At 43.9% G+C, this 57,671-nt stretch carries 45 protein-coding genes (1 of these 45 running past the window's edge); 31 read left to right on the forward strand and 14 right to left on the reverse strand.

The features are described 5' to 3' along the window. Positions 1–165: 165 nt before the first annotated feature. Complete coding sequence (locus JMX50_RS11830) at positions 166–774, reverse strand: rhomboid family intramembrane serine protease (protein WP_201629670.1); 609 nt, start codon at positions 772–774, stop codon at positions 166–168. A 578-nt stretch (positions 775–1,352) separates the two neighbouring features. Between JMX50_RS11830 and JMX50_RS11835 the strand changes: the two genes are divergently transcribed. Next, complete coding sequence (locus tag JMX50_RS11835; protein WP_201629671.1) at positions 1,353–2,969, forward strand: hypothetical protein; 1,617 nt, start codon at positions 1,353–1,355, stop codon at positions 2,967–2,969. Positions 2,970–3,602: 633 nt separating this feature from the next. Further along, on the forward strand, positions 3,603–5,207 hold the full coding sequence (locus JMX50_RS11840) for an OmpA family protein (RefSeq protein ID WP_201562335.1): 1,605 nt from the start codon (positions 3,603–3,605) through the stop codon (positions 5,205–5,207). Between the two features lie 123 nt (positions 5,208–5,330). On the opposite strand, the gene nagZ is transcribed toward JMX50_RS11840, so the two are convergent. Beyond that, entirely contained in the window at positions 5,331–6,401 is a 1,071-nt protein-coding gene (gene nagZ / locus JMX50_RS11845) for a beta-N-acetylhexosaminidase (RefSeq protein ID WP_201629672.1), read from the reverse strand. A 555-nt stretch (positions 6,402–6,956) separates the two neighbouring features. Between nagZ and JMX50_RS11850 the strand changes: the two genes are divergently transcribed. Continuing rightward, positions 6,957–9,167 (forward strand): carboxy terminal-processing peptidase, encoded by a 2,211-nt coding sequence (locus JMX50_RS11850; RefSeq protein ID WP_201562450.1) that lies wholly within the window; start codon positions 6,957–6,959, stop codon positions 9,165–9,167. A 529-nt stretch (positions 9,168–9,696) separates the two neighbouring features. On the opposite strand, the gene JMX50_RS11855 is transcribed toward JMX50_RS11850, so the two are convergent. Further along, positions 9,697–10,182 carry an FKBP-type peptidyl-prolyl cis-trans isomerase gene (locus tag JMX50_RS11855; protein ID WP_149490575.1) on the reverse strand — a complete coding sequence of 162 codons (486 nt, stop codon included), beginning with the start codon at positions 10,180–10,182 and terminating at the stop codon, positions 9,697–9,699. Positions 10,183–10,574: 392 nt separating this feature from the next. Here JMX50_RS11855 and JMX50_RS11860 point away from each other — a divergent pair, with 392 nt between their 5' ends. Beyond that, complete coding sequence (locus JMX50_RS11860; protein ID WP_413786836.1) at positions 10,575–12,584, forward strand: M61 family metallopeptidase; 2,010 nt, start codon at positions 10,575–10,577, stop codon at positions 12,582–12,584. Between the two features lie 157 nt (positions 12,585–12,741). Here the strand turns inward: JMX50_RS11860 and JMX50_RS11865 are convergent, their stop codons facing one another. Then, positions 12,742–13,569, reverse strand: coding sequence for a DUF305 domain-containing protein (locus JMX50_RS11865; RefSeq protein WP_201629676.1), 828 nt, complete (start codon positions 13,567–13,569; stop codon positions 12,742–12,744). A 259-nt stretch (positions 13,570–13,828) separates the two neighbouring features. Further along, complete coding sequence (locus JMX50_RS11870; RefSeq protein WP_201629678.1) at positions 13,829–14,455, reverse strand: pseudouridine synthase; 627 nt, start codon at positions 14,453–14,455, stop codon at positions 13,829–13,831. 668 nt (positions 14,456–15,123) lie between these two features. Between JMX50_RS11870 and icd the strand changes: the two genes are divergently transcribed. Then, positions 15,124–16,383: an NADP-dependent isocitrate dehydrogenase gene (gene icd, locus JMX50_RS11875; RefSeq protein ID WP_201629680.1), complete on the forward strand. Its 1,260-nt coding sequence runs from the start codon at positions 15,124–15,126 to the stop codon at positions 16,381–16,383. Between the two features lie 214 nt (positions 16,384–16,597). Here the strand turns inward: icd and JMX50_RS11880 are convergent, their stop codons facing one another. Further along, a complete protein-coding gene (locus JMX50_RS11880) occupies positions 16,598–18,817 on the reverse strand; it encodes an NADP-dependent isocitrate dehydrogenase (protein ID WP_201629682.1) in 2,220 nt (739 codons plus the stop codon). A 918-nt stretch (positions 18,818–19,735) separates the two neighbouring features. On the opposite strand from JMX50_RS11880, the gene JMX50_RS11885 reads away from it, so the two are divergent. The 3 genes from JMX50_RS11885 (at position 19,736) to glyA (ending at position 23,357) form a co-directional block, all read left to right on the forward strand. Then, complete coding sequence (locus JMX50_RS11885; protein ID WP_201629745.1) at positions 19,736–21,094, forward strand: GNAT family N-acetyltransferase; 1,359 nt, start codon at positions 19,736–19,738, stop codon at positions 21,092–21,094. An 86-nt stretch (positions 21,095–21,180) separates the two neighbouring features. Next, the gene (locus JMX50_RS11890; RefSeq protein WP_201629684.1) at positions 21,181–21,681 is read left to right on the forward strand and encodes a chorismate--pyruvate lyase family protein; all 501 of its coding nucleotides are present in this window, start codon (positions 21,181–21,183) and stop codon (positions 21,679–21,681) included. A gap of 419 nt (positions 21,682–22,100) precedes the next feature. Further along, a complete protein-coding gene (gene glyA, locus JMX50_RS11895) occupies positions 22,101–23,357 on the forward strand; it encodes a serine hydroxymethyltransferase (protein WP_201629685.1) in 1,257 nt (418 codons plus the stop codon). 109 nt (positions 23,358–23,466) lie between these two features. Here the strand turns inward: glyA and gltS are convergent, their stop codons facing one another. From gltS to JMX50_RS11915, 4 genes are all read right to left on the reverse strand, one after another. Then, positions 23,467–24,741: a sodium/glutamate symporter gene (gltS, locus tag JMX50_RS11900; protein WP_201629688.1), complete on the reverse strand. Its 1,275-nt coding sequence runs from the start codon at positions 24,739–24,741 to the stop codon at positions 23,467–23,469. An 84-nt stretch (positions 24,742–24,825) separates the two neighbouring features. After that, positions 24,826–25,278, reverse strand: coding sequence for a barstar family protein (locus JMX50_RS11905; RefSeq protein WP_201629690.1), 453 nt, complete (start codon positions 25,276–25,278; stop codon positions 24,826–24,828). Position 25,279: 1 nt separating this feature from the next. After that, positions 25,280–26,059 (reverse strand): ribonuclease domain-containing protein, encoded by a 780-nt coding sequence (locus JMX50_RS13290; RefSeq protein ID WP_201629693.1) that lies wholly within the window; start codon positions 26,057–26,059, stop codon positions 25,280–25,282. A 160-nt stretch (positions 26,060–26,219) separates the two neighbouring features. Then, positions 26,220–27,521: a glutamate-5-semialdehyde dehydrogenase gene (locus JMX50_RS11915; protein ID WP_201629700.1), complete on the reverse strand. Its 1,302-nt coding sequence runs from the start codon at positions 27,519–27,521 to the stop codon at positions 26,220–26,222. Between the two features lie 516 nt (positions 27,522–28,037). On the opposite strand from JMX50_RS11915, the gene JMX50_RS11920 reads away from it, so the two are divergent. The 9 genes from JMX50_RS11920 (at position 28,038) to JMX50_RS11960 (ending at position 37,438) form a co-directional block, all read left to right on the forward strand. Then, complete coding sequence (locus JMX50_RS11920; RefSeq protein ID WP_227671045.1) at positions 28,038–28,382, forward strand: hypothetical protein; 345 nt, start codon at positions 28,038–28,040, stop codon at positions 28,380–28,382. A 357-nt stretch (positions 28,383–28,739) separates the two neighbouring features. Continuing rightward, positions 28,740–29,537, forward strand: a complete 798-nt coding sequence (locus JMX50_RS11925) for an ABC transporter ATP-binding protein (RefSeq protein ID WP_201629704.1) — start codon at positions 28,740–28,742, stop codon at positions 29,535–29,537. Positions 29,538–29,898: 361 nt separating this feature from the next. Further along, the gene (locus JMX50_RS11930) at positions 29,899–30,699 is read left to right on the forward strand and encodes a transporter substrate-binding domain-containing protein (RefSeq protein ID WP_201624726.1); all 801 of its coding nucleotides are present in this window, start codon (positions 29,899–29,901) and stop codon (positions 30,697–30,699) included. Positions 30,700–30,823: 124 nt separating this feature from the next. Next, the gene (locus JMX50_RS11935; RefSeq protein ID WP_201629705.1) at positions 30,824–31,762 is read left to right on the forward strand and encodes a transporter substrate-binding domain-containing protein; all 939 of its coding nucleotides are present in this window, start codon (positions 30,824–30,826) and stop codon (positions 31,760–31,762) included. Between the two features lie 175 nt (positions 31,763–31,937). After that, positions 31,938–32,897 carry an ABC transporter substrate-binding protein gene (locus JMX50_RS11940; protein WP_201629706.1) on the forward strand — a complete coding sequence of 320 codons (960 nt, stop codon included), beginning with the start codon at positions 31,938–31,940 and terminating at the stop codon, positions 32,895–32,897. Between the two features lie 451 nt (positions 32,898–33,348). Then, complete coding sequence (locus tag JMX50_RS11945) at positions 33,349–34,098, forward strand: ABC transporter permease (protein ID WP_201562301.1); 750 nt, start codon at positions 33,349–33,351, stop codon at positions 34,096–34,098. Positions 34,099–34,110: 12 nt separating this feature from the next. Further along, complete coding sequence (locus JMX50_RS11950; protein ID WP_149490594.1) at positions 34,111–34,836, forward strand: ABC transporter permease; 726 nt, start codon at positions 34,111–34,113, stop codon at positions 34,834–34,836. 63 nt (positions 34,837–34,899) lie between these two features. Next, positions 34,900–35,613, forward strand: coding sequence for a fumarylacetoacetate hydrolase family protein (locus JMX50_RS11955; RefSeq protein ID WP_201629709.1), 714 nt, complete (start codon positions 34,900–34,902; stop codon positions 35,611–35,613). Positions 35,614–35,971: 358 nt separating this feature from the next. Then, positions 35,972–37,438: an alpha/beta fold hydrolase gene (locus JMX50_RS11960; RefSeq protein ID WP_201629710.1), complete on the forward strand. Its 1,467-nt coding sequence runs from the start codon at positions 35,972–35,974 to the stop codon at positions 37,436–37,438. Between the two features lie 149 nt (positions 37,439–37,587). Here JMX50_RS11960 and JMX50_RS11965 read toward each other — a convergent pair whose 3' ends face one another. After that, positions 37,588–38,568, reverse strand: a complete 981-nt coding sequence (locus JMX50_RS11965) for an Hsp33 family molecular chaperone HslO (protein ID WP_201629713.1) — start codon at positions 38,566–38,568, stop codon at positions 37,588–37,590. Positions 38,569–38,976: 408 nt separating this feature from the next. Here JMX50_RS11965 and JMX50_RS11970 point away from each other — a divergent pair, with 408 nt between their 5' ends. From JMX50_RS11970 to JMX50_RS12025, 12 genes are all read left to right on the forward strand, one after another. Further along, on the forward strand, positions 38,977–39,960 hold the full coding sequence (locus JMX50_RS11970) for a glutamate/aspartate ABC transporter substrate-binding protein (RefSeq protein ID WP_201619833.1): 984 nt from the start codon (positions 38,977–38,979) through the stop codon (positions 39,958–39,960). 95 nt (positions 39,961–40,055) lie between these two features. Continuing rightward, the gene (locus JMX50_RS11975) at positions 40,056–40,802 is read left to right on the forward strand and encodes an amino acid ABC transporter permease (protein ID WP_201629714.1); all 747 of its coding nucleotides are present in this window, start codon (positions 40,056–40,058) and stop codon (positions 40,800–40,802) included. Further along, entirely contained in the window at positions 40,799–41,470 is a 672-nt protein-coding gene (locus tag JMX50_RS11980; RefSeq protein WP_183619868.1) for an ABC transporter permease subunit, read from the forward strand. Before JMX50_RS11975 ends, JMX50_RS11980 begins: the two co-directional genes overlap by 4 nt. A 116-nt stretch (positions 41,471–41,586) precedes the next feature. After that, the gene (locus JMX50_RS11985) at positions 41,587–42,369 is read left to right on the forward strand and encodes an amino acid ABC transporter ATP-binding protein (protein ID WP_201562444.1); all 783 of its coding nucleotides are present in this window, start codon (positions 41,587–41,589) and stop codon (positions 42,367–42,369) included. Positions 42,370–42,603: 234 nt separating this feature from the next. After that, entirely contained in the window at positions 42,604–43,836 is a 1,233-nt protein-coding gene (locus JMX50_RS11990; RefSeq protein WP_201629715.1) for an FAD-dependent oxidoreductase, read from the forward strand. A gap of 330 nt (positions 43,837–44,166) precedes the next feature. Further along, entirely contained in the window at positions 44,167–45,921 is a 1,755-nt protein-coding gene (locus JMX50_RS11995) for an AMP-binding protein (protein ID WP_201629717.1), read from the forward strand. 144 nt (positions 45,922–46,065) lie between these two features. Next, on the forward strand, positions 46,066–47,676 hold the full coding sequence (locus JMX50_RS12000) for a carboxyl transferase domain-containing protein (RefSeq protein WP_201629719.1): 1,611 nt from the start codon (positions 46,066–46,068) through the stop codon (positions 47,674–47,676). Positions 47,677–47,930: 254 nt separating this feature from the next. Next, positions 47,931–48,719 carry an enoyl-CoA hydratase/isomerase family protein gene (locus JMX50_RS12005; RefSeq protein ID WP_201629720.1) on the forward strand — a complete coding sequence of 263 codons (789 nt, stop codon included), beginning with the start codon at positions 47,931–47,933 and terminating at the stop codon, positions 48,717–48,719. A gap of 63 nt (positions 48,720–48,782) precedes the next feature. Next, on the forward strand, positions 48,783–49,211 hold the full coding sequence (locus JMX50_RS12010) for a GFA family protein (protein ID WP_201629721.1): 429 nt from the start codon (positions 48,783–48,785) through the stop codon (positions 49,209–49,211). A gap of 135 nt (positions 49,212–49,346) precedes the next feature. Then, a complete protein-coding gene (locus tag JMX50_RS12015; protein ID WP_201629722.1) occupies positions 49,347–51,470 on the forward strand; it encodes an acetyl/propionyl/methylcrotonyl-CoA carboxylase subunit alpha in 2,124 nt (707 codons plus the stop codon). Positions 51,471–51,506: 36 nt separating this feature from the next. After that, positions 51,507–52,427, forward strand: a complete 921-nt coding sequence (locus tag JMX50_RS12020) for a hydroxymethylglutaryl-CoA lyase (RefSeq protein ID WP_201629723.1) — start codon at positions 51,507–51,509, stop codon at positions 52,425–52,427. Between the two features lie 79 nt (positions 52,428–52,506). Continuing rightward, positions 52,507–53,694 carry an isovaleryl-CoA dehydrogenase gene (locus JMX50_RS12025; RefSeq protein ID WP_201629724.1) on the forward strand — a complete coding sequence of 396 codons (1,188 nt, stop codon included), beginning with the start codon at positions 52,507–52,509 and terminating at the stop codon, positions 53,692–53,694. Between the two features lie 231 nt (positions 53,695–53,925). Here JMX50_RS12025 and JMX50_RS12030 read toward each other — a convergent pair whose 3' ends face one another. Next, positions 53,926–54,654, reverse strand: a complete 729-nt coding sequence (locus JMX50_RS12030; RefSeq protein WP_201629726.1) for a pantothenate kinase — start codon at positions 54,652–54,654, stop codon at positions 53,926–53,928. A gap of 37 nt (positions 54,655–54,691) precedes the next feature. Then, entirely contained in the window at positions 54,692–55,642 is a 951-nt protein-coding gene (locus JMX50_RS12035; protein ID WP_201629727.1) for a biotin--[acetyl-CoA-carboxylase] ligase, read from the reverse strand. Between the two features lie 178 nt (positions 55,643–55,820). Between JMX50_RS12035 and JMX50_RS12040 the strand changes: the two genes are divergently transcribed. Continuing rightward, positions 55,821–56,624, forward strand: coding sequence for a sulfite exporter TauE/SafE family protein (locus tag JMX50_RS12040; RefSeq protein ID WP_201629750.1), 804 nt, complete (start codon positions 55,821–55,823; stop codon positions 56,622–56,624). Between the two features lie 8 nt (positions 56,625–56,632). On the opposite strand, the gene JMX50_RS12045 is transcribed toward JMX50_RS12040, so the two are convergent. Continuing rightward, positions 56,633–56,932 (reverse strand): DUF4298 domain-containing protein, encoded by a 300-nt coding sequence (locus tag JMX50_RS12045; RefSeq protein ID WP_201629728.1) that lies wholly within the window; start codon positions 56,930–56,932, stop codon positions 56,633–56,635. A 139-nt stretch (positions 56,933–57,071) separates the two neighbouring features. Between JMX50_RS12045 and JMX50_RS12050 the strand changes: the two genes are divergently transcribed. Further along, positions 57,072–57,671, forward strand: partial view of an AAA family ATPase gene (locus JMX50_RS12050; RefSeq protein WP_201629729.1) — the 5' portion only. The gene runs 3,363 nt beyond the window's last position; the window shows 600 of its 3,963 coding nt (coding positions 1–600); its start codon is at positions 57,072–57,074; the stop codon falls past the right edge of the window.

Below are 57,671 nucleotides of genomic sequence, written 5' to 3' on the forward strand. Positions count from 1 at the left end.
AAATATAAGATTGCGCAAGATACTAAGCAATACCAAGCGATCTAAATAGCGATATAAATGAAGCATCACTTGGCTATTTAAACTGCCATTATCAAACAAGCTTCGATTGCAGTTTTTTTACTAAAATTGAATACTGAGCTTTATTAATGGGTTTTAATAGCACCTCTAAAACCCAGGAGATAAGAGCGCATTTAAAAAGTGCGGTAGTACTTGAGGTTCTAAAATAATGGTCGCAATTATCCCAAACGCGCCGCCCCACATGTGTGCCATATGATTGATGTTTGAGCCACCACGTTTGTCCGCATAAATACTATAAGCGACGTAAGCGACCGCAAATAATATCGCTGGGATAGGGACAACGGCAAATAGATAAATCTTTTCCCATGGTGCCAGCAGAATAAAAGCAAATAAGACCGCTGATACACCGCCTGACGCCCCTAGGCTTAAGTAGCTGGCACTATCTTTATGTTTAATATAGCTTGGAACCATCGCGACAATGATAGCCAACACATAAAAAACCACGAAACCATAACCGAATAAAAACGACTGATATAAGCCTTCGATAGCACGACCAAAAAAGTATAGGGTAAACATATTAAACAGCAAATGCATCCCATCAGCATGAATAAAACCATGCGTCACAAAGCGATCCCATTGACCATTTTTCACCGCCGGCGGATAGAAAATAAGTCGATTAAACACAGCTTTGTTTTGCCATGCCAATAAACTGACAATAACGGTGATAATAATAATAAGCGTCGTATGGTTAAACAAAGGGGAATCCTTAGGCCGAGCCTGATAGATGGCAATGATATAAATCGTAACGCTTAAAGCCCAAGTGTCTTGGCTCAATAACAACTACTATTAATGATAATAACGCTAAAACGGTAAATAGCTACTAATATAAGTAGCCACTAAATATGAGTAATGATAAAGCATTCAGGCATGATATTAGCAATAATAACAGCGATGCCGAGGCAAAAAACCAATACACGACAAAATTATGCTTTAATAATCGTTTATATTAAATAATATAACAGCGTAGCAGGCAGAATGAGTAATGCTTCGTATACTGACCGTAACGATTCACGACAGCATAAAGACCAAACCTAAAAATTAATAATAAAGGTCTGGCAGTCGTTTAGGTTTATGGCATTAAGCGTTGTCAAATTCATTGTTATTTAATTTATAGTCATTTAAAAAGTAATGAAAGTTATAAATGATAGGCAATTTATATACCAATATTGCTTGTGACGCGTTCAGCTTCCTACAATTTTTAGAATATAAAGTTAAATTAAAAAAATACATCTCCGTTATACAACCTAAATCAACGCCGACAGAGGCAATAATTTATGAATATTATCGACCAATTAGAACAAACGGTGACCTCAGCGGTGTTGGGTGGCTATAGTAATGACGACAATACTAATCAAGCTGATAATGGTAATGTGTCCCATGTCAGCTTATTAGAGCAGTTTTATGCCATTTTGGCGGCGCGTTTGGCGTTGCCACAAGTTTACTCGCAGTTACTGCGTGATGATCAGCCGATTGCTAATGAAAATATGATAGAGACGCCGTTATTTGAGCAGTTATGGCAAGCACCGAACGCGCGCCAAGTTATTATTCAAGAGCTTGCGGCTACTCATCATATTGATGAGCTCACCACCACAAAGCTTATTATGAATGCTGCACCGCTGGTTTATCGTGAGCTCAAAATAATGGCAAATGGGCAGTTCTTGCCGGCATTTTTGCAAAGCCAGCAACCGACATTTCGCCATTATCTGCCGATATGGGCGGCACCAGTGATTACCGCGGCGCAACATGCTGAGGATGAATTGTTCAATGCTCAAAGCACGCTAACTGAGATAGCTGCTACGCCTGTTTTATTAGATAAGTATGATGCCACTGAGGCAAGTAGGATAAATCCTTCTGCGAACTTGATAACAGAACCAAATATGGCAGCAGAACTTGCTAATGAAAGTTTTGATAACAGTCTAAGTACAGCGGCTATCGATACAGGTGCTATCCACGCCAATCCTGCGGCCCATCATCTAGAAGAAAACAGCAGCCTAAAACGAGAAAAAGTACGTACCCGCAACCAACGCAATGATTTATTAATTCGGGTGTTCCTATTGTTGGCGGCAATGGCAGCGATTGGGCTGGTATGGGCATTGTTAATTAGGCCTAATAACGCACCGCCTGTAGAACCAGTGGTGACAGCGCCCACAGTTATACCGCCTGTCGCTGAGCCGCCAGCGCAAGTATTAACGCCCGTTGCGCTTATCGTTGGCGTAGATAATGGCGGCAATTTATATACTTGTAGCGCCTCCGTCGGTGACGCCGCGCTCCAAAGTACGCTACAACAGGCGCTTAATAGTAGCTTCGGTGAGCAGGCGGCGATGTGTCAATTTACGGTGCAAGAAGGCGTGGCCAATAATATTGCCAATATGCCTATCGAGGCGCTACCCAACATTTTAACCTTATTAAGAGCGACTCCATTTGCTCGTTTACAGCTGCAAAATGACCGCATGACTTTGGAGGCGCCAGATAGTATGCAGCTGCAAAAATTGGCCACCGATATCCGTACTTTGGTACCGGCGATGATGGTTGATAGTACCGCGCCGCTACCATTACCTAATAATGATAACGCTATGGGAGCAGCTGATATGGCGGCTATGAATGGTGCCAATAATCAGTATGATGTTAATAACAATATTAACGGTAATGTTAACGGTAATAATGATTACCAAGCCGCGGACGACGATACGGGGGATAGCGTGATGCCAGCGCCTAGCCGTAATAATGACTTTAATAATCCGCCGATGTATGACCAACCTAGCAATAACGCTGCTATGAATAACGACCGCCCAGCATCAAAGCAACCACCGGGACCTTTTTCAGTATCGGAAGTCGATGATATGGCAAACAGTGTTATCGTGGCTGAGCCTGCCCAAGTTAGAAATAGATAGAATATTTATAACAAACACGTAGAAAATAAAAAGCTAAAAGGAGTGCAGTATCAATGATTGACGGCACTCCTTTTTTATTTACCGCTAAATAAAGAGGATAAGAATAAAAAAGTATTATAGTGAATTAACTTTAAAAACAGATCTGGAAAAACAGTTACAGTGCGACTGAGATGAATTTTTCGTAGCCTCTGTGATAGCAGCAAGCAAGGAAAATTTATACCAATCGCCCATAACTATTAACGCATCGTTTTTATTTTGAACTGACTATACCTGAAACAGTGAATGCAAATTTCTATTTAACTTACCAACTACATTGAAAATTAAGCGATTAGCTGTTCATATGTTAGTAATTTGTACTTTCTAAGCATTGCAGTTACGAGTAACAACCGAAACATTACTTATCGTAGCAATTGCACAACAGCCTGTCGATTGTGAACACATACTTAATACTTTTATAATAACAAAAGTTGAATCTAGTTACGGCTGCTATCTAATACTATTAACTTAATATTAATCGCATGAGCTCATATTAAATAGCAGCCATAAAATATCAATATCAACGCTCTACTTTTTGAGAATGCACGCTATATAAAACAAGCCATTTAAAATAACAATTCATTGAGGAATGACATTATGGATATTATCAGTCACTTAACGCGGACGGTCAGTCCAGCAGTGCTAGGAGATGACCGCACTCCTGCTAAGAAAAATTTACTTGAACAGTTTTATGCTATTTTTGCCGCGCGCCTAGCCGATAACGATACCTATAATCGTTTTGCTAATGAAAATATCGCCCGTGATGATCAAGGGTTTTATGATCGGGTATGGACAGATGGCGCGCACCGTGACCAAATCGCTCGTGAGCTGGCTGGTAAACATAATGTTGACGCTACTGCTGCGCGCGGTTTAATTGCGATGGCCGCGCCACTGGCCTATCACGAAATCAAAAGCTTGGCAGGAACGACGCCTGTACCGCAGTTTTTAAATGACAATCTTGCCAGTTATCAGCATCATATCCCGGCATGGGCGAGTGCAATTTTACCTGCTGGTATGATTGCGGCTGCACCTGCTGGCGCTCGCGTGTCTGATACGGTCACTACCGCGCCCATCCACCGCGAAGAGGAAGAAAAAGGCAGCTTTATGAAAGCGCTGCTACCGATTATTGGCTTGATTATCTTGGGTGCGTTGGCGTGGGCGCTACTAAGAGGTTGCCAAGACAACCCTGAGCCAGTCGGCAAGCCTGTTGCTACCGAGCAGCAAGCCGTTAATGATGATGGGCAATCAGTGGTTGCTGCGGATATCGAACCTGCGTCATTGCGTATTGCGACTGGTGAAAACAGTGAGCTATACGCTTGCCGTATGAACGTTGGTAATGAGACGCTACAGGGCAATGTCATGGACGCTCTGACCGCTACATTTGGCGATGAAGCCAATAATTGCCGTGCGGATGTCGATGATAACTTCTCAATTGACATGCCTGCTGCCGCTCAGCTTGCGTCTATATTACCTATCGTCAAAAACGTACCGAATGCGAGCATGTTAATCAAAGGCGATACGATTACCGTTAATGCGCCTGACGCTGCGGCATTAGATAAATTGGTTGCAGATTTACAAGCGGCTGCGCCAGCGATGACCGTCAAGCCAGAAGCGCCATTAGATGCCCAAGCTGAGATTGATAATAGCTTAACAGCTTCTCAAGCAGCGATGGATAACCTTGGCCAAAATCCTGACCCTCAGGATGTGGCTCGTGCGCTCAGCCTACAAGTAGTGAATTTTGAAGTAGATAAAGCGGTGATTCCTGATGCCAATAAAGCGCTATTAGACCGCGCTGTAAAATTGATGGAACAAGTACCAGATATGAAGTTGATGATTATTGGTCATACTGACAAAACTGCTGATGCGGCTTACAATATGAAGCTGTCAGAAGAGCGCGCTCAATCTATGAAAGATTATTTGGTTGCGCAAGGCGTTGATCCAACTAAGCTGATGACTAAAGGTATGGGTGAGACTGATCCTATTGCTGAAAACGCCACTGAGCAAGGTCGTTTCCGTAACCGCCGTATTGAGTTTGTGGTCTATGATGAGACAGCAAATGCAAACGATGGCATGGCAATTAGTAACAGTGCCCTTGACCCAGACTTAAATCCATTAGACAGTGACAATGATGATCTAATGCCTGATGCTGATGATGCCAGTCGTGGTACGGCATTAGACCCACAAGCAAGTACCAGTAATTAATATCATTTTAGACACGCTGATGGATAACCAGTAAGCTTTAAGTGGAATTTGAATAGCAAAAAACCGCATCTTGATAAGGTGCGGTTTTTTTATTTTGTTAAATCAATTTTTTTGTTAGCTGCATTATTTATAAGCAGTGGGGTCTTTTAAAACCGCTTGCGCTTCTGTTTGAACCGGAAAGAAGGTCTGTAAAACGTTGTCTTTTGCTTGTTGCCAATAATCAAACTGCTGGCATGTTGACTCAAGGTCACCTTGCCAAACAGGTATCTGTCCACACATGGTCTTGATGCGTTTTTGGTCAGGATAGGGCAGCTCTTGTGCTGCTGCGGCAGCTTCGTGAGCAGCAACGCGGTCATTACAGACCAAGGCAATATCGCAGCCTGCTTCAATCGCCGCTTTGACACGGGCGCTAACATCGCCTGCAGCTTGTGCCCCTGCCATCGATAAATCATCAGAAAATAACACCCCATCAAAATTAAGCTGCTGACGAATGATGTCTTTGAGCCAAATTTTTGAAAATCCTGCGGGTTTATTATCGACTTGGGAGAAAATCACATGCGCTGGCATTAAGGCATCAAGCCAAGGCAACGTCTGCGCAAAAGGCTGCATATCACTATTCATAATCTCATCTAAGCTACGCGTATCAATTGCTTCTGCCACATGTGAATCAGGGGCGATGGCACCATGACCGGGAAAGTGCTTACCGGTAGTTGCCATACCGGCATCTTTCATGCCGCGCATAAATTGGCTTGCCAAGGCGATAATCGCTTGCGGCTCATGATGAAAGCTACGGTCGCCGATGACTTGGCTGATACCATCTCTATCGAGCACGGGCGCAAAACTTAAATCAATGCCGACTGCCAATACTTCGGCCGCCATCAAATAACCGCAGTCGTAAGCAAGGCTAAGGGCGCGGCTAGGGTCTTCATTAAATAACTCACCAAGTCTCCCCATCGCGGGCAATGGGGTAAAACCGTGACGTAATCTAGCAACACGCCCACCTTCTTGATCAACGCCAATCAATATATCGGCATTGTGATAGCGTATATCGTCACATAAGGAGCGCACTTGCGCCGCGTCTGCCACATTACGGGCAAATAATATTACCCCGCCCACTTGTGCTTGTTTGATTAAACTGACATCTTCAGCGGTCAGTGCGGTACTATCGATATCAATCATTAAGACGCCGTACATTGCGTGATCCTTATTAGGCTATACCTTGTTATATTATCGTTTATGGTCAAAAAAACATTTAAGCTCACAAAAGCGCTAAGCAGTGAGCTGCATGATTTATCGTCATGATTCGCTATCGCTGTTCATTGCCATGTTGGTTATATTATGACAGTTATTATAAGATGAGCATAATGTCGCGGCTTAATTGATTTAAAACAGTTATGTTGATGAGCTATCTGGTATTTATTTAGTTAGAGCAATAAATAGGTTTGATAAAAAGTTCGTTCGTTGGCTCATAAGACACAGCGCCATGGCGGGTAAGATTATTTATACAGTTTGAGACAGCAGCGTATTTATAGCCATGCTAGTATTGATTGATTTTTTAACGATAAAACTAAAATAACTATCATGTGTTTGCGCGCTTTTAATGCTAGCGTATCGCATGTTTTAATGGTAAATATAATACAGTTAAAAACAGTCAGATTTATGGATAGCCGTTTATTAGATAACTTTTAATATGAATAACAACTAAGCATATTTTGCATACTTTTCACTTAAAATAATTAGGTATATATGATGAAAAAACAACCAGCACAGTGGTTACTCAGTGCAGCGTCAGTGGGTATCGCTGGTCTTATTCTTACCCAAAGCTATGGCACCGCAGTAGCTGATAGCAATACTGAAGGCTTTAAGGCCACTCCTGAGCAACAGGTCACCACCCGTCAGGTAGCGGCATTGCTGGATCGTAGCCATTATCTCAATCAGCCGCTCGATAGCGCAACGGGTAGTGAGATTCTATCCATGTATATCGATAGCCTTGATCCAAACCATACCTTGTTTTTGCAATCTGATGTCGATGAATTTAAGAAAAAATATGCCGATGAATTTGGTGCACGCTTAAAACGCGGCGACTTATCTGCTGGCGTAGAAGTTTTTGAGCGCTATCGTAAACGCTCTAATGAATACTTCGCGATGGCAAAGAAGCTGCTAAACACAAATCTTGATTTAACCAGTAAAGATAGCATTGTGCTTGACCGCGAAAAGCTCAGTCATTTTAAAACCAAAAAAGAGCAGCGTGATTATTGGACGCGTCAGTTAAAGTTTCAGCTGATGAGTATTACTTTGGGTCAAGAAGATGAGAAAGCAAAGGAAAAAGTCTTTTTAGACAATCCTGATATCACGCGCGGACAAGATTTGGTGCGTAATGATGAGCGCACGCCAAGTGAGATTTTGCTCAATCGTTTATCACGCCAGCAAGAGCAGTTTACCCGTCTAAAAAACGACGAAATCATGGAAACCATCTTGAACACGGCGATGCTGACTTATGATCCGCACAGCAATTATTATGCGCCGATTCAAGCCAATGAGCTGCAAATTCAGTCCAGTTTACAATTAGAAGGCATTGGGGTTTCTATTCGCCCTGACCGTAAAAACCCAGACTATACTCGCATTGTGACCTTGGTTGACGGTGGTCCAGCGGCAAAATCAGGTCAGATTAAGCCTAATGATTTGATTATCGGTATCGCCAAAGACGGCGAAACCATGACCGATGTGGTCGGCTGGTCAACGCGTGAAATTGTCGGTTTGATTCGTGGTAAGCGCGGCACTTCAGTGACTATTAAAGTACGTCAACCAAATACCCCAGACGCTAGCGCCCGTAACGTAACCGTAGTTCGCGATATTATTCAACAAGAAGAATCTGGCGTCACCCAGCGCGTCGTCGAAGTTCAGCGCCCTAATATCGATAAAACGCCCAAACGTATCGGCGTCCTTGAGATACCAAGTTTTTATCTCAACTATCGCGCCCGTCGTAACGGCGAAGAGTACCGTAGCGTCAGTGTCGATACTGAAAAAGCTCTTAAAGAGTTGAATAAAAAAAATATCGATGGTTTAGTGGTTGATTTACGTAACAATCCAGGCGGCTCGCTCGATGAAGTTGCCAAGATGCTTGGCTTCTTTATCAAGAGCGGTCCGCTGGTGCAAATCCGCGACAATCGCGGCAACATCCAAGTCTACCGTGATGATGATGGCGGCGAGCAGTTATATGATGGCAAGATGGTCGTTATTACTAACTTAGCATCGGCATCTGCGAGTGAGATTTTTGCCGCAGCGATTCAGGATTATGGTCGTGGCCTAGTTGTCGGTAGTACAACGACCGGTAAAGGCTCTGCGCAGATTCAGCTTGATAGCTTAGCATTGGGTTCAGCCACTTTAACGCAGCGTAAATTCTATCGTATTACCGGTGGTAGTACGCAAAATAAAGGCGTGGTACCTGATGTTGAATTGGTCAATATCTATGATGATGCGACCTTTGGCGAGCGTGCGCAGAAAAAAGCCTTGCCTTGGGATACCATTAAAACCGCGCCTTATAAGCCTGAAGGTAAATTTTCTGCCAATACGTTAGCGACGCTAAACCAGCAATCAAAAATCCGTCAGCAGAAAAACCCGCAGTTTGTTTATTTATCAACGCTAAACGATATTCGCAATATGGAAGATGAGAAAAAACCAATTCCTCTTGATATCAATAGCCGCCGTGCCAAGATGCAGCTGATAGAGAAGCGTTCATTGGAAGCTGAAAATAAGCGCCTTATCGCAACGGGTGAGCGTCCTTATGCCAATTGGAATACTTATCAAGCCGCGATGGATGCAAAATTTGAAGAGCGTAGTCAGATGAAAGAAAGTGAACGTCCTGAGCTACCTGAAGACGAAGCCTTTATTAATGAAGCCGCTTATATCATGCTTAGCGCTGATGCAAAAGTACTCGCTAGCCCAGAAGAAAAGTTATAGCAAATAGTATCTTTTAGGCTATCTCTGTTGTCACTAAAAATGCGTGTAAGCATATGCTTACACGCATTGACGTTTAGACCTCTTACTAACCTTGGGTCAATCTGCGATTATAACTGTACGGCACGATTGAACGAAAAGGTTCATAGGTACTAGGGATTGGTATCTTAAAGGTCGCATCAGGGATAGGTGGTTTGCTGATTAGGGATGATAAGGCTGGAAGCCTGAACGTTATAAGATGCTCCGGGATTAAGTATCTAATAACATTAACATGGATGGTTAGTGATAAAAGCCGCATAATGCTTGTCATTATGCGGCTTTGTTACGTCTGCAATCTCGATAATGCTTGTAAGGGTGCTTTTTTTAAAAATTGCTTGTATTGCAAACATTGTATTAAAGGTAGTGCGAAAAAAAGGTCAGTAGATTGCTCTACTGACCTTTTTAGTTAGACGACAACACTATCGTTCATAACTAAGTATTCGCCTAACTATATTAAGCATACTAACGATGGTACGCTAAACTCAAAAAGAGATTAGTGCTCAACGCCACCAGCGCCATGGATATGGCCATGGTTTAATTCGTCTTCAGTTGCTGCACGTACTTCTTGGATTTCAACGTCAAACGTCAAACGCTTACCAGCCAATGGATGGTTTGCATCAACAGTCACTTCTTTGTCGTTTACATCAGTAACGGTCACTAGCATAACTTGACCGCCAGCTTCTGACTGAAACTGCATACCAGGCTGGATGTCCTCAACGCCTTGGAAGTTTTCACGTGGTACATGTTGTACCGCTTGTTCTTGATATTCGCCGTAACCATCAGCAGGCTCTACAACGGCATTGACTCTTTCGCCAGCAGATTTGCCTTCTAGTTGTTGCTCAAGACCTGGGATGATGTTGCTATGGCCATGCAAATAAGCAAGCGGTTGACCTTCTGGAGACTGGTCAAGGATGTTACCTTCGTCGTCTTTTAGAGTGTAGTTGAACTTGACGGCAGTGTCTTTTGCGATAGTAGTCATAAATTATCCTAAATATGTCGATATTAAAATTTAAATACGGTTGGAATAAACCTAAAAAAGCCAATCAGCCAGCCAAATAGCCACGTCATTAGTCAATTATCATCAGTTTATTAGGGTAACTTTAGCAGTTAGCATCTTTAATTGCGATGCCTCCTATCGGTTTCAAGGTTAAAAGCATAAAAAATGCCAATTAATCGGCGAATTAATGTAAATAAATATGATTTTTACGCTCTTTAGCGATTTCTTCTCTCTTTAATATAAGTAGCGTAAGGTTTGACAGTTGCGTTTTTGCATAATGACTCCTACCATAGAGACGATCATAACAATAATAATAGTAGTGAATAAATAGTAATGACTAATAATAGTGACGATTATAAGGATAAGAAAAAATGATGACTGCATCTTCTCAAGCTTTACCTGCTAGTACTTTGAACCGCACTTTAAATCAGCAAACTGCTCATATCTCTTACCAATTCGACTTTACACGCTTTTTAGAGCATTTGGTCGACGTAGCGCTGACCTTTACCGCTGATACTGACGCGCCGAGTTTGTGGTTGCCAGCATGGATACCGGGTAGCTATTTAATGCGCGAATTTGCCCGTAATATCACCGCGGTTCACTATAAAATTTTAGATAGCCAAACTCTAAACAATCAAACATTAGATGGTCAACTCACGGACAATAATCAAAAAACAAACACGTATCGCGCGCAAAAAATAGATAAAAATACTTGGCAGCTGCCACAAGTGCGCGCAGGGCAGAGCATACATGTCCATTATGAAGTGTATTGTTATGATTTATCGGTACGTACTGCGTATGTTGACCAGCAGCGTTTATATGGCAATTTTACCTCGCTTGCTTTAGCGATTGAAGGACAAGAGCAAAAAGCGGTAGAGGTTGATTTAATCGTGCCAGCGGTGTTTTTAGCCGACAAAGATACCAGCCGTGTGCTCTTGGCCTGTGGACTTGAGGCAGTACAATCACAAGGTGATAAACTGCGAATATATACTCTACAAGCAGGCAGCTATCACGAACTTATCGATTATCCGTTTGAAATTGCTGAACAAGATAGCTTTGATTTTATTATTCAAGATGATAAGCACCAGACGATTGGCCATCATTTTTATCTTGCCGGTAAGCATAGCGCCAATATGGGACGCTTGCAGCAAGACGTCACTCAAATCTGTCAAACTTATCTAGATTGGCTCGGCGATGCGCCATTTAATGATTACACCTTTATGACCTTTGCCAGTGGTCAGGATTACGGTGGTCTGGAGCATATCAACTCGACCAGTTTGATTACCCCGCGTCGCGATTTGCCCAATGCTGATGAGCCAAAAGTACCAAGTGCTGATTATCAGCGCTTTTTGGGCCTATGCAGCCATGAATACTTTCATGCATGGTGGGTAAAAACTGTCCGTCCAGATGTGATGTTAGATGTGGATTTGCGCCGCGAAGCCTTTACGCCATTGCTATGGGTGTTTGAAGGTTTTACCTCTTATATCGATGATTTTATGTTGCAAGCGTCAGGCGTCATCGATAAGGCAAACTATCTTAAATTACTCACTGAACAAATCAATCGCTATTACCAAACCCCTGGGCGCGCGCATCAAAGCGTTGCTGAGTCGAGCTTTGATGCTTGGATTAAGCTCTATCGCAACGATGAAAACACTGGCAATGCAGGTATCAGTTACTATAATAAAGGTGCCTTGGTAGCGTTATGCTTAGATTTAACCTTACTAGAAAAAAGCGCAGGTCGTTATCGTTTGTTTGATGTCGTCAAAGCCTTTTATGGTCAAGCAAAGCAAAAGGATAATAAGCGCATCGGTATCAGTAGTGCTGATATGGAGGCAGTTATCGGGCAGTTTATGCCATTAGCGGATTGGGAAGAGTTTGAGCGCCGTTATGTTAATGGCGTTGAGGAGCTGCCATTAGAGGCGCTGCTCACAGCAAATGGTATTAAAATTTACCCTAATACCAAAGAGACTGCGGATAAACATGTGCCATGGGGCATGCGCTGTAGTGAGACGCCACTGGGTCTTAAGGTTAATCGCGTGACACGTGACAGTATCGCTGCTAAGGCTGGCATTTCAGCCCATGATGTCGTCGTCGCAATCGATGGTATCAAAGCAGACACTAAGCAATTAGCAACGCTTAGTAAGGCCACACGCGCTGTGGAATGTCATTTATTTCGCCGTGATGAGCTGATGACGGTGAAAGTTTTGCCTAAATCTGATTTCGCTGATAAAGACGCGCATGACGATAATGAAAAAGTATTCCCGCATAGCGTCAGCTTACGTTTAGCAAGGGCTAGCACCGACTGCGAAGGCGATGGTGAATATGCAGACTATGCAAATACTGAAAACGCTTGGCTTAATGCGATAGCGCGCTATAAAAATTAATAGCTAGAGTAGCTAGGCAGGTTAAAAGCGATTAGACATTTAGATATTAAAAAACCCTTGCTAAGTGACACAGCTTAGCAAGGGTCTTATATTTTTAATGTTTAAAGCGTTATGAGAAAAAATTAGGTAAAAATGTTACTGCCCTAAATATTTAGCCTTAAGATTTAGCGTTCTCTTTAATCTCTTTTTTATCTTCAATAACGGCTTCAGCATTATCATTAACCGTCGCTTTATTGGCTTTATGAGCCGTAATCCAATTTTGCATCAGCGCAATCTCAGGCTGCTGAGCATCGATAATGTCTTGGGCTAGCTTGCGCATCTCTTCATCCGTACCGTATTGAAGCTGTACTTTTGCCATATCTACTGCGCCAATATGATGCGGCAGCATACCGCGCGCAAAGGCCATATCAGCCTCAGGTTCGGCAATACCAAGCATCATATCACTATGCATGGTATTCATCCCTTTAGCATAAGCTGCTTGCATAGCCTCGGTATTGGGTTTGGGTTTGGGCGCATCAGGATGGCTGGCCAGCCATTTATTCATGATGTCGATTTCAATTTGCTGTGAGTCGATAATGTCTTGGGCAAGTTTGCGCATGGTCTTATCGGTCCCATACTTCAGCTCAATCTTTGCCATATCGACCGCGCCGCGATGATGACCGAGCATCCCTTTGGCAAAGGCGGTATCGGGATCGTTATAACCCATACCAACCATCATCTCATTATGCATACTGGTCATCGACTTCGTATAGTCTTTTAGCATATCCGTCATTTGTGCTTCGTCTACTACATCGCCACTCGCAGACATATCATGGCCAGCATGGGCGTCCATATCGTCAGCAGCTTCAGACGGCTCAGTCGTGGTTGTTATTGCTTCTTCTGCCGGCATTACCTCGCTATCCTCTGTTGCGGGCTGGCAAGCACTCAGCAGCAACGCCGCAGAGATACTAGTGGCAAACAAGGTAAAACGACGAGAAGCAATCATGATATATCCTTACTATCAATAAAAAATAACAAACCAGACAAATAATAAGCAAGCAGCAGGCGATATCCGCCATCTTAAATACAGATATCGCCCAAAGATAATATGGTTTTGTAGCTTAGCAGATAAACCTTGCTCATTCGAGACGCTATGTTTAACAAGTCGTAATATCTTTAACAAGCTCAACAGCAAAATTGATTAATAGGTACTTGAAGTGAGTAGGCATTAACAAGCTATAAGGCTAAATACCTTATTAACACCCCTAATCAATAACGCCTAATTGCTGACAACGCTCACGACTTAAATGAATACGCACAAATTCACCAACGCCAAGCGACCCAAGCTCGAATCCAGCCACCGACCAGCGAATAAGACGCAGACAAGGTAAGCCTACATGCGCGGTCATACGCCTGACTTGGCGATTTTTGCCTTCATAGATGGTCAGCATAAGCCATGAAGTCGGCACACTTTTGCGCTCACGAATAGGTGGATCGCGTTGCCATAGCGCAATCGGTAAATCCGCTTCATCAACCAGTAGCGCCGTTGCCGGTAAGGTTTTGCCATCTTTTAACTGGACTCCAGCAGCCAATTGCTTTAGTTGGTCAGCGCTTACTAGACCTTCTACTTGTACCAAATAGGTTTTACCTTGTTTTTGCTTATTTTGCGCAAAATTCTTGGCAGAGGGCGGCTGGGTAATGGCTTTATTAACCCGTCCGTCACTGGTCAAAATCAACAAGCCTTCTGAGGTGGCATCCAGTCGACCGGCGACGCGAAGAGATTTATCGGTGAAATACTGTGATAGGGTACTGTGGTCATTATTGCTGTCATCACGAAATTGACTTTGTACTCCGTAAGGCTTGTTGAATAGAATCAGGCTGGAGGTCGACATAAAATAGCGTTTCCCAAAGATAAAAAAACTGAATGTAGGGTAAATAGAAGTAGTATTAAAAGCGTAAGTGCTTGCTAAAAAACGCGCAAGCTATAAGGCTACTCTTATAACTATCGATAACCATGTTATAATTGTGGTATTTATCATAATGATAACTAAAAATGGCTCATGCAAAACAAAAATCATCAAGCACGCTTTATCTTAGTACAATGGCTAAGGCAGCTTACGGTTTTTTGTATGACTTAATTCGCAAAATCTGAAAAATTTCATGCATTTTTTATAAAGTTTTTTTGTCATTTTACTTATTGTAATGACATCTGATTTTGTCGATAAATGACCAAGCAATTTTTGCAGTAGCTTTGATTTTTTACATGATTATTAAAAAAATTATTAATCATATTATCAACAATATCTTTAGATATTACTCTTAAAACTATTATACATCACCTCGCCAAGCATGTCGGCTTACCTATATTCTGCTCAGTACGCTCTGCTCAATATATGTTACTCAAATAATTAGCGTTTAACTCGCTATGCTGCTTAGCTAAAGCCAAAAGCAAAACATAAATAGCTAGCGAAGATAACAGAATGCCAATGATGCCATGATGCCATGATGCCAACGATGCTTGCGCTATCTACTATAAAAATACAATCAAGGAGTTTGACCCATGCCATATGAAAAGGTAATCGTCCCAAGAGACGGCGAAAAAGTAACCGTTAATGCTGATTTAACCCTAAACGTACCCAATCATCCAATTATTCCCTTTATCGAAGGCGATGGCATCGGTGTGGATATCACGCCGGTGATGATTAAAGTGGTTGATGCCGCGGTCTCAAAAGCCTATCAAGGCAAAAAATCTATCGTTTGGATGGAAGTATATTGCGGCGAAAAAGCCTCGAAAATTTATGATGGCGAATATCTACCGACCGAAACGCTTGAGGTTCTGCGCGAATACGTGGTGAGTATCAAAGGTCCATTGACCACGCCAGTTGGCGGCGGTATGCGCTCACTAAACGTCGCGCTACGTCAAGAGCTTGACCTATACGTCTGTCAGCGTCCAGTACGCTGGTTTGAAGGCGTGCCAAGCCCTGTGCATAGCCCAGAATTGACAGACATGGTGATTTTCCGTGAAAACTCAGAAGATATCTACGCAGGTATCGAGTGGAAAGCGGGCAGTGATGATGCAAAAAAAGTCATCAAGTTTTTGAAAGAAGAGATGGGCGTGACCAAAATCCGCTTCTCCGATGACTGCGGTATCGGTATTAAGCCGGTATCAAAAGAAGGCTCGCAGCGTTTGGTGCGTAAAGCTATTCAACATGCTATCGATAATGACTTACCGAGTGTCACCCTCGTGCACAAAGGTAATATCATGAAATTTACAGAAGGCGCGTTTAAAGAGTGGGGCTATGAGCTTGCCGCTGAGCGTTTCGGTGCTGAGCTATTAGATGGTGGTCCTTGGATGACGATAAAAAACCCAAAAACGGGTAATGAAATTGTCATTAAAGACGTCATCGCTGATGCTTTTTTACAGCAAATCTTGATGCGTCCTGCTGATTATTCCGTTATCGCAACGTTAAACTTAAACGGTGACTATATCTCTGATGCGCTGGCCGCAGAAGTGGGTGGTATCGGTATCGCACCGGGTGCCAATAAAGGCGGGTCAATCTCTGTCTATGAAGCAACTCACGGTACGGCACCAAAATATGCCGGTCAAGATAAAGTTAATCCAGGCTCATTGATTTTATCTGCTGAAATGATGCTACGCGATATGGGTTGGACCGAAGCTGCCGACCTTGTGATCGATGGTATCAAAGGGGCGATTAAGAATAAAACCGTCACTTATGACTTTGAGCGTTTGATGCCAGATGCTGTTTTGCTCAGCAGCTCTGAGTTTGGTCAAGCCATTATTAAACATATGGATACTTAATTAAAAAAAGGTTAAGAAACTTTGGTTAGCTGAGTTTTACCCAGTTATATTTTAAAAAGCCATCTACAACAATGTAGGTGGCTTTTTTACGGTTATCTATTTATTTAGCCATAAAAAACACCCCAAAAGTCTAGACCTTTGGGGTGTTTGATTCATGCTGACTTAACAACGTTTACTAAGTCAGTTTAGAGCCATTTATTCAGTTTAGAGCCAACTATAATGAAGCAATAGTCTCGTTGAATAAGGCACTTGGACGCATGGCTTTTTCAGCTAAAGCTTCATCTGCCAAGTAGTAGCCTTTTAGATCCATAGGCTTACCCTGAACCGCATTCATCTGTTCAATGATAGCCGCTTCATTGCTTTCAAGCTTTTGTGCCAATGGCGCAAATTGTGCTTTTAGCTCGCTATTCTCATCTTGTGCTGCCAACTCTTGAGCCCAGTACATAGCCAGATAGAAATGGCTACCACGGTTATCCAATTCGCCCGTTTTACGTGAAGGCGATTTGTCATTTAACAGCAGCGTTTCAGTGGCTCTATCAAGCGTATCGGCCAATACTTTAGCTTTGGCATTGCCGTCGTTTTTAGCTAAATGCTCTAAAGACTCAGTCAAGGCTAAGAACTCACCAAGAGAATCCCAACGTAGATGGTTTTCTTCAAGCAATTGTTGTACATGTTTCGGTGCTGAACCACCTGCGCCTGTTTCAAACAAACCGCCGCCCTTCATTAGTGGGACAACTGACAGCATTTTAGCACTGGTACCCAATTCTAAAATCGGGAACAAGTCAGTTAGGTAATCACGTAAAATATTACCGGTAGCAGAAATGGTATCTAGACCGCGAGCAACGCGCTCTAAGGTATAACGCATCGCACGAACTTGAGACATGATTTCGATATGTAGACCGTCAGTGTCATGATCTTTTAAGTAGGTTTGTACTTTTTTGATCAGCTCGTTCTCATGTGGACGGTAAGGGTCTAACCAAAAGATAACTGGCGTATCTGATTCACGGGCGCGGCGTACGGCAAGCTTCACCCAATCTTGAATTGGCTCGTCTTTGACCTGACACATGCGCCAGATGTCACCTTTCTCAACACGCTGCTCAAGCAATACTTCATTAGTTTCTTCGTCAACGATACGAGCTATGCCCGAATCGCTTGCTTCGAAGGTTTTATCGTGCGAACCATACTCTTCTGCTTTTTGCGCCATTAAGCCAACGTTAGGTACGGTACCCATCGTGGTTGGGTCAAAGTTGCCATGCCATTTACAGAAATTAATCATTTCTTGGTAAATACGCGCAAAAGTAGACTCAGGCATAACTGCTTTACAGTCATACATTTTGCCATCAGCGCCCCACATTTTACCGCCTGAACGGATCATAGCAGGCATAGAAGCATCAACAATCACATCACTTGGTGAATGGAAGTTGGTGATACCTTTTGATGAATCAACCATCGCTAGACGTGGACGATGTACTTGGCAAGCATGTAAATCGCGCTCAATCTCTTCACGTAAGCTGGCAGGCAATTCGGCAATTTTTTCGTACAGACTTGCCATGCCGTTATTGACGTTAATACCTAACTCGTCAAATAACGCGCCATGCTTATTAAAGGCATCTTTATAATAGGTTTTAACCGCGTGTCCAAAGACGATAGGATGCGAGACCTTCATCATAGTGGCTTTTACATGTAGTGAAAATAAGATACCGGCTTCACGGCAATCTTCCATTTCACGCTCATAAAATTCAAGCAGCGCTTTTTTGCTCATAAACATCAAGTCGATGACTTCTTTATCGAGCAAAGCAATACCTGATTTGAAGACATTAACCGTGCCGTCTTCAGCCACGCGCTCCATACGTACGGTACGGGCTTTATCTAAGGTAATCGATTGCTCGCCGTCATAGAAGTCGCCACTGTGCATGTGTGAGACGTGCGTTTGTGACCATTGCTTCCACTCACCCATAGAATGCGGGTGCTTACGGGCGTAGTTTTTCACTGCTTTTGGCGCACGGCGGTCTGAGTTACCCTCACGTATGACAGGGTTTACCGAGCTGCCTAGGCTTTTGCCATAGCGACGACGGATTTCTTCTTCTTCTTCCGTTTGCGGCTCATCTGGAAAGTTAGGAATCGCGTAGCCTTTGCTTTGTATCTCTTTAATTGCCGCTTTTAATTGCCCTACAGAGGCACTGATATTTGGCAATTTGATGATATTGGCATTTGGATCTTGGGTTAATTGACCAAGCGCAGCTAGGTTATTAGGAACGCGCTGCTCTTCCGTTAAGTATTCTGGAAATTCAGCCAACACACGCGCTGCAACAGAGATATCACTGGTTTCGACTTCGATGCCTGCTGTTTGGGTAAATGCTTTTACAATAGGCAAGAATGATAAGGTTGCAAGCGCTGGGGCTTCGTCAGTTTTTGTATAAATAATTTTTGACATGTTAGTAGAGTATTCCTTGTTGTCATTAATGAGGCCAATAAAGCTGAGGTATTATTTAACAGCTCTATACAGCCTGCATACAATAATGGGCTACGGGTTGGTTCAAATACATCAAGTGTCGTCGTTTATTGCCATTCTAGAGTGTCAAGACTGCTAGAAAAATCTTTCATAAGCAGTGACTGACCTTTCTTAGGTTGGCCTTTGTTAAAAAGTCGCTGTAGCAAGCACTTATTTTATTAAAGGTCATTATTCAAAGGTCATCTTGACCATTTACTTCAAAGCTCTCAGACTAAAATGGTCTGAAAATGTCTGACTGACGCCATATTATAGTCGATCCACTATAAATTCGATATGATGTCAATCTTGTACATTGAACTAAGTATACTATTTTCGCTCATATCCTATGTATCTGAATTATATTAAGCTAGTAATAGCCTTATTCTACCAGTCATCAGCGTCGATATCATCTTTTGCAGACAATTTGCACGCTTTTAATACTATTTTCTGCACACATGAGCTTATTTCTGCAACAATGAGCTTGCTATAGTGATTATTATCCAATAAAACTATTCTTTGAAACAGCCGTTTTTAGCGTTTATTGCAGCCCAAACCAAATCTGTACTTAAGCTTAATTTTCAGCCATAAAAATAAAACAGTCATTAACAAATAAGCCATTTGGTCAGCTGCTTTGCTGACAATGGCTTTTTTTGTGCTGCTTTTTCTTCTCTTTTTCAACAAAGGTGTTTCGACAAGGGCATTTTAAGAGGACGTTTTAAATATAAACAAAGTGCTCTTATTTTGGCGATTGGATAAATTGCTGAGTTTTTGCAAATTGTGACAGCAAAAGCATGGTAGTTTGATAGGCTAAACGCTAAAGAAAAATGGTCTAAGAAATAGCAGGGTGAGAGTGTGGTGATGATGAATTTGCAATATGCGTTACTCAGCGATAGCAGCTGGCAGCAATTGACTAACTGGCAGACACCAGATACGCCTTTTATGTCGTTTGAGTTTTGGCAGGCGCTTAGTGATACGGGCGCAATCGGCGAAAAAGCCGGCTGGTTGCCGATTTATATCTTAATTCATCGCCCAAACGATAGTAATAATGATGCAACTGAGGAAGTATTATCTTCGACCAAGCTATCCTCATCAAAGCTATCTTCAGAACAAATAGGCCAACCGATTGCGGTCATGCCCGTTTTTATTAAAGTTCACCATCAAGGCGAGTTTGTCTTTGACCATGCGTGGGCACAAGCCTATGCACAGTATGGCCTCGATTATTATCCGCGTTTGGTGACCAGCGCACCTTATACACCCATTACTGGGCAACGTTTATGGCTAGCAGAGGGTGAGGCGCTAGATGCTGATATTTTAAAGGCAGCTATCGCAGGGGTTGACGATATCGCTCAGCAAGTAGAAGCATCAGGCTGGCATGGCTTGTTTGTTACGCCTGAGATGGCGGCTATCGCTCACGCAGCGCTGCCGACTGATATTGATATAGAAATGGCGCTTAACAGTCAAGCAAATGGCGGGGCGGCAAAACCGATTGAGTTACCGATACTGGAGCGCCAAGGCTGTCAGTTTTTATGGCAAAATAAGCATTTAAGCCAAGACAGTCAGCCATTTACCGACTTTGAGGCATTTTTGGCCACGCTAAGAGCCAAAAAACGTAAAACCATTCGTGCGGAAAGGCGCAAAGTCGCCGAGCAAGGTATTGTATGTCAGCGCAAATGCGGTGATGCTATCACTGAAGAAGATTGGCAGACGTTTTATCATTGTTATGTAATGACCTACGCCGTGCGCGGGCAGCAGCCTTATCTCACACTAGACTTTTTCAAGAGATTGGCAGCAACCATGCCTGAGCATTTGATGCTCGCGCAAGCGCTTGATGCCAATGCTGATATTATCGCCAGCAGTTTATTTTTATATGATAAGCCTGATAGTAAAAATGCAACGCTGTATGGTCGTTATTGGGGCGCGCTTGGTGAGTATGATAGCCTGCACTTTGAGCTGTGTTATTATCAAGGTATCGAGTTCGCTATCGAGCAAGGTTTGACCTATTTTGACCCCGGCACCCAAGGTGAGCATAAATTAATTCGTGGTTTTATTCCGACCAAGACTCATTCTTTGCATCGCATTTACGATGCGCGTTTTGTCCCAGCGATTAGCGATTTTTGTGCCAAAGACCGACTGCATATGGCGCAATATCGAGAGCAAGCCTTTGCAGCATTGCCTTTTAATATTGATAATATGCCGACGTTTAATGGCAATGATTCTTGATAACACTAATTAATGCACAATAAATCTTCTTTGGTAATCTCTACTCAATAACTTTCTATCTAATACTTTACTATCAGCCATAAACTATGACCTCTAATCTTTGTTGTTCTGACCTGTTATCGCCTCCCAGTGAGCTATTAGAATTTCTCAATACGGAAGGTTCGCTCACTGCCATGCTGGAGGTAAAAGCAGGGCAGCCATTACGTGTCAAGCGTAACTTTGAGGGTTATCGATTATTGTCCTTGGCGCAAAAAAAGCAATTGGGTGTAAAAGGTGCGGCGCTGAGCCGTCCATTACTAGCGTGGGTACGCGAGGCACAGTTATATGGCAATGATGAGCAGCCATGGGTGCAAGCACAAAGCATTTTCCCTTTAGTAAGTTTAAAAGGGCGCGCCCGCCGTTTACAGCAATTGAAAAGCACACCGATTGGCTATGTATTATTTAAGCGCAGTCGCACCTTGCCCAATCAACGTTCTATCGAAAAAACGGCAGAGGGCTGGCAACGGCAGACGCTGTATGATTGGTATGGGCGCAAAATACTGATTAGTGAGACTTTTTTAGCAGCGTTTTTGTCTAGTGATGCTTGATGTCGATGCATGCATTAACTAATGTATTAATAAATAAAACAGTCGCTCTTAATAATGGCTGTTTTTTTATGGGCGACAAATAATTATTTGACTAACAAATCAAGCAAGACCTAGACCTAGAAATAAAAAATATAAAACAATGATTTTATTGCGCATTTATTTGCTTGATAACCTCATTACGGCGTCATTTAAATCCTTCAGCTTTCCGTGAGGTTTTTTTGCGCTCACAGTACAAATTTTCATGTTACACTTAATCTTTAGCGATGATATCGATGCCTTTATCGTTCGATTTTATTGCCAATCTGGACAAGTTAATAACAGGTTAATTGCCTTTGCTTGCCCATTTTCACCTCCTTTTATTACTCGCCTCTTTTCAATGAGCACCACCATTAACGATAGCCACTACCTAGGACATCACTATGTTTAAAGATATTTCTATCAAAGAGTTTGATCCAGTACTTGCTGAAGCCATGGCCGCTGAAAGCGTTCGTCAAGAAAACCACATCGAGCTTATCGCTTCAGAAAACTACTGCTCACAAGCAGTGATGGAAGCACAAGGCACTGACCTAACCAATAAATACGCTGAAGGCTATCCTGGTAAGCGTTATTACGGTGGTTGTGAGCACGTTGATGTGGTTGAGCAATTGGCCATTGATCGTGCAAAAGAGTTGTTTGGTGCTGAGTACGTCAACGTCCAGCCACACTCAGGTAGCCAAGCAAACTCTGCTGTTTTCTTAGCATTATTAGACGCCAATGACACGGTACTAGGTATGAGCCTAGACGCAGGTGGTCACTTGACGCATGGCGCGCATATCAACTTCTCAGGTCTAAACTACAACGCCGTACAGTATGGTTTGGTTGAAGAAACTGGCCTTATCGATTATGATCAAGTTGATGCCCTTGCTCGTGAGCACAAGCCAAAGATGATTATTGCTGGTTTCTCAGCGTATTCACAAGTCGTTGATTGGCAGCGTTTCCGTGACATCGCTGATGAAGTTGGTGCGTACTTGCTTGTTGATATGGCACACGTTGCTGGTTTGGTTGCTGGTGGTGTTTATCCAAGCCCAGTACCATTTGCGGATGTGGTCACGACTACAACGCACAAAACCCTACGTGGCCCACGCTCAGGTATGATTTTAGCTCGTGATGAGAAGCTTGCGAAAAAGTTAAACTCTGCGGTATTCCCAGGTAACCAAGGCGGCCCGTTGATGCACGTCATCGCGGCAAAAGCGGTTTGCTTTAAAGAAGCCTTAGAAGATAACTTCAAAACTTATCAGCAGCAAGTGGTTAAAAACGCCCAAGCGATGGCAAAAGTCATCCAAGATCGCGGTTATGAAATCATCTCTGGTGGTACTGAAAACCATCTCATGCTGATCAGCCTAGTCAAGCAAGAAATGACCGGTAAAGAAGCGGATAAATGGTTGGGTGATGCGCATATCACTGTCAATAAAAACGCTGTACCAAACGATCCAAAATCTCCATTTGTGACTTCTGGTATCCGTATCGGTACGCCAGCGATTACTACTCGCGGTTTTAACGAAGCGCAAGCTAGTGATTTGGCAGGTTGGATTTGTGACGTGCTAGATAGCCGTGGCGATGAAAAAGTCGCTGCTGAAGTACGCGGTAAAGTTGAAGCTATCTGTAAAGAGCTTCCTGTTTATGCTAAAAATCAGTAATTTCTGATTCATTAGTTTTATAATTTAGAGATAAAAAAACCGCTTAGCTTTTTTGCTAGGCGGTTTTTTTGTTTTACAGCTATTTAAATCAGGGTTTAACTTTATCAAATCACATAAACGGCAATTTGGTAAATATCTGCAAGATAGTGGCGTTAACGATATCGACAAAGAACGCACCAACCATCGGCACAATCAAAAACGCCTTATGTGATGGCAAGTAGCGATCGGTGACCGCCTGCATATTGGCAATCGCCGTCGGCGTTGCGCCCATACCAAAACCACAATGTCCCGCTGATAGTACGGCAGCATCATAATCTTTACCCATAACCTTAAAGGTAATAAAGTAAGCATAACCAATCATCAGTAGCGTCTGCACCAGTAAGATAATTAATACCGGTCCTGCGAGGTCAGTCAACTGCCAAAGTTTCAATGACAATAAAGCCATCGCTAAGAACAAGCTCAAAGAAGCGTTACCAATCACGTCGATAGCACGGTCAAACATATCAAAATTGAATACCATGGTTAAGGTATTACGTAGAATCACACCGCCAGCCAGCGCCCATACGAAGGTAGGTAGCTCAAACCACGTATCTTGCGCCAACAAAGTCATGATGTCAGCGAAAGCCAATGCCGCGGCAAATAGTGCCAAGGATTCAATGGTAGAGGAGGCGGTGATAAGACGAATGTTATCAGGCTTCTCAAACATCTCCTTATTACCATGCACTTCCTCTTCGTTATGCTTGGTGCTATAGAGTGATTGCTCGGCGGCAAGTCGTTCAACCTCACTCGGATTTGGATTAGCCGCCGCTGGTTTTAAACCAAGTTTTTTAATCAAATGACGGGCAACCGGACCGCCGATGACGCCACCTGCAACCAAACCATAAGTGGCGACCGCGATACCAAGTGTCGTGGCACCAACCACACCATACTGCTCTTCTAGAGTAATGCCCCAAGCGCCTGCTGTACCGTGTCCACCTGTTAGGGCAATTGAACCTGTTACCAAGCCGAGGAGTGGGTCAAGTCCAAGTACGCTTGCCATCGCCACGCCCACGACATCTTGTAAGATGATAAACACCGATACCACGATGGTGAAAATCAATAGTGGCGAGCCGCCTGCCTTTAGCCTACTAAAATCAGCGCTGAGTCCGATAGAGGCAAAAAACATCAGCATGGTTGCGGTTTGCAGTCCTTGATGAAAGTTAAAGCTATAACCCCAAAAGATATTAAGAATGTAAACGATAATCGCTGCAACCAAACCACCGGCCACTGGCTCTGGAATATTAAAGTCTTCTAGAAATTTAATCCGTTTGACTAAAAAGCGTCCAAGCAAGAGCACTAAGGTGGCCAATATCAAGGTGTAGTAGCCGTTGAGGGTGATTTCCATAGGTTAATCCTTTCTATAAATATAAATTAACCTAAATTCGGGATAAAGCTGGTTTTATCTCGAATTTAGGTTCTGGTCATCTCGCTATTCACATGCATCATCTGACGCCGCAACAATCCACAATTGCGGTTTACCAAAATCTTTATAGGCGTCCTCAATGATACGCTTAAAGACATTAAAGTCCTCAGTGTTAATTTTCTCTACCCCATTTAAGTAAAGCGTGAGGTGAGTGATATCACTATCGGTCAAACAGTCCCAAGCGCTGTCCCAATTATGGGCAAAATAGTCGGGAAAATTGGCTACTTTCGCTAAGCTATTTAGTAGTGTTTTTTTATCCAAAACATTGCCAATGGGAATGTTAAGCGCTTGCTCAGGAATGCTGTCAATGAGGGCAGAGTTGCTTTGATTGATGTTATTTTGCTTGATACTGTTTTGGTCAACGCCGTTTTGATTAATACAGTTTTGATTAATACAGTTTTGATTAGTGTTGCTTTGATTGATCTGGTTTTTATTAACATAGTAAATAGCTTGGCTCATATCAGTTCACCTGCAATTGTCGAAAGCTATCATAATGGTCGACGGTCAAATAATAAATGGTCGGTGGATGACCGCCGGTGACAATGCGCCGTGCACCGCGATGGGAAACCCCCGGCGTAGGCACGGTATATTCGCGGTAATAGCCTTGCGACTGGGCGGGTAGCTTGCCTTCGCGATTATAAAAGGTTGTGCCATCTTTGTTAGGATAAGGAAAAGGACCGCCTTGCTTAATAAGTACAAGCGTTTGGTCGATTTGCGCATCACCTGTGATAGCTGCGGAACCTGAACTGCTGGTTTTAGAGGCCGTCTGCGATATAGAAGTTGCTGGCGTGCTATCTGTAAATAAACTGGATTTTAAATCCCCAAAAAAGTAAACCGCAACGGCAATAAGGGCGATGAAACTCAATAGGGTAGAGAAGCCATTTTTCTTGTTTTGGCTACCACGAGTATTTTTATATCGATTGTTTTTCTGCTGAGCGTTTCGATTATTTTTCTGCTGCGCATTATCTAGGTTGCGATGCGCTGAATTTGATGTTGAATTCGATGCTGAATTTGATACTGATGTTTCTAAAATACTCAATTCATTAGAGGTGACTTCAGTTGCGCGTAATTGATTTTTTTCATTACGCTGACTGTTAAAATAGACGCGTTGACCTTCGCTTATAGGCTGCGACAGGCGTACGGTGCTGATATGAAAGAAGACATCTTCACTTTGATTGTCTACCTCAATAAAGCCGTAGCCTTTATCAGCATTCCAGTGTTTAATCTTGCCACTTTGCATGGGCGCGCTATCCTGTCGACGGTTTTTATTCAGCAAAATAATTTTTATGTGCCATATATAACATATTTATCAATAATAAAAAAACGCCAGCAATTAAGCTGACGTTTTTTATGGATTATACTTGAGGTAAGACGATAAATTGTAGTGAAGAAGTAATGCGCTAGGCGCGGGTTTCGCCGTGACCGTAAACGATCCATTTTTGCGAAGTTAAGCCTTCGAGTCCAACCGGTCCACGCGCATGGATTTTATCGGTTGAGATACCGATTTCCGCCCCAAGCCCGTATTCAAATCCATCGGCAAAACGGCTAGAGGCGTTAATCATAACGCTTGCCGAATCGACTTCACGGATAAAGCGTTGCGACTTGGTATAATTGTCGGTAATGATAACGTCGGTATGCTGGCTGCCATGAGTATTGATATGCTCAATCGCTTCATCGATACCCGATACCACTTTCACCGCTAATATAGGTGCAAGATACTCTGTATCCCAGTCTGCGCTAGTCGCCGCTGACAGATGACCTTGAAGGGTAGCATTGTCATTTAAAATAGCTTGTGCTTTATCATCAAGGCGCAGTTGCATGGCATCATCAGCTTTTACGATGGCTTCAGCAATTTTTGGTAATAACTCATTGGCAACTGATTCATCGACCAACAGCGTCTCCATAGTATTACAAGTACCATAGCGATGGGTTTTGGCATTGACGCTGACCTTGATGGCAATATCGGCATCGGCGTCGCTATCAATAAAGGTATGACAGTTACCATCTAGATGTTTAATGACAGGGACGCGGGCATCACGGCTGATACGCTCAATCAAACCCTTACCGCCGCGTGGCACGATAACATCGACATATTCTGTCATGGTAATCAGCTCGCCAACAGCAGCGCGGTCAGTGGTTTCTAACACTTGCACGCTATGCTCAGATAAACCGACCTTGTTTAAGCCTTTTAAAATACATTTGGCAATCGCTTGATTGGATTCAAAGGCTTCAGAGCCACCACGTAAGATAATGGCGTTACCGGACTTTAGCGCAAGCGAAGCCGCCTCCAAAGTGACGTTAGGACGCGACTCATAAATCATACCGACCACGCCAAGTGGTACGCGCATTTTACCCAAATGAATACCTGATGGCTGATAGGTCATATCAGTGACTGCGCCGATAGGATCGGGCAGCGCGGAGACGTCTTTTAAGCCTTGCAACATACCATCAAAGCGCGCGTCGTTTAGCTCTAGGCGATCTAGTAGAGCGGCGTCTAAGTTGTTTTTTGCACCCTTATCCATATCGACTTTATTGGCCGCTAAAATATCGGCTTTGGCGCTTTTTAATTCGTCATAAATTGCCATCAAGGCGGAATTTTTATCGCCAGTATTGGCCGCCGCCAGCGCTCGTGATGCGGCACGTGCTTGCTGACCAACGCTTTGCATATAAGCGGTAACATCTGTGGTATTCGATTGACTCATAAATTAACTTCCTTATAGTTATCAATAGAGGGTTTGCAGATTAGTAATGATGAATCCTAAATAATGAATCCTAGATTTTATAACATGCTCATATATAGGTTGAGGCATAAAGAAAAGCAGCTAAAGCCGCCAATTATTATCAGCAATCTACCAAAGTATATTTTTTAGCGCCTGTCTGTTTTCTAGAAACTGATGGCTTTTTAGAAATTAAGGGCACTCTGCTATTTAACATAGAGGAGATGAGGACGATAGTAAAGTCGATTTTGTGAACAAAGACCGTTTATCAAGCACTGCAGAGTTTTCTTTAACCTTGTTTTTAGGGTTATTTACTAAATATTTGGATTGATGTTTTTACTCGTATTTAAATTTTATCCATAATAAATAGCATTTAGAAATAAAAAGATAAGCAGTTAAAAGTCAGGGCGCTGTTACGTATTTTTAACAGAACTGCGCTGTAACTGCTAAGGTAGTACTGATAAATCGTGAGTATAGTGGGCGCTAATATGAAAAATACTTATGATGGAGAATAAAATGGCGATTGAAAATAAAACCTATAAAAACTGGTTAACGGTTGGTTTGGTGGCAGCGGCCTTAAGTGTCAGTGCTTGCGGTAAAAAAGATGAAGCGCCGATGGATGTCGAACCAACAGCCGATGCTCAGACAGCGGTAGAAGATGAAGCGACTGGCGTTGCTACAGCAGGCAGCAATGATGATGCTGCGGTAGCTAGCGCAAACGACAGTGCTGCCAACACTAACGAAAATATGGTCGTCGGCGAAAATGATGATGTGGCAGTCGCAACGGCCGATGAGGCAGAGGTACTCGACGGTACTGAAAGCGAAGAGCATGTTTCGACCTACTAATGCCGCAGATAAAACAGCGCTAACGGCGTTAAGATGATAAAATGAGGCCCATAACTGACTGTGCGTTATGGGCCTCATTTTATAAAGGGTATTGCTTGGTCAAAAGCTCATAGGCAAAAGCGACAAGGTTTGCCTTTTTATTGCATTATAGGCGACAATATCGCGCCTTTATTGAACCCATCATAACGTTATCAAAATAATGCGACTAATACAGCACTACTAAAATACTGCTCGCTTTAGCTTTGTATTACTCATACTGATAAAGCAGCTATTAATAGAGTTACTTATTATAGAGCTGTTTGATAGCGCATTTTTTATTCATGTTTTCACTCATATTTATTGGAAGTCTGCTAAACCATGCTTGATACTGCAAAGAATCCGACTCGGCCTATCGCCTTAGATCTACAAGACGTCCATAAAAGCTATGGCTCATTAGACGTGCTAAAAGGGGTGTCACTCACCGCCTATGATGGCGACGTCATCTCTATTTTAGGCTCGTCTGGCTCCGGTAAGTCGACCTTGCTGCGCTGTATTAATCTGCTCGAAAAGCCCAATCAAGGTCGTATCATCATCGGTAATGATGAGCTGATGCTCAAACCTACTAAGTCGGGCGAATTGCAAGCGGCAGATATCAAGCAGCTAGAAAGCTTACGTGCGCGCGTGGGATTTGTTTTTCAGAACTTTAACTTGTGGCCGCACAAGACCATTTTGCAAAATATCATCGAAGGGCCAACGCAAGTCCTAAAAATCAAAAAAGCCCAAGCGATTAGTGATGCTGAAAAGCTGCTCGATAAAGTTGGTTTGCTTGATAAAAAAGACGCTTATCCAGCGAATTTATCAGGCGGTCAACGTCAGCGTGTGGCGATTGCGCGTGCGCTTGCGATGCAGCCGCAGGTGTTATTATTTGATGAGCCAACCTCGGCACTCGACCCTGAACTGGTCAATGAAGTGCTCGCCGTCATGCGCGAGCTTGCTGAAGAGGGGCGTACCATGTTGATTGTCACTCATGAGATGCGCTTTGCCCGTGAAGTATCAAGCAAGGTGGTGTTCCTTCATCAAGGTGTGATTGAAGAGATTGGTACGCCTGAGCAAGTCTTTGATAACCCGAAATCTGATCGCGTTAAAGACTTTATGGCCTCGCATCGCAAAAACTAACAGGACATTTTCATTTGTTTTAATTTTAGTCGTTTCAATTTTATTTACTTTAACTTTAACGGCTTTAGTTTTAACGGTTTTGATTTAGACGCTGCTTTAAGTTTTAAATGTTTAAAGCGATTAAAACGCCAAAATTACTCATTGGTAATTTTCTTAGGGTTTTTATTACTCAATAATCACAGTCGGTATGCAAAACGTTTGTTTTTGATATTTGAGTCAGGTATTATCAAAAGGTTTACAGGCAGTTGCTTATGATGCCTGCCTGTGTTTTCTGTGCATTGAATTGCTTTTCTGGCAGGGACGTCAGAGAACAAAATATCAGAACCCTATATTAAAAAATCCATCAGAATTTAAGGAATGTATGATGTCGAATTCTCGCCTATTGTGGTCATCGATGACCGTTACCGCCGCGCTCATGCTTGGTGCTTGCAGTCAGCCTGCTAACGAAGCTACTGATACCAATGCCGATGCCCCTGCCGCAGAAACAGCTGGTAAGACCATTCGTATCGCTACCGAGGGCGCTTACCCTCCTTTTAACTATACCAATGCCGATGGCAGCTTGGCGGGTTTCGATATCGATGTTGCCAATGCGTTATGTGCGCAAATGCAAGCCAAATGTGAAATCGTTGCCCAAGATTGGGACGGTATTATTCCAGGCTTATTGGCGCAGAAATATGACGCCGTCATCGCTGGGATGTCTATCACCGCTGAGCGTCAAGAAAAGGTCGATTTCAGTGAGCCGTACTTTGCCAATACCATGGTTTGGCTCACCGATACCAAAGGTGGTTTTGACCCTAAAGCAATTAAGAGCCTAACCCTTGGTGGTCAACGTTCAACGACTCCGGGTGCGTACTTACAAGACAATTATGAAGGCAAAGACGGTAATACCGTTAAGCTTTATGATAATTATGATAATGCCTATTTAGACCTAAAATCTGGTCGTAGTGATGCCGTACTTGCTGAAAAAGTCTCTGCCAAGTCATGGTTAGCGGACAACCCAGAAGGCTTCGGCATCGTGGGTGATGAGATTGATAACGACGATAATATTGCCATTGCTGTTCGTAAAGGTGATTCAATCAAAGACGACTTTAATAAAGCGCTGAGCGAAATCCGTAGTAACGGTGAGCTTGCCCGTCTTGAACAGGAAAACTTCGGTCAATAATTTGCTTGCTACGCTTTGATAAGAGTCTTCAATCAATAGACTGTTTTGAGAAGCGTTGATTAACGAATGACTGACCCATTGCGGATTAACAAACGGCTGGTCAATATATTAAGGAATAAACCCTATGATTACTTCAATGACATCATCAATAAGCAAAAAAGCCTTGTGGCTTGCCCCACTTAGTGCGGCGATGCTTATGCTTACGGCTTGTAATAACAGCTCAGCACCGACTGAAAGCACTGAGACAGATGCCGCTACTGATGCGCCTTTAAACATCAAAATCGCTACAGAATCCAGCTATAAGCCTTTTAGCTATACCGACGCTGATGGCAAATTAATCGGCTATGAGATTGAGCTGGTCGACGCTCTATGTGCGCAAATGAAAGCCGAGTGTGAAGTTATCTCGCAAGATTGGGATGGCTTAATTCCGGGGCTCAATGCACAGAAATTTGATGCCGCCATCGCTGGTATGTCAATCACGCCTGAGCGTAAAGAAGTCGTAGAATTCAGCGACCCATACTTTCATACTGGCATTATCCTAATCGGTAAAAAAGGCGATGATATTAGCGTCGATGGTCTAAAAGGTCAGCCGATTGCCTCACAGCGCTCAACGGTTGCGTCACAGTATCTGCAAGAAAAACATGCTGACTCTGATATCAAACTTTATGATACCCAAGACAATGCTTACCTAGACCTAACCTCAGGTCGTGTCCGTGCCATGATGTCTGATAAAGTTACGGGTATTGATTGGCTAAAAACCGAAGCGGGTAAAGACTACGAAGTTAAAGGGCAAGAAATCAGCACCAGTGATGATGCGATGGGCATTGCCTTCCGTAAAGGCGATCCATTAGTTGCTAAGTTTAATAAAGCACTGGCTGAACTTAAAGACAACGGCACTTATGACCAAATCACCGGTAGCTATTTTGGTACCAGCTCAACAGCGGCGGCACAAAAAGCAGTAGCGACTGAGGGTGTCAAAGAAGTGGTGGTGGTTGATGATGGTAATGTCGATGCCAATGCTGTGATTGCTAAAGAAGAACAAGCAGAAGCTGCGACTAACTAATAGGACTTTTCATAAAGGCCTATTAGATAAGCGCTGGTTTTAATAAAGCACGTTTTGACTAAAGCGTGCTTTATGCCATTTGTAATATTTTGCTAAGTGATAATGCCAAGTAACAATGCCAAGTCTAAGTAATAATACTAATTAATAATACCCAGTAACAACATCAAGGATGATTATGAGCAACCATCTTCTCTCAGCCAGCATATTTAGTACGTCTGCTACTTCTTCATCCGCCAGTAAACCTTTCTTAAAGGCAAAGCCGATGCTAGCCCTAACGGCATTATTGGCGTTGGCGGGTTGCAGTAATGGTCAAAATGAGACTAACGAAACCGCTAGCTCAGAGGCAACGAAGACAACAGAAGCGACGGAAAATAACAGCGCTGCGGCAGATGACAATGTGCTACGTATCGGTACCGAAGGCGCTTATGCACCCTTTAACTATACCAATGCTGATGGGACGCTTGGCGGCTTCGATGTTGAGATTGCCAATGCTATCTGCGACGATATGCAGATGACCTGTGAGATTATGGCGCAAGATTGGGATGGTATTATTCCTGGCCTTAAAGCGGGTAAATACGATGCCATCGTCGCGGCAATGTCGGTAACGCCTGAGCGCGCAAAGCAAGTTGCTTTTACCGATCCGTACTTTAGCAATGCGTTGGTATTTTTAGCCAAAAAAGACAGCAGCTTTGATCCAGCTAATAGTAGCGATATCAATGCGCATTCTATTGCTGCGCAGCGCTCGACTATCTCTTCACAGTGGTTAGAAGATACTTATCCAAAAGCCAATATGAAGCTTTATGATACCTTGAGTAATGCCTTTTTAGATTTGGGTTCCGGTCGTGTCGATGCCATGATATCTGACAAACTGCCAGCGTTAGAATGGCTTGGCTCAGCGTCAGGTAGTGATTATGTGTTAAAAGGCGATGAGATTGATATTAATGATAACTTTGCTATTGCCGTGCGTCCTAATGATGAAGCCCTGCAAGCAAAAATCAATCAATCATTGGCCAATATAAAGTCTAATGGCACTTATGATAAAATCAATCAAAAGTATTTTGCTGTACCAGTAAGTGCAACGCCAACACCAGCATCAACAACAGCACCAACAACGTTAGATAGCGCCGCACAATAGCGGTTTGATACTATATGGTTCGATACTATTAGTATCTTGAATGAATGCTGTATTAATAAGCATAAAGACATTTAAGCGAAAGACATTGCCATGATGGCGATGTCTTTTTTGCTTTTTATAGCAAATCATTGCGTTTTAAGCGTGATTGACAGTCGGGTTTTATCAAATCTCACTGATTTATTTGATATTTATGCTGATAAGCACCTATTTAGACAGTGCTTTTACGCGTCAGTATTAACATAGCTGGCAGCGAGTATGATAAAATCAGCGCTCATTTCTACTGTGTCAATTAACGCCGCAATAATCGTATTATCTGACGTCACTCTATGACGCAAAAGGCCAAGGTCTATTTGATCTGGCAGACGATTATCAGCAGCGCTCAGCTATTGATGCTGATTCTTTTAACTCATATTTTGCAAATTGCTAATATAAAGAGACTGAGTGGATAATTGTGTTTGATTTACAAGGATTTGGCGCGCTATTACTAAGCGGCGCTACCGTCACCATAAAACTTGCCATGACCAGTCTGATCATCGGCATGTTCTTAGGCTTGCTCGGTGCCACAGCAAAGCTGTCTAATATCTGGCTGCTGCGTAAGCTTGCGACGGTCTATACCGCCACGATGCGCGGGATTCCTGAGCTGCTACTGGTACTGTTTATCTATTATGGTGGCTCTATCGTGCTGATGAGCATCCTCAAAAAGTTCGGCTATAACGACTATGTCGAGATTAGCGCTTTTTGGGGCGGCGTCATGGCATTGTCTATTGCTTTTGGTGCTTATGCGACTGAAATTTTTCGCATGTCGATTCAAGAGATTCCAATAGGGCAACGCGAAGCAGCGCAAGCGATTGGGATGCGTCCTTTTCAGACCTTTTATCGTATTACCTTGCCGCAAGTATGGCAAATTGCGCTGCCGGGTTTGGGCAATTTGTTTTTGGTATTGCTTAAAGATACGGCCTTGGTCTCGGTTGTCGGTCTTAAAGACATCATGTATCAGTCCTCGCGTGCGGCGCAGTCGACACAGCAGCCATTTACTTTTTATATGGCAGCGGCGATTATTTATTTGGGTCTGACCATGTTGATTACCGGCTTTATGATGTGGCTTGAATGGCGCGCCAATCCGGCGGCGCGTTATGCTAAAAAGCTCAGCCGTCAAACTAGCCCCCATCAAACCACTCAAAGTCAATCGACCATAGGGTAGAGGAGAGATACTATGGATTGGAATTGGCAGGTCATTTTTGACCATATCCCTGATTTACTTAATGGCGCGGTATTGACCGTACAGCTAGTCGTTTTCTCGGGTATTATCGGCTTGTTTTTTGGTTTGATTTTGGCGTTATTACGACTGTCTAAAAATTGGCTAGTGCAAGTATTACCGTTTTTATATATCTTCTTTTTCCGTGGCACGCCGCTACTGGTACAGATATTCCTGATTTATTATGGTCTTGGGCAGTTTGAAGCGGTACGTAACTCGTTCTTATGGGAGCCGGTACTTAGCCAAGCTTACTGGTGTGCGATTATTGCCTTTACCCTCAATACCAGTGCCTATTTGGCAGAAATTATTCGCGGTGCTATCCAAAATATTCCTGTGGGCGAGCTTGAAGCCGCTGATGCGATTGGCATGTCAAAATGGCAGAAGCTGACGCGCATTACTTTACCGCGTGCCTTTGGTATTGTGATTCCAGCCTACAGTAATGAAGTTATCTTTATGCTAAAAGGTAGTGCATTGGCATCAACCATTGCTTTGATGGATATCACGGGCGTTGCTCGTACGATTAGCGCGCGTACTTATACCTTGATGGAATTGTTCTTTGCCGCCGGTGTGGTTTATCTCTTGCTATCGTGGGTTATCTTATTTAGCTTTAGATTGTTTGAAAAGCGTATGAATCGTCACGCCAGCTACGTACCACCCGATGTGGTTACCAATACGATTCCTTAGTAATAGTAAATATAAGATAAAAATCTACTCCTAAATGTTTATAAATTGCCGTGAGAATCTAATATGAGCCAATCACCACATATGTCTTTAGCCGATGCGATTGCTGCGGGCGTTAATGATAACAGTGCTAACGATGCCAATGAGCGTTTACGTGCGTCTATCGGTAAAGTGGTCTGCGTCGGTCGCAACTATGCGGCGCATGCTGAAGAATTAGGCAATGAAGTACCTAAAGCACCGATATTGTTTATGAAGCCTGCCTCTTCGGTGGTGTCTATCCGTCAAGGCGTTGTACGTCCAAATCCGGCGCTATATGGTGAAACGCATTACGAAGCTGAGCTATGTGTACAATTAGCCGCAGACTTATCAGCGGCAACGATTGAAGAAGCCAAGCAAGCTGTCGGTGGAGTGACATTGGGTTTAGATTTGACCTTGCGTGAGCTACAAGCCGAGCTAAAGGAAAAAGGTCATCCTTGGGAGCGCGCCAAGTGCTTTGATGGCGCGTGCGTGCTTGGCGATTGGCTTGACCCGCAAGTATTTGGCGATTTCACAGATATTCATTATCAGCTGACTATTAATGATGCGCTCAAGCAAGACGGTGATAGTGCCTTGATGCTATTTCCTGTTTATGAGTTATTGGTAAATATCAGTCACGCCTTTAGCTTGCAAGCAGGTGATGTGATTATGACTGGCACGCCAAGTGGTGTTGGCGCCTTACAAGCAGGCGACCAATTGAGCTTAAAACTGGGCGCTCATGAATGGCAGGCAGAGGTTAAGTAAGCTATCAGTTAGCGGTTAATGATAAATTTATTAATGACCATGCTTTCAATGACGAATCTCTAAATGACAAAGCTCTTAATGCCAAAACTGCTATTCACTATTCACTATCAAAACCCCAAATACTATTTGGGGTTTTTTTATGTTAAAAACTGAGCATAATGATGATATATTTTGCTTAGTAAAAACTTAAAGAATGATAAATAAAATACTAAGAAAAACACGATAAGTTCTATCTATACTCATACTCTTGTAACCGTTATGACAATAAAGATACGGGATAGTTCAATCATTATCTTCTGTTTATGGCATTTACAGGCTAGTATGGCAAATCTCCTTAATTGCTCGATGTATCAAAACTATGCTCAAACCAAGACCTTTAGAAAGCATTCATGATTTATTTGCTACCACTCGGCGTCCCCCTGATGAACTGGATACTGACGAAGGTTTTCAAGGCGATGTCTATGAAGAGTTGGCGAAACTTGAATATATTTATGTCGATGAGCTAAGCGCAGAAACGGTCGATAACAGCTATAGCAAACCGCATCAGCCTATATCCTTGGTAGATTTCTTTGAAGGCTTGGCGCAGCTAGCTACGATGGGCGTGGTTGAAGTCACGGATATTGTAGAAGCTATCCACCGTGAGATTTTATTGCGTCCTTTAGGGCGCTTTAATAAAGGCAACCTTGAGCATTGGCAGCGCGGTATCACCGGTCGCATTTATGGCACGGTACGTCAGGCGATGCAAATGGTCGGCAATAATATCGCCACAGGGATGCGGCTTTATAACACGGTTTTAAAGCCCAAAAAGATACAGCCGTTGCCGAAAAACTTACGCCGCGTGGTTAATATTTTAAACGGCGTCATGGGCGATCACCTTGTCACCCATCATAATCCATTGGCCGTATCGATGGTGCTATATGATAAATACAATCGCGTGCAAAGCGATGCACTGTCAGGGCGGGTGATTGTTTTATGTCACGGGCTTTGTATGAGTCACTTAAGCTGGCAAGTAGCTGACGAGGGCAATCTGGCTGAAACGCTGAGTAGCAAGCTGCCAAACACGACAGTTTTGTATTTGAATTACAATACTGGTCGACGTATCTCCAGTAATGGACGTAGCTTTGCAAAAGTTTTGCAAGATTTGGTGGAAAATAATCCCGATATCACCCAGCTTGATTTAATCGGTCATAGCATGGGCGGTTTGCTGAGTCGTAGCGCGCTATTTTATGGTAAAGAACAAGGTTTTAGCTGGGTCGAACGCGTGGGCAATCTTATTACTTTAGGCTCGCCGCATCATGGCGCAAGCTTGGAGCAGATTGGGCATTTTGTTCAAGATAAAATCGCTAAATTGCCTTTTGCAGGCTCATTAGCCAAGTTAGGCGACTTACGCAGTGCAGGTATTATTGATTTACGTTATGGCAGTATTCGCGATGCGGACTGGAAATCAGCTGAAGGGCGCAGTGTGCTGCCCGCAGAATTTCGCCACCCGACGCGCTTACCTTTGCATGTAAATACCTATCTGGTCGCGGCAGCTATGGTTGAGGTGCATTATAAATCCAAGACCACAAGCTTACTCGGTGATGGGCTGGTTTCGGTAGAATCGGCGCTTGGCGAGTATACCGAAGAGCATACGTTGAATGTGCCCGAGGGTCATAAGGCGATTTTTTATGGTGTCAATCATATGAATTTAATTTATAACGATAGGGTACATCAGCAAATCATTGCTTGGTTAGTAGCCAATAGACAAGGGGATGCACATGAAGCGAAATATGCGCTTGAGGACCGTATTTACTCTTACCCAGAAATAGATGAAGTTGCGGATTAAGAGTTCTTGAAATTATTAATATCACCTTTAATGAGCCTAGAGCCGTAAATGTGGAATAGTAAAAAAAAAAAGCCCTCAAGCATGATACTTGAGGGCTTTTTGAATTAAGCAAAATCAAATACGCACAATCAAATAAATAAAATTAAAGACTACTCAGCGAAAATCGCCGCCACATCATCTTTATTAAATTTATAGACTTCACCGCAAAATCCGCAATCCATCTCAAAAGTACCGCCTTGCTCTGCAACGATATCTAAAACTTCAGTTTCGCCGATTTGCTCGATGGCCATTTCACACTTCTCGCGTGAGCAGGTACAGCCAAATGATAAAGAAACAGGGTCAGGGGCGACGACTTTTTCTTCATTATATAAGCGATAAAGAATCTCGTTGGTATCAAGCGTGGTCAGCTCTTCTGCTTTCACCGTGCGCGTGAGCACACTTAAGCGCGTCCACAAATCATCATCGATACCAGCGTCTTGGTTCTGCTCGACTTCATAGGTTTCTTCAGCCGTACGAGGTAGCATTTGTACCAAGATACCGCCCGCTTGCAAACCATCAGAGGCCAAGTTAATCAGCGTTGGAATCTGCGCCGATTGCTTTTGATAATGCGCCAAGCAGTCCGCCAAATTATCATGGCTACGCTCAACGATACCTTGATACGGCTCGCCGCCATCAGGTTGGATATTGATAAACAATACACCTTGACCAGCAGCACCCAATTCCGCAAACGCTTCTTTTGCGTGCAGCATATTTTCCCATGCTTGCACTTGCTCGTCAGTGTCGCCTTTCCAGCTGGCAAGGGCACGGATGATACCGTCTTGGTCACATTCAGCCATTGCCCAATTCAGCAAGCTGTCGCTGTCTGATGACTGCAACTGAATCGATAAACGACCATTGATTTTAACGGTACTGATTAGCAAACTTGCTGCCGTTAGCATCTCGCCCAATAAGCGCTTAATCGCTTCAGGGTAAGGTTTTTGCGCAATCGTCGTTGCATAGCTGCGTGATAGGCGCACCACATCGCCGCGCACCGGTGAATCTTCGATAAAAAAGCGTTGGCGCACGTCGTTATCATGATGCTGAACAACCGCTTGGCTCTCAGTATTTGGGGCTTGAGTATCTTGTGTCATAGGTCATAGGTAGTATTAAGAAGTTGTTAGCTTTATGGGGATTGATCATAATTTATCAATCGCAGCGCTTAGATTGCTTGCTGATTTTAAGTTATTTATCAAAAATAAAGGCTCGTATTCAGCGCCTAAATAGCCTGTAGTATTTTCTACGCTTATGGTGGTTTTATTGGCTATCTATTAAGATAGATAAGCTTAAGTATTTTGCAAGTCGCCCTTATTAAAAAAAGTTTACCCCCACCGCTCAAATTGTTGTACAGTAACATTAAGTTGCATAGTGATAAATAACAGCAACAGCATGGATGCATGGCGGAAAAGTTATTTAATGACCAACATAAAGTCGAGCAATGGCTTACACAACGCCAAAGTCCCCTCTTAATTTTGTGATAATGTGATAAAAGGATGTATCTCATGACCTACTTAATCTCTAAACCCTTAACTTTGGCTGCCTTTATGGCACTTGGTTTGGCGGGTTGTAATAATAGCAATCAAACCAACACTGAAGCGCCGCCAGCAGATGGGGCGACTACGACAGAAGCGGCAGCAAATGCCAACGGCACACTACAAAAAATCAAAGATTCAGGCACTATCGTGGTCGGTCACCGTGATTCTTCTATTCCGTTCTCTTATATCGCTGATGACCCAAATCAGCCGATTGGCTACGCCCATGATTTAGAGATGAAAGTGGTTGAAGCGGTAAAAGAAAAACTGAATATGCCTGATCTAAAAATTCGTTATAACCTGATCACCTCACAAACTCGTATTCCTTTGGTACAAAACGGCACGGTCGACTTTGAATGTGGTTCAACGACCAATAACGAAGAACGCCAAAAACAAGTGGCCTTCTCAAACGGCTTCTTTGAAATTGGCACGCGTTTATTGACCAAAAAAGACTCAGGTATCCAAGACTTTGAAGACCTAAAAGGTAAAACCTTGGTCACTACCGCCGGTACGACTTCAGAGCGTTACATCCGTCAGTACAATGATGATAAGAAAATGAATACCAATATCATCTCAGCAAAAGACCATGGCGAAGGCTTCTTGATGCTAGAGAATGGTCGCGCTGATGCCTTTATGATGGATGATGTGTTGCTTGCGGGCGAAAAAGCCAAAGCAAAAAATCCTGATGACTGGGTTATCGTTGGTACACCGCAATCGTTTGAGATTTATGGTTGTATGATGCGTAAAGACGACCCTGAATTTAAAGCGGTGGTCGATGAAGCGCTTGCCAATGTCTTTAGCTCAGGCGAGATTAATAGCATTTATGACAAATGGTTCTTAAACCCAATCCCACCAAAAAATGTCAATCTAAACTTTGAGATGTCAGACAATCTAAAAGCCTTGATTGCCAATCCACATGATAGCGCTCAGCCAAAAGTCGCGACAGCACAGTAATTATTGTCCCTCAACATAGCTTGCTTGCGCGCTCAGATTGATAGCAATGTCAATCGGGCGCGTCGGCTTTTCAATCGCTGCTTGGAGAGACAATCATGAATTATAGCTGGAACTGGGGTGTGCTCTTTGAGCAGACCGGTATCGGTAACGAGCTTTATATCCATTGGATGATTACAGGTCTAGGCTGGCTGTTATTGATTGGCAGTATTGCTTGGGCCATTGCCATGGTCGTTGGTACTATTTTTGGTATCATGCGCACCTTGCCGAATAAGGCTGCCCGTAGCATCGGCACCGCCTATGTGACGTTTTTTCGTAATATTCCACTTCTCGTACAATTATTCTTTTGGTTTTATATTGCCCCCGGTTGGCTGACGCCCGCGATACAGGACTGGTGGTATAAAGACTTATCTCCTAATACCTCAGCCATGCTGTCAGCAAGTATTGGTCTAGGTTTATTTACTGCGGCGCGTATCGTCGAACAAGTGCGTACTGGTATCGAATCGCTTCCTGAAGGGCAGGTCAATGCGGCTTATGCGCTTGGCTTTACGATTCCGCAGGCTTATAAAGAAGTGCTATTACCGCAAGCGTTTCGAATTATCCTGCCACCGCTGAGCTCGGAGCTGACCAACTGCTTTAAAAATGCCTCAGTAGCATCCCTCGTTGGGGTAATGGAGCTGATTAGCCAAACCAAAACCATCAGTGAATATACCCAAAACAGCCTCGAGATTTATACTTATGCGACCATTATTTATCTGATCTTTAATCTGTCCTTGATTGCTATTATGGGTTTGATAGAACGTAAATTACGTGTGCCCGGGCTGATTGCAGGAGGTCAAAAATGAACATGATGACCGAACTTGCAACGGCGTATCCCGGTTTGATGGGCGGCATGCTGACCACTTTAAAGGTATTGTTTCTCGCTATTTTAGGTGGCATCAGCTTAGGAACGGTACTGGCCTTGATGCGCTTATCTGGTATTAAAGCGCTAGAAATTCCTGCCAAACTATACGTTAACTACTTCCGCTCAGTACCGTTACTATTGGTGCTGCTATGGTTTTATTTTGCCGTACCGATGATTTATTTTTGGATAGCGGGTAAGTATCTACAGTTAGATACTGCATTCACCTCGTGTGTCGTCGCCTTTATGATGTTTGAAGCAGCGTACTTCTCAGAAGTGGTACGGGCTGGTATCCAATCGATTGGTAGCGGGCAGGTTAATGCGGCAAAAGCGCTTGGCATGACTTATGGGCAAACGATGCGCTTGGTTATCTTGCCGCAAGCCTTTCGTAAAATGCTACCGCTGATTTTGCAGCAATGTATTATTTTATTCCAAGATACGACGTTGGTATTTGCCATTGGTCTGACCGATTTCTTCCGTGCCGCTTACGTCCGTGGTGAGCTGATGGGGCTATTAACGCCTTATATTTTAGGTGCAGGGGCTATTTATTTTATCATCAGCTTAAGTGCCTCTATCGGCGTGCAGCAACTGCAAAAACGCCTCAGATTTTAAGGTGAATTTAACGCAGTATTTTAAGATTAAGACTTTAATTTAATAAATATTATCGAAAGTAATGTGGTTAGGAGCCAGTGATGAATGAGCCAGTGGTAAATAATGCTGACACGTATATGAATAAATTTGGCGGACTGGTCACTGATAATGGGCATGCGAGCGATGAGATAGTCATTGAGATGTCTAATGTCAGTAAATGGTATGGTGACTTTCAAGTGCTAACTGACTGTAGCGCTCATGTGCATAAAGGTGATGTGGTGGTGGTCTGTGGCCCGTCGGGTAGTGGTAAATCGACCTTGATAAAAACCGTTAATGGACTTGAGCCATTTCAAAAAGGTAATATCATGGTCAACGGTATCTCGGTTGGCGCATCAAAGACCAATTTACCCAAATTGCGCAGCAGTGTTGGGATGGTATTCCAGCATTTTGAATTGTTTCCGCATCTGACCATTATTGATAACCTGATGGTCGCCCAAATCAAGGTATTGGGTCGTAAAGAAGACGAAGCTAAGAAAAAAGCCATGGCGTATCTAGACCGCGTTGGGCTGACGGTACAAGCGGCAAAATATCCCGCTGAGCTGTCCGGTGGTCAGCAGCAGCGTGTGGCGATTGCTCGTGCTTTGGCGATGGATCCAGTAGCCATGCTGTTTGACGAGCCAACCTCCGCGCTTGACCCAGAGATGATTCAAGAAGTGCTTGACGTGATGGTTGAGCTGACCCGTGATGGTATGACCATGATGTGTGTGACCCATGAAATGGGCTTTGCCAGTCAGGTTGCCAATCGGATTATCTTTATGGATGAAGGTCATATCGTCGAAAACTGTAGTAAAGATGAGTTTTTTGAAGGCGCAAAAAGTGACCGCGCGCAAATGTTCTTATCTAAGATTCTCAATCATTAAAGGTATTATTAAAAATATCATTCAGATTTACATCATCCAAAGCGTCTATTTATAGGCGCTTTTTTATGCCCGTAGCATATCTTATATTGATATATTCGATGATGATGTTGATGCAAATGACTACATTAGCGGCTACCTAGCTACATACTGGAATAGGTGAGTGAATGGCTGTTTACTGATACAATAACGGTCAATATGTTAAAAATTAAAATAATTCATAATATTGGAGCTAATATGAGTGTAGAAAATCCAACAGTAGCGGCAAGCAACGCATCTAAAGGTATTGTGATTATTGGTGCAGGCTTGGCAGGATGGCACGTGATTGATGCTATTCGTGCAAAGGATAAAGACATTCCAATTACCTTAATCACCTCTGATAATGGCGATCGTTATCATAAACCTATGCTAACCATGGCAATCAGCCAACAGAAAAGCGCTGCCGATTTGGTGCGGGCAACGGGTAGCGATGCCGCAGAGGCGGCGAATATTACCTTACTTGCCAATACGCAAGTGACGGATATTGACGCAGCTGCTCAAACCATACAGCTTATTTCGGCGCTGCGCTCAGACCCTGTTTATACCAATTACGCCACTATCAGCTATGAGAAATTGGTACTGGCGATGGGTGCGCATCCTATCTTTCCATCGAGCTTACCGGAGGACTTGGTTTGGCATGTCAACCATATTGAGCGCTTTGGTCAATTACAAGAAAAGCTCGCAGCTGGCAGTCAGCATGTTGCCATCGTTGGGGCTGGTATGGTTGGAACGGAAATTGCCGAAGATTTATTAAAAGCAGGTCATAAGGTAACCTTGATTGATTTAAATGACGCGCCGCTATCGCAAATGCTGCCGCCACAAGCGACAGCTCGTATTGCCAAAGCAGTGCAGTCGCAGGGCATTAACTTTTTAGGCGGTTATCAAGTATCTAATGTCATGCGTAATAATGACGGTAAGCTGCAAGTCAGCTATGAGCCGGTCGCAGCAGCAACCGACAGTAATATTGCTCAGACTCTTGAACCACTAATCGTTGACCATGTCATTGCCAGTACGGGTCTGACGGTTGATGATAAATTGCCAACCGCTGCTGGGGTCGAGTTCAATCGCCGCACCGGTATCGTGGTCGATGCGCCAACGCTGCGTACCAATACTGATAATATCTATGCGATTGGCGACTGTATGTCTATCAATGGCGTCGCCTGCCGTTATGTCGCGCCACTGCGCGCGCAGGCGGCAACGATTGCTGATGATATCTTGGGTCACGAGCACGGCGGCTATGAGCATAAGCCGCCGATGATTCGCTTAAAAAATAAAGCGATATCGGTGATGGCAACGGGCGTACCGCAAGCTGCTGGTAATTGGCAAGTAATCACTGAAACTGATGACGAGCTTATTATGGAATTGCTTGATGAGAATAATGCAGTCAGCGCGACGGTAACGATTAAAGCGCCGCCAATGGTTAAAGCCTAATCGTTAGCGGGCTAAATATTATCTAAATCTAGAATTTGTTGTCTAATTCTAATAATAGATTTAAAAATCAACTCTCATCAAAAAGCCAGCTGTGCAGCAAATGCATAACTGGCTTTTTTGGGTCAAATATTTGTCATGCTTTTATGCTATCTTTTACTCAGCGATTATTTTTAGTAATTAATTAAATGATACATATTGTATTACTATTATTGACAGCCTTCGATTTAAGGCGGTATAGTAGCTAACGCTCGTCAAGACCTGTTCAAGGAACAATGAATGGGTGACAGGCGACTCATTAGCACCATAAAAAGTAAAACGAAAGGACTCGTTATGACACAAGTTTCTGACTTCGATACCATTCTAAATAATATCCCCAGCATCAATATGGGCGCGCGCTCAGCAAATGCGCCACTTACCCAAAGCTATGATAAAGGTCCTGATGTGCCGCTGATTGAAGCGACCATTGGTGATTTTTTTGATGCTATCGTCTCCAAATACCCAGAGCGCGAAGCACTGGTCGTGCGCCATCAAAATATCCGCTGGACTTATCGTGAGCTACAACAGCATGTCAATCAGCTGGCTAGTAGTATGATTGAGATGGGACTCGAGATTGGTGATCGCATCGGTATCTGGTCGCACAACAATGCTGAATGGCTTTTGATGCAACTAGCGACCGCGAAAGTCGGCGTTATCCTCGTCAATATCAATCCTGCCTATCGTACCTTTGAGCTGCAATATGCTTTAAATAAACTTGGCTGCTCAGCACTCGTGCTCATGCGCCATTTTAAAAGCAGTGATTATGCCAGCTTAATTCGTGAGCTGTGTCTTGAGATTTATCATAAAGATTATACTCAGCTTGATTTGGTCGAGATTCCAACCATTGAGCGCATCATTTGGATTGATGAGCCAGACTCTGATGAAGAGTTTGGTTTTATGCAGAAGTTCTCTGCTTGGATGGCGGAAGGCGATGCCAACGATCCACGGGTTGCTGAGCGTCAAGCCCAGCTTAAAAACACCGATGCTATTAACGTCCAATTTACCAGTGGCACGACCGGCACACCAAAAGGCGCAACCTTAAGCCATCGCAATATCCTCAATAACGGCTACTTTATCGGTGAGGCCATGAATCTCACTGAGGAAGACAGACTGTGTATTCCAGTACCTTTATATCATTGCTTCGGTATGGTGCTCGGCAACTTAGCGATTCTGACCCATGGCGGTTGTATCGTCTATCCGAACGATGGCTTTGAGCCATTGTCAGTCCTGCAAGCAGTCGAAGAAGAAAAATGTACTGGTTTGCATGGCGTACCGACGATGTTTATCGCCGAGCTTGACCACCCTGAATTTGAAAAATTTGATTTATCGACTTTGCGTACTGGCATCATGGCCGGCTCTAGCTGTCCGATTGAAGTCATGCGCCGTGTCATTGATAAGATGCATATGAGTGAGGTTACCATTGCTTATGGCATGACTGAGACCAGTCCCGTTTCCTGCCAGACCAATGAGCATACGCCGTTAGAGAAGCAAGTATCGACCGTTGGTTTGGTGCAGCCTGCGCTTGAAGTCAAAGTGGTCGATACTGAAACAGGCGAGATTGTACCCTTAGGTGAAACTGGCGAGCTGCTGACCCGTGGTTATTCAGTGATGAAAGGCTATTGGGGCAGTCGCTTTAAAACCCGCGAAGCCATTCAAGATGGCTGGATGCATACCGGTGATTTGGCCACCATGGACGAAGATGGCTATGTCAAAATCGTTGGTCGTAGTAAAGACATGGTCATTCGTGGCGGTGAAAATATTTATCCTGTAGAGATTGAAAACTATCTTTATCGTCATCCAAAGATTCGTGATGTGCAAATCGTTGGCATCCCAGATGAGCGTTATGGTGAAGTACTGGCTGCATGGATTATTCCTAAAGAGCCTGACTGCCTGACTGAAGAAGAAGTGCGCCAGTTCTGTAGCGAGCATATCGCTCATTATAAAGTGCCGACTTACTACCGTTTTGTGACCGAATACCCGATGACCATCACTGGCAAAATTCAAAAATATAAAATTATCGAACAGATGAAAGAAGAGTTAGGCTTATAGTAAGCTTGCTTGTCAGGTATGAAATAACTAGACCTGAAAATCACGGATTAATCATGTGAGTAACGCTTAAAATAAATAGCAGCTAGAATAACTCGCATAACATAAAAAGCTACTCGCATTTACGTATAAAAGAAAAGGGATATCATGAGCGCTATCATAACCAGTAAACTGAGTCCAAACGCTGCTGAATTTCAGCAAAACAGTGCCGCCATGCAAGCGGTAGTCGATGACCTATATGTGCACTTGCGTAAAGTCGTCCAAGGCGGTTCAGAGCGTGCGCGAGCTAAGCATCTAGCACGTGGTAAGCTACTACCTCGTGAGCGTGTCGAGCGTTTGCTTGATGTGGGTACGCCATTTTTAGAGGTCGCGCCAATGGCAGCGCATGATATGTATGGCGAAGAGATTCCAGCGGCTGGCGTGATTGCGGGTATCGGCCGTATTAACGGCACTGAGTGTATGATTGTCTGTAATGATGCCACGGTAAAAGGCGGCACTTACTACCCAATGACGGTCAAAAAACACCTACGTGCCCAAGAAATTGCGCAAGAAAACAACTTACCTTGCGTATATTTGGTGGATTCAGGCGGCGCTAACTTACCCAACCAAGATGACGTATTCCCTGATAAAGAGCACTTTGGCCGTATCTTTTTTAACCAGGCCAATATGAGTGCTGCAGGCATTCCACAGATTGCTGTGGTTATGGGTAGCTGTACGGCGGGCGGTGCATACGTACCAGCGATGAGTGATGAGTCTATTATTGTTAAAGATCAAGGCACCATCTTTTTGGGTGGTCCACCACTCGTAAAAGCCGCAACAGGCGAGGAAGTCACCGCTGAAGATTTGGGCGGCGGCGATGTGCATACGCGTCTGTCAGGGGTGGTCGATCACTTAGCGCAGAACGACACTCATGCATTATCGATTGCGCGCAATATCGTCAGTCATCTCAATCGTCCTGCCAAGCAAATTCCGAATCAAATCAAACCCCGCCCACCACGCTATGATGCCAAAGAGCTATACGGCGTCATTCCAACGGATAAGCGCAAACCCTTTGATATCAAAGAAATCATCACTCGTATCGTCGATGACAGTGCCTTTGATGAATTCAAAGCACGTTTTGGTACCACGTTGGTTTGTGGATTTGCGCATATCGAAGGTATGCCAGTTGGCATCATCGCTAACAATGGCATCTTGTTTAGTGAGTCGGCGCAAAAAGGCACGCATTTCATTGAGCTGTGCTGTAAGCGTAAAATCCCATTGATATTCCTGCAAAACATAACCGGTTTTATGGTTGGTCGAAAATACGAAAATGAAGGTATCGCCCGTCATGGCGCCAAAATGGTCATGGCAGTAGCCAACGCGAAAGTGCCGAAATTTACCGTCATTGTCGGTGGCTCGTTCGGTGCCGGTAACTACGGCATGTGCGGCCGTGCTTATAGCCCACGTTTCTTATGGATGTGGCCAAATGCGCGTATCTCGGTGATGGGCGGTGAGCAAGCCGCCTCGGTACTGGCGACCGTCAAGCGTGACAATTTCGACCGTAAAGGTGAGGAATGGAGTGCGGAAGATGAAGCTGCCTTTAAAGCGCCGATTCTTGATATGTACGAAGAGCAAGGTCATCCATATTATGCAACGGCGCGTCTCTGGGATGATGGGGTGATTGATCCTGCAGATACTCGTAATGTGCTTGCGTTAGGACTGAGCGCTGCCTATAACGCACCGATTGAAGAGACGACTTATGGTGTCTTTAGAATGTAGATTAGTATTATATTTTCGATGAGAGAATGCTTTAGTTTAAAATGAAAGCTGTGTTACTAAGGTCAGTACGTGACTGGTAAAAAATTTTCTTGCGTGCTGTGCCTACGCCGACAGAGGCTCCGAAAATCTCTACCAGTCACCCATTTCTTTTCGAAGATAGAATGACGGTGTTAGAAGTAAAAAAGAACATTACGCAAAACTATCTGTAAAAAAAGACATGCAAAAGTTATCACAAAACATTGAGAAAAACCTATATGAATAATTATAAAAGCTTATTAGTTAACGTTGAGCAGCACGTCGCGACGGTAACTTTAAATCGCCCTGAGATACGTAATGCTTTTAATGACGAAATGATTACCGAGCTAACGGAAGTTTTCACCACGCTTGGCACTGATGATAACGTCCGAGTCATCGTGTTAGCGGCTGCTGGTAAAGCCTTCTGTGCTGGCGCGGATCTTAACTGGATGCGCGCGATGGCAGATTATAGCTATGAAGAGAACCTAGCCGATGCGGATAAGCTCGCGCAAATGCTTAAGACCATTTATGAATGTCCTAAGCCAACGATAGCTGCTATACAAGGTGATGTCTATGCAGGTGGTATGGGCTTGGTTGCAGTTTGTGATGTGGCCATCGCTGTGAGAATCGCCAATTTTTGTCTTAGCGAAGTTCGTTTAGGGTTAGCGCCTGCAACGATTAGCCCTTATGTCATACGCGCATTAGGTGCTAGAGCCTCACAGCGCTATTTCTTAAGTGCGGAAGTATTCGATGCTAAAAAGGCGCGTCAGTTGGGCTTTATCCATGAACGCGTCAGCGAAGAGTCGCTTAACGATGCCGTTGCGGCGTTTTGCGATAAAGTGGTCAAAAACAGCCCCGACGCGGTTAAGACCTGCAAACGCTTATTGCATGAAGTAGCGGGCGCACCCATTACCGATGAATTGATTGCCGATACCGTCAAAGGTATTGCTGATATTCGTTCATCAGAGCAAGGTAAAGAAGGCGTGCAAGCTTTTTTACAGAAGCGTAAACCAAGTTGGTTAATTTAGGGTGACAAGACTTAGAATAAGCTGTTTAAGAATCAGACGTTATTCAAAAAAGGTGACAGTATAATGTTAGGAAAATGCTTGTGTGGTGATATCGAGTTTTCTGTTGACATACAGACTGACCCTTTTAAGATTTATCAGTGCCATTGTTCATTGTGCAAAAAACAATCAGGCTCAAGTGCCAATTCAGCGACCATTATCGAAGCGACACATTTCAAATGGATAAAAAGTGACAATATAAAAACTTGGCAAAAAGAGACGGGATTTAGCTCACACTTTTGTACAAACTGTGGCTGTCCTGTTCCCAATGCCTTTGCAAGTAAGTATTACTGGATACCCGTGGGTTTATTAGAGTTTGATAATAAGTCGGTTGCTATAGAGGTTGTCGCTAACTTCTGCTTAAGCACAAAGTCCAATTGGCATAGTGTCAATATAACGTCTAAAAAATTCGATGCGTTACCTAAATTAAAAAATATATTGGAACTTTTATCCTAAATTCTTAGGATTTTTCCAACTGAGCTTAAAACGTACATATTCTAAATGATATTTAGAAAGATCATTAGAAAATAATAAAATTATCATTAGCTTTCTGCACTTTTTTAAGTTATAGATTAAACGATAAGGACTGTCATGTTTTCTAAAATTCTAATCGCCAACCGTGGTGAAATTGCCTGCCGTGTTGCAGCAACTGCCAAGCGTCTGGGTATTCGTACCGTTGCTGTTTATTCTGATGCCGACCGTGAGGCCAAGCATGTCGCTGTCTGTGATGAAGCTGTTTATTTGGGCGGATCGTCTCCCAAAGACAGCTATCTTAAAGGCGATGCTATCATTGCGATTGCTAAAGAGACTGGTGCACAAGCAATTCACCCCGGTTATGGTTTTTTAAGTGAAAACGCCGATTTTGCGCAAGCCTGTCAGGATGCAGGACTGGTCTTTATTGGTCCATCCGCTGATGCGATTCGCGCGATGGGCGGCAAGTCTGAGTCCAAGCGTTTGATGGAAGCCGCTGGCGTGCCATTGATACCGGGTTATCATGGTGACAATCAAGATGCCGAGTTTTTAAAACAGCAAGCGGATAGCATTGGCTATCCAGTATTGATTAAAGCCAGTGCGGGCGGTGGCGGTAAAGGCATGCGTATCGTTGAGCAGAGCAGCGATTTTATTGACCTGTTGGACTCCTGTCGCCGCGAAGCGATTACCAGCTTCGGTAATGACCAAGTATTGATTGAAAAGTACGCCCTAAAACCACGCCATATCGAAATTCAAGTATTTGGTGATACGCATGGCAATTATGTGCATCTGTTTGAGCGTGATTGCTCGGTACAACGCCGCCATCAAAAGGTATTAGAGGAAGCGCCAGCTCCAGGTGTTGACGCTACCATGCGTGAAGCGATGGGAACAGCGGCAATCGAAGCGGCGCGTGCCGTCAATTATTTTGGTGCAGGCACGGTTGAGTTTATCGTTGAACAGCGTGAAGGTTCTATGGATTTTTACTTCATGGAGATGAATACCCGTCTGCAAGTTGAGCATCCGGTTAGTGAAGCCATCACTGGTGTCGATTTGGTCGAGTGGCAACTCTTGGTCGCCGCGGGTCAGCCATTACCTAAGCAGCAAGAAGATCTGGCGATTAATGGTCATGCGATTGAAGCGCGTATCTGTGCAGAAAACCCTGACAATGGCTTTTTGCCAGCGACAGGCACTTTATTTACTTATCAAAAACCTGAGCACAGTACTTTTGTTATTAATAAAAGCGGTACCGATGTACGTATCGATGATGGCGTACGCGAAGGTGATGTGATTAGCCCGTTCTACGACTCTATGATTGCTAAGCTTATCGTTCATGCGCCAACTCGTGAGCAAGCATTAGCGAAACTTGATCGCGCATTGGGACAAACGCGTATTGTTGGCTTGCCGACTAACGTGGCGTTTTTGCGCTATATTCTCAATACTGAGTCGTTTAGCCAAGCCAATCTCCATACGGCGTTGATAGAGCGTGAGGCGGACGAGCTGTTTAATCAGCATCCGCTGCAGTTATCGACGCTTGCTGTTACTGCTATCGCCCAGCAGCTTGCCAGTGAAGGGATTGCACCAGACGCAGATGCAGATCCGTTTAGTAAGCCTACTGGTTTCCGTGCTTATAACGCTTATGCAAGATCGTTTAGCTTGATATATGATGAGCAAGCGTACCAAGCACGTATTAGCAATTGGCACAATGCCCATTATTCTGATAGTAAAAAGGGTGCTGAAAATACCAGCAGCTTTACGTTGGTCATTGAAAAAGAAATCGCTACCACTCAGGATAATAGCAATATCAATGTAGCTGCTGAGTTGGAAACTGTTTATGAAGGTGAAGTCAGCTACGCCAGCAGTGACGCACACAATCATACTTTATGGTTGGAAGGCGCACGTATCAATGCCCAGAGCTGGGTACATAATGAGACCGTTTATGTGTTCACTGATAGCGGTCGTGATGAGATTACACTAATTGATATCATGGCACACGTCGGCGAAGAGTCTGTAGCGGTCGGTAGCTTAAAATCGCCAATGCCAGGACAGGTCGTTGCCTTTAAAGTGGCTGTCGGCGATAGCGTGAAGAAAGGCGAGCCACTCGCCGTTATCGAAGCGATGAAAATTGAACATACCATTACCGCGCCGACTGATGGTGTGGTAGCAGAGTTATTATTTGCGGCGGGCGACTCGGTTGCTGATGGTGATGAGTTACTGCGTATCGATACTGAAGCTAGCGAAGCTTAAGAACTGAAGTATAAGAACAATGAAAGGATAATAACCATGAGCCATTCGTATCCAGAGCACGTCACCATCGTTGATGTCAGTCCACGTGATGGCTTGCAAAATGAAGCAATGACGGTACCGACTGCGGTTAAACAAAGGCTGATCAACGATTTAATCGCAGCAGGCGTCAAAAAACTCGAAGCGACCAGCTTTGTCTCGCCAAAGTGGGTGCCGCAAATGGGCGACAATAGCGCACTGCTCGAAGCTTTAGAGCCCACACGCCATGCCGATGTTTGTTATTCGGTACTCGTGCCCAATATGCGCGGTTTTGAAAATGCGATCAATCATCGTCCTGATGAAATCGTCATCTTTGGCTCAGCCAGTGAGACCTTTAGCCAAAAAAACATCAATTGCAGTATCGATGAAAGTATTGAGCGTTTTGCCCCCGTTGCCGCTGCGGCAAAAGAGCAGGGCATAAAGGTACGCGGCGTTATCTCTTGCACGGTCGGTTGTCCTTATGAGGGCGAGATTGACCCTAGCCAAGTGGCTTATGTCACTAAGCGTTTGCTTGAGATTGGTTCAGAACAAATTGGTATCGCCGATACGATTGGTGTTGGTACACCGCTAAAAGTACAGCGCGCGCTACAAGCTGCACTAGAATACGCTGATATCAGCATGCTATCAGGACATTTTCATGATACTTATGGTCAAGCCGTCAGCAATACCTTGGCTGCCTTACAAATGGGCGTCAGCGAATTTGATACCTCAGTGGCGGGGCTTGGCGGTTGTCCGTATGCCAAAGGCGCAACGGGTAATGTCGCAACTGAAGATGTCGTTTATATGCTGCACGGTATGGGCATTCACACTGGCATTGATTTAGACAAGTTGGTCATGGCTGGTGAGCGTATTAGTGAGTTTCTAGGTCGCCGCAATGGGTCAAGCGTGGCGCGTGCGTTGATTAATAAGCGTCAGTCCTAATTAAATGCGCTGAAAATATAATGGCTTTAAAGACAAATTAACATTTAATATTTAAAACATCAAAATACAAGGAATGGTTATGAGTTTACCTGGATTGAATTTTCAGCTTGGCGAAGATATCGACGCGTTACGTGATGTGGTGCAGCAGTTTGCAGCGAAAGAAATCGCCCCGCGTGCCGCTGAGATTGACAGTAGCGATGAGTTTCCAATGGATTTATGGCAAAAGATGGGTGATTTAGGTCTACATGGTATCACCGTTCCTGAAGAGTACGGCGGCTCTAACATGGGATACGTCGCTCATATGGTTGCGATGGAAGAGATTAGCCGTGCTTCTGCTTCCGTAGCGCTGAGCTATGGTGCGCACTCTAATCTATGTATCAACCAAATCAAACGTAATGGCTCAGAGGAACAAAAGCAAAAGTATCTGCCAAAACTCATTAGCGGTGAATTCATCGGTGCACTAGCGATGAGTGAAACCGGTGCGGGATCAGATGTCGTTAGTATGAAGCTAAAAGCCGAAGAAAAAGATGGCAGTTACGTGTTGAATGGTAGCAAAATGTGGATTACCAATGGTCCTGATGCTGACGTGATGGTGGTTTATGCTAAGACCAATCCAGAGCTGGGTGCTAAGGGCATGACGGCATTTATCGTGGAAAAAGGCATGGAAGGTTTTGGTACGGCACAAAAGCTAGACAAACTTGGCATGCGCGGTAGCCATACGGGCGAGATGACTTTTGACAATGTTGAAGTACCTAAAGAAAATATCTTGGGCGGCTTAAACGAAGGCGTTAAGGTACTGATGAGTGGACTTGATTATGAGCGTGCAGTATTGGCGGCAGGTCCTATCGGTATCATGCAAGCGGTGATGGATAACGTTGTTCCGTACATCCATGATCGTAAGCAGTTTGGTCAAGCGATTGGTGAGTTCCAACTCATCCAAGGTAAAGTTGCAGATATGTATACCATCCTGCAAGCGGGGCGTAGCTTCTTATATACCGTTGGCAAGAATTTGGATATGCTCGATCAACGCGGCGCTGGTCACAGTCGAGAAGTGCGTAAAGATTGCGCCAGTGTGATTTTATGGTGTGCCGAAAAAGCCACTTGGATGGCAGGCGAGGGTATCCAGATTTTTGGCGGTAATGGCTATACCAATGAGTATCCGCTTGGTCGTTACTGGCGTGATGCTAAGCTCTATGAAATCGGCGCGGGTACCAGTGAGATTCGCCGTATGTTGGTCGGTCGTGAATTGTTTAACGAGACTAAGTAAAAATTATTGAGGGTTCGTTAGATAGTAAATTCGAAATAAAATGGATACATTAATATCCTCGTGCTAATGGGCAAAATTTTTCTTGCGTGCTGTTCGCAGGCGTGACAGAGGCGACGAAAAACTCATCCCTTTAGCACTCTGTATTGGTCTCAAATCTAATAGACATAAAAAAGCAGGACGTTTTAAGCGTCCTGCTTTTTTAATTTCTAGCTTATAAAAATTTTTCAGTCATCATGCCTGTTTACTATGATCAAAATAGCGCGCAAGACCATTTAATAATAAATCATCACGCAGGCGCACTGGGCGGTTGACGTGTTGCGCAATGATGGCTGCATCACCACCCGTCATAATGACTTCAAAGTTGGGATGACGGTTACTGATCTCATTGATCGCACCAACGATGGATAATAATATCCCACGATGGACCGCATCTTGCGTGGTGGTGCCCTGACTGACGCTATCAAACGTACCGTTAGAGATGGTGATTTGCTTGGTACCAGAGAATAGGGATTCACGTTGCAGATAGATACTTGGGAAAATATAACCGCCTAAATGCTCAGCGTGATCAATCAAATCAATCGTCACCGCTGTACCGCAACCAATCACGCATTGACGCTTTTTCTTATCAACTGCGCCCAGCATCTGTAGCCAACGATCACAGCCGAGCTGCTCGTCATTGTAGGCGCTACGCATCAATGGGTGCGCCGCATCAACATGGACAAACTCAAACGGAATATCTAGACGACTCAAAGTCTCTGATACTTTTACGTTGAGCTCGTCACCCAGTACCGACGAGATACCGATAAAGTCGGGCGCATAACGCTCAAAACGATCGGTCAGACCCATGAGTAATTCGGCCGGCGCTTGCAAGTGCTGTTTGGCATCGTGCGCGACTATCTGCCCGATATCATCGGTGAGCCAGTATTTAAGACGGGTATTGCCAAGATCTAACCAGAGCATAAAAATCCCTTTATATGGTGCTCGTTAAGTATGTGGTTTAAGCTTCACGAATCACATCAATACGACCGGTAAAAAGCGCAGAAATCTTACCGTTATCTTCACGTAATTGCAAACAGCCGTTTGTATCAATACTGCAGGCGTCACCAGTGATGACATGCAAATTATCATCATGGTCTTGGCTGACACGTAATCGCAGACCTGCCAATGCATCCATCGTCGCAAACTCTTGCAAAAAGCTATCCAGATAGTAGGTATGCCCAGTGGGTCTTTCTATATCAAAATGCTCAAAGCGCGTCATAGCCGCCAGTAATGCTTCACTAATTTGCTGATAAAGCGTCTGCAAGATAGGTAAATTGTACGCGTTATCTGACACCAGCATGCCGTAAATATCTTGTAAGCTAATGGCTTGATAGCTCATGCCTTCACAAGTTTGTGCGGTTAGCTTTGGCGTGGCTTGTACATTCAATCCAACGCCCATGACCACGCCGACCAATTTTCCTGCCTTCCAAACAGGTTCAATTAAAATACCTGCAAGCTTATTAAATTGAATAATTTGTGTGTCTGGTTCAGCTTTATCTGCTTCAGATGAATTTCGATAAAAGCCCAAATCATTAGCCCATTTTACGCCAATAGGGATTAAACCTTGCGCGCGTAATTGTTCATTTAACCTTTGGATAATAGGCATTTTTGCCAACTCGACGCCGATAATTAACGATAATAAACCGCTAATGGGCATGTGTACTGGATGGTATAACGACAGATAGACATTGCCGCGCGGTGATTGCCATGAGCGTCCTCGCTGTCCGCGTCCTGCACTTTGGGTCTCAGCCGTTAATAGATGCAACTCAGTAGCGTCAAGCGTAGCATCTTGCACAGCGTCTATCAGCTCACTATTGGTAGAGGCGCTGCTGGTCACATGACGATGGGTAAGTTCGGGTAAATGGACGGAATAATTGGCTGGTGACGGCATAGATATAGATAACGGCATAAATTTAGTCGCTGTAGTTCATATAAGGTTTAATCGAGTCTTTAAGATAGCATTTGATATACTAAGGCAATTTTAAAAATGACAGCCATCGGCAGAATTGTCACGACTTAAATACTAATGACGCGCAGGCGCTGGTTATTATCAACTAAAAATAATCATTATAAAAGGTAGTACTATGATGTTGTATGTGTGGTTTGTCATTGCAGGCGCGTTTGCTGGCGTCAGCGCAGGTCTATTTGGCGTCGGTGGCGGCATGATTATCGTGCCAGCATTGGTATGGATTTTTACTGCGTATCATTTCCCCCCTGAAGTGGTGACTCATTTAGCGATTGGCACTTCCTTGGCGACCATCGTTGTGACTTCGATTAGCTCATTGACTGCGCATAATAAGCGCGGCGGTGTACGCTGGGAAGTATGGCGCAAAATGGCATTGGGCTTGGTTATCGGTAGTTTGGTCGGAGCAGGCATTGCCGATATGATTGACGGTAAGGTATTGCAAGCGATTATCGGTGTCGGCGCGTTATTGGTCGCTTTAAAGATGTTGTTCTTCTCTAACAAAGAGCAGTTAGGTAAGCCGTTACCGTCAGCTGGTGTGCAGTTTGGCGCGGGTACGGGCATTGGTATGGCATCGTCTATTTTTGGGATTGGTGGTGGCAGTTTGACCGTACCGTTTTTAAATTGGGCAGGGCTACCGATGAAACAATCGGTCGGCACTTCAGCTGCTTGTGGGCTACCGATTGCATTGGCTGGCGCGGCAGGCTTTGCATGGTTTGGTCAAGACGTGGTCAATTTACCTGAGGGTACGATAGGCTTTGTCCATATCACAGGATTCTTATGTATTTCCGTTGCTAGCTTTGCGATGGCAAAAGTTGGCGCCAAACTTGCCCATGTGCTGCCTGCGCTAACGCTTAAGCGAGCTTTTGGGGTGTTGCTATTGTTTGCCGGCGGGCAGCTTTTGTTAAGTGGGATTGGGGTGATTTAGGGCGATTTTTATTTCTTATCAATCGCATCAAGCCCTAAACGCATCCACTGTCGTGCCAGCTCGTCACGATCAGTGAGCATATTCCACAGCGCATCTTCACTAAAGATAGAGTGCTCTTTACCCGAATACTCAATGGGCAGATCCGCTTCACGATCCGCCATCCATTGCGGATTAAGATAGTAATCTTTCAACTCGTTTAGCAAGGTTTCAGCTTGCAAAAACTGCTGCTGCGCCTCAAGCTGTTTACGATGTAGCTCACACCATTCTTCATATTTTTGTTGTAGTTCTTGCGGATTATAGTTAGTCATTTTAATTCTCTTAATTTTTAGTGTTTAGATTAATGATATTGATTTTGAGCCATATTATAGCATCTGTCACAAACCCTAAAAACCTCGCACAATTTGAGGTAGAATAGCCGCCTGTTTTTGCTAAGTTTATTGATCCTTCATGCGTCTAAAATCTCTAAAGCTGGCAGGCTTTAAATCCTTTGCCAATCCAACGACTTTTACCTTCCGTCATGGCATTACCGCCATCGTCGGGCCAAACGGCTGCGGCAAATCCAACGTCATCGATGCCATTCGCTGGGTGCTAGGCGAAACTTCCGCCAAGCAGCTACGCGGCGGGGCGATGAGTGATGTTATCTTTGCGGGTACGCAGGATAAAGCGGCCAAAAGTGTCGCCAGCGTCGAGCTGACCTTTGAGCATACGCAAGACGAGCAGACTGGTATTCGCCATGAGTTTAATCTCTATCAAGAGCTGTCCGTCCGCCGTCAGGTAAATTTGGAGGGGCGCTCAGACTATTTCATCAATGGTACGCGCTGTCGTCGCCGTGATGTGGTCGATGTATTCTTGGGAACTGGGCTTGGCGCGCGCAGTTATGCGGTCATCGAGCAGGGTATGATTGGTCGTATTGTTGAATCTAGCCCCATGCAGCTGCGTGAGTTTATCGAAGAAGCTGCAGGAGTTTCGCGCTATCAAGCGCGCCGCGAAGAAACGCAAAAAAAGTTAGAGAAAACGCAGGATAATTTAGCACGTCTACACGATATG

The sequence above is a fragment of the Psychrobacter maritimus genome, assembly GCF_904846345.1.
Classification (GTDB): Bacteria; Pseudomonadota; Gammaproteobacteria; order Pseudomonadales; family Moraxellaceae; genus Psychrobacter; species Psychrobacter maritimus.

Bases quoted from the DNA above. Each gene is read 5' to 3' on its own strand.
- JMX50_RS11835 (WP_201629671.1), top strand. From the start codon at position 1,353: ATGAATATTATCGACCAATTAGAACAAACGGTGACCTCAGCGGTGTTG.
- JMX50_RS11840 (WP_201562335.1), top strand. From the start codon at position 3,603: ATGGATATTATCAGTCACTTAACGCGGACGGTCAGTCCAGCAGTGCTA.
- nagZ (WP_201629672.1), bottom strand. From the start codon at position 6,401: ATGTACGGCGTCTTAATGATTGATATCGATAGTACCGCACTGACCGCT.
- JMX50_RS11850 (WP_201562450.1), top strand. From the start codon at position 6,957: ATGAAAAAACAACCAGCACAGTGGTTACTCAGTGCAGCGTCAGTGGGT.
- JMX50_RS11855 (WP_149490575.1), bottom strand. From the start codon at position 10,182: ATGACTACTATCGCAAAAGACACTGCCGTCAAGTTCAACTACACTCTA.
- JMX50_RS11860 (WP_413786836.1), top strand. From the start codon at position 10,575: ATGACTGCATCTTCTCAAGCTTTACCTGCTAGTACTTTGAACCGCACT.
- JMX50_RS11865 (WP_201629676.1), bottom strand. From the start codon at position 13,569: ATGATTGCTTCTCGTCGTTTTACCTTGTTTGCCACTAGTATCTCTGCG.
- JMX50_RS11870 (WP_201629678.1), bottom strand. From the start codon at position 14,455: ATGTCGACCTCCAGCCTGATTCTATTCAACAAGCCTTACGGAGTACAA.
- icd (WP_201629680.1), top strand. From the start codon at position 15,124: ATGCCATATGAAAAGGTAATCGTCCCAAGAGACGGCGAAAAAGTAACC.
- JMX50_RS11880 (WP_201629682.1), bottom strand. From the start codon at position 18,817: ATGTCAAAAATTATTTATACAAAAACTGACGAAGCCCCAGCGCTTGCA.
- JMX50_RS11885 (WP_201629745.1), top strand. From the start codon at position 19,736: ATGAATTTGCAATATGCGTTACTCAGCGATAGCAGCTGGCAGCAATTG.
- JMX50_RS11890 (WP_201629684.1), top strand. From the start codon at position 21,181: ATGACCTCTAATCTTTGTTGTTCTGACCTGTTATCGCCTCCCAGTGAG.
- glyA (WP_201629685.1), top strand. From the start codon at position 22,101: ATGTTTAAAGATATTTCTATCAAAGAGTTTGATCCAGTACTTGCTGAA.
- gltS (WP_201629688.1), bottom strand. From the start codon at position 24,741: ATGGAAATCACCCTCAACGGCTACTACACCTTGATATTGGCCACCTTA.
- JMX50_RS11905 (WP_201629690.1), bottom strand. From the start codon at position 25,278: ATGAGCCAAGCTATTTACTATGTTAATAAAAACCAGATCAATCAAAGC.
- JMX50_RS13290 (WP_201629693.1), bottom strand. From the start codon at position 26,059: ATGCAAAGTGGCAAGATTAAACACTGGAATGCTGATAAAGGCTACGGC.
- JMX50_RS11915 (WP_201629700.1), bottom strand. From the start codon at position 27,521: ATGAGTCAATCGAATACCACAGATGTTACCGCTTATATGCAAAGCGTT.
- JMX50_RS11920 (WP_227671045.1), top strand. From the start codon at position 28,038: ATGATGGAGAATAAAATGGCGATTGAAAATAAAACCTATAAAAACTGG.
- JMX50_RS11925 (WP_201629704.1), top strand. From the start codon at position 28,740: ATGCTTGATACTGCAAAGAATCCGACTCGGCCTATCGCCTTAGATCTA.
- JMX50_RS11930 (WP_201624726.1), top strand. From the start codon at position 29,899: ATGATGTCGAATTCTCGCCTATTGTGGTCATCGATGACCGTTACCGCC.
- JMX50_RS11935 (WP_201629705.1), top strand. From the start codon at position 30,824: ATGATTACTTCAATGACATCATCAATAAGCAAAAAAGCCTTGTGGCTT.
- JMX50_RS11940 (WP_201629706.1), top strand. From the start codon at position 31,938: ATGAGCAACCATCTTCTCTCAGCCAGCATATTTAGTACGTCTGCTACT.
- JMX50_RS11950 (WP_149490594.1), top strand. From the start codon at position 34,111: ATGGATTGGAATTGGCAGGTCATTTTTGACCATATCCCTGATTTACTT.
- JMX50_RS11955 (WP_201629709.1), top strand. From the start codon at position 34,900: ATGAGCCAATCACCACATATGTCTTTAGCCGATGCGATTGCTGCGGGC.
- JMX50_RS11960 (WP_201629710.1), top strand. From the start codon at position 35,972: ATGCTCAAACCAAGACCTTTAGAAAGCATTCATGATTTATTTGCTACC.
- JMX50_RS11965 (WP_201629713.1), bottom strand. From the start codon at position 38,568: ATGACACAAGATACTCAAGCCCCAAATACTGAGAGCCAAGCGGTTGTT.
- JMX50_RS11970 (WP_201619833.1), top strand. From the start codon at position 38,977: ATGACCTACTTAATCTCTAAACCCTTAACTTTGGCTGCCTTTATGGCA.
- JMX50_RS11975 (WP_201629714.1), top strand. From the start codon at position 40,056: ATGAATTATAGCTGGAACTGGGGTGTGCTCTTTGAGCAGACCGGTATC.
- JMX50_RS11980 (WP_183619868.1), top strand. From the start codon at position 40,799: ATGAACATGATGACCGAACTTGCAACGGCGTATCCCGGTTTGATGGGC.
- JMX50_RS11985 (WP_201562444.1), top strand. From the start codon at position 41,587: ATGAATAAATTTGGCGGACTGGTCACTGATAATGGGCATGCGAGCGAT.
- JMX50_RS11990 (WP_201629715.1), top strand. From the start codon at position 42,604: ATGAGTGTAGAAAATCCAACAGTAGCGGCAAGCAACGCATCTAAAGGT.
- JMX50_RS11995 (WP_201629717.1), top strand. From the start codon at position 44,167: ATGACACAAGTTTCTGACTTCGATACCATTCTAAATAATATCCCCAGC.
- JMX50_RS12000 (WP_201629719.1), top strand. From the start codon at position 46,066: ATGAGCGCTATCATAACCAGTAAACTGAGTCCAAACGCTGCTGAATTT.
- JMX50_RS12005 (WP_201629720.1), top strand. From the start codon at position 47,931: ATGAATAATTATAAAAGCTTATTAGTTAACGTTGAGCAGCACGTCGCG.
- JMX50_RS12010 (WP_201629721.1), top strand. From the start codon at position 48,783: ATGTTAGGAAAATGCTTGTGTGGTGATATCGAGTTTTCTGTTGACATA.
- JMX50_RS12015 (WP_201629722.1), top strand. From the start codon at position 49,347: ATGTTTTCTAAAATTCTAATCGCCAACCGTGGTGAAATTGCCTGCCGT.
- JMX50_RS12020 (WP_201629723.1), top strand. From the start codon at position 51,507: ATGAGCCATTCGTATCCAGAGCACGTCACCATCGTTGATGTCAGTCCA.
- JMX50_RS12025 (WP_201629724.1), top strand. From the start codon at position 52,507: ATGAGTTTACCTGGATTGAATTTTCAGCTTGGCGAAGATATCGACGCG.
- JMX50_RS12030 (WP_201629726.1), bottom strand. From the start codon at position 54,654: ATGCTCTGGTTAGATCTTGGCAATACCCGTCTTAAATACTGGCTCACC.
- JMX50_RS12035 (WP_201629727.1), bottom strand. From the start codon at position 55,642: ATGCCGTTATCTATATCTATGCCGTCACCAGCCAATTATTCCGTCCAT.
- JMX50_RS12040 (WP_201629750.1), top strand. From the start codon at position 55,821: ATGTTGTATGTGTGGTTTGTCATTGCAGGCGCGTTTGCTGGCGTCAGC.
- JMX50_RS12045 (WP_201629728.1), bottom strand. From the start codon at position 56,932: ATGACTAACTATAATCCGCAAGAACTACAACAAAAATATGAAGAATGG.